General features: G+C 68.3%; 34 protein-coding genes, 5 pseudogenes and 2 CRISPR repeat arrays (1 of these 41 running past the window's edge). Of the genes and pseudogenes, 24 read left to right on the top strand and 15 right to left on the bottom strand.

Annotated elements, in window-relative coordinates:
* A protein-coding gene (locus ACFYW1_RS27920) for a transposase (protein WP_388998878.1) crosses the window boundary here: on the top strand, nucleotides 1-274 show its 3' portion. It extends 851 nt beyond the left edge of the window; the window shows 274 of its 1,125 coding nt (coding positions 852-1,125); the start codon falls outside the window, past its left edge; the stop codon is at nucleotides 272-274.
* A 269-nt stretch (nucleotides 275-543) separates the two neighbouring features.
* On the opposite strand, the gene ACFYW1_RS27915 is transcribed toward ACFYW1_RS27920, so the two are convergent.
* Nucleotides 544-3,972 (bottom strand): NACHT domain-containing protein, encoded by a 3,429-nt coding sequence (locus ACFYW1_RS27915; RefSeq protein ID WP_388998875.1) that lies wholly within the window; start codon nucleotides 3,970-3,972, stop codon nucleotides 544-546.
* 123 nt (nucleotides 3,973-4,095) lie between these two features.
* On the opposite strand from ACFYW1_RS27915, the pseudogene ACFYW1_RS27910 reads away from it, so the two are divergent.
* The 9 genes and pseudogenes from ACFYW1_RS27910 (at nucleotide 4,096) to cas2e (ending at nucleotide 16,444) form a co-directional block, all read left to right on the top strand.
* A pseudogene (locus ACFYW1_RS27910) lies at nucleotides 4,096-4,862 on the top strand (IS6 family transposase).
* A 101-nt stretch (nucleotides 4,863-4,963) separates the two neighbouring features.
* A CRISPR array of direct repeats spans nucleotides 4,964-6,762; the repeat unit is 29 nt; unit sequence CGGCTCACCTCCGCTCGCGCAGAGAGCAC.
* Between the two features lie 170 nt (nucleotides 6,763-6,932).
* On the top strand, nucleotides 6,933-9,800 hold the full coding sequence (cas3, locus tag ACFYW1_RS27905) for a CRISPR-associated helicase Cas3' (RefSeq protein WP_388998872.1): 2,868 nt from the start codon (nucleotides 6,933-6,935) through the stop codon (nucleotides 9,798-9,800).
* A 187-nt stretch (nucleotides 9,801-9,987) separates the two neighbouring features.
* The gene (casA, locus tag ACFYW1_RS27900; protein WP_388998869.1) at nucleotides 9,988-11,598 is read left to right on the top strand and encodes a type I-E CRISPR-associated protein Cse1/CasA; all 1,611 of its coding nucleotides are present in this window, start codon (nucleotides 9,988-9,990) and stop codon (nucleotides 11,596-11,598) included.
* Entirely contained in the window at nucleotides 11,595-12,341 is a 747-nt protein-coding gene (gene casB, locus ACFYW1_RS27895; RefSeq protein WP_388998866.1) for a type I-E CRISPR-associated protein Cse2/CasB, read from the top strand. Before casA ends, casB begins: the two co-directional genes overlap by 4 nt.
* 73 nt (nucleotides 12,342-12,414) lie before the next feature.
* A complete protein-coding gene (gene cas7e, locus ACFYW1_RS27890; RefSeq protein ID WP_388998863.1) occupies nucleotides 12,415-13,599 on the top strand; it encodes a type I-E CRISPR-associated protein Cas7/Cse4/CasC in 1,185 nt (394 codons plus the stop codon).
* Nucleotides 13,596-14,459: a type I-E CRISPR-associated protein Cas5/CasD gene (gene cas5e / locus ACFYW1_RS27885; protein WP_388998860.1), complete on the top strand. Its 864-nt coding sequence runs from the start codon at nucleotides 13,596-13,598 to the stop codon at nucleotides 14,457-14,459. The genes cas7e and cas5e overlap by 4 nt, the downstream gene beginning before the upstream one ends.
* Nucleotides 14,456-15,118, top strand: coding sequence for a type I-E CRISPR-associated protein Cas6/Cse3/CasE (gene cas6e / locus ACFYW1_RS27880; RefSeq protein ID WP_388998857.1), 663 nt, complete (start codon nucleotides 14,456-14,458; stop codon nucleotides 15,116-15,118). Before cas5e ends, cas6e begins: the two co-directional genes overlap by 4 nt.
* Nucleotides 15,115-16,107 (top strand): type I-E CRISPR-associated endonuclease Cas1e, encoded by a 993-nt coding sequence (cas1e, locus tag ACFYW1_RS27875; RefSeq protein ID WP_388998854.1) that lies wholly within the window; start codon nucleotides 15,115-15,117, stop codon nucleotides 16,105-16,107. Before cas6e ends, cas1e begins: the two co-directional genes overlap by 4 nt.
* A 25-nt stretch (nucleotides 16,108-16,132) precedes the next feature.
* Complete coding sequence (gene cas2e / locus ACFYW1_RS27870) at nucleotides 16,133-16,444, top strand: type I-E CRISPR-associated endoribonuclease Cas2e (protein WP_388998852.1); 312 nt, start codon at nucleotides 16,133-16,135, stop codon at nucleotides 16,442-16,444.
* Nucleotides 16,445-16,462: 18 nt separating this feature from the next.
* A CRISPR array of direct repeats spans nucleotides 16,463-17,467; the repeat unit is 28 nt; unit sequence GTGCTCTCCGCGCGAGCGGAGGTGAGCC.
* Between the two features lie 169 nt (nucleotides 17,468-17,636).
* On the opposite strand, the pseudogene ACFYW1_RS27865 reads toward cas2e, so the two are convergent.
* The 4 genes and pseudogenes from ACFYW1_RS27865 to ACFYW1_RS27850 all read right to left on the bottom strand — a co-directional run bounded on the left by ACFYW1_RS27865 (nucleotide 17,637) and on the right by ACFYW1_RS27850 (nucleotide 30,031).
* Nucleotides 17,637-18,809 (bottom strand): annotated as a pseudogene (locus tag ACFYW1_RS27865) (IS701 family transposase).
* Nucleotides 18,810-18,894: 85 nt separating this feature from the next.
* Nucleotides 18,895-19,260: a DUF2750 domain-containing protein gene (locus tag ACFYW1_RS27860; RefSeq protein ID WP_388998849.1), complete on the bottom strand. Its 366-nt coding sequence runs from the start codon at nucleotides 19,258-19,260 to the stop codon at nucleotides 18,895-18,897.
* A gap of 85 nt (nucleotides 19,261-19,345) precedes the next feature.
* Nucleotides 19,346-25,930, bottom strand: a complete 6,585-nt coding sequence (locus ACFYW1_RS27855) for a polymorphic toxin-type HINT domain-containing protein (protein WP_388999151.1) — start codon at nucleotides 25,928-25,930, stop codon at nucleotides 19,346-19,348.
* 507 nt (nucleotides 25,931-26,437) lie between these two features.
* Nucleotides 26,438-30,031, bottom strand: coding sequence for a LamG-like jellyroll fold domain-containing protein (locus ACFYW1_RS27850; protein ID WP_388999148.1), 3,594 nt, complete (start codon nucleotides 30,029-30,031; stop codon nucleotides 26,438-26,440).
* Between the two features lie 815 nt (nucleotides 30,032-30,846).
* Here ACFYW1_RS27850 and ACFYW1_RS27845 point away from each other — a divergent pair.
* A protein-coding gene (locus tag ACFYW1_RS27845) for an IS3 family transposase (protein ID WP_388998846.1) occupies nucleotides 30,847-32,057 on the top strand; the annotation gives its coding sequence in 2 pieces (ribosomal slippage) (nucleotides 30,847-31,144 and nucleotides 31,144-32,057; 1,212 coding nt in all).
* 21 nt (nucleotides 32,058-32,078) lie between these two features.
* Here the strand turns inward: ACFYW1_RS27845 and ACFYW1_RS27840 are convergent.
* Nucleotides 32,079-32,201 (bottom strand): hypothetical protein, encoded by a 123-nt coding sequence (locus ACFYW1_RS27840; protein ID WP_388999169.1) that lies wholly within the window; start codon nucleotides 32,199-32,201, stop codon nucleotides 32,079-32,081.
* On the opposite strand from ACFYW1_RS27840, the pseudogene ACFYW1_RS27835 reads away from it, so the two are divergent.
* A pseudogene (locus ACFYW1_RS27835) lies at nucleotides 32,154-32,947 on the top strand (IS5 family transposase). The gene ACFYW1_RS27840 and the pseudogene ACFYW1_RS27835 overlap by 48 nt on opposite strands.
* Before the next feature lie 107 nt (nucleotides 32,948-33,054).
* On the opposite strand, the gene ACFYW1_RS27830 reads toward ACFYW1_RS27835, so the two are convergent.
* Complete coding sequence (locus ACFYW1_RS27830) at nucleotides 33,055-33,933, bottom strand: nucleoside triphosphate pyrophosphohydrolase family protein (protein WP_388998843.1); 879 nt, start codon at nucleotides 33,931-33,933, stop codon at nucleotides 33,055-33,057.
* A gap of 116 nt (nucleotides 33,934-34,049) precedes the next feature.
* Between ACFYW1_RS27830 and ACFYW1_RS27825 the strand changes: the two genes are divergently transcribed.
* The 4 genes from ACFYW1_RS27825 to ACFYW1_RS27810 all read left to right on the top strand — a co-directional run bounded on the left by ACFYW1_RS27825 (nucleotide 34,050) and on the right by ACFYW1_RS27810 (nucleotide 36,570).
* A complete protein-coding gene (locus tag ACFYW1_RS27825; RefSeq protein WP_388998840.1) occupies nucleotides 34,050-34,328 on the top strand; it encodes an acyl carrier protein in 279 nt (92 codons plus the stop codon).
* On the top strand, nucleotides 34,325-34,738 hold the full coding sequence (locus ACFYW1_RS27820) for a helix-turn-helix domain-containing protein (protein ID WP_388998837.1): 414 nt from the start codon (nucleotides 34,325-34,327) through the stop codon (nucleotides 34,736-34,738). The genes ACFYW1_RS27825 and ACFYW1_RS27820 overlap by 4 nt, the downstream gene beginning before the upstream one ends.
* Nucleotides 34,735-35,655 (top strand): ImmA/IrrE family metallo-endopeptidase, encoded by a 921-nt coding sequence (locus ACFYW1_RS27815; RefSeq protein ID WP_388998834.1) that lies wholly within the window; start codon nucleotides 34,735-34,737, stop codon nucleotides 35,653-35,655. The genes ACFYW1_RS27820 and ACFYW1_RS27815 overlap by 4 nt, the downstream gene beginning before the upstream one ends.
* A gap of 75 nt (nucleotides 35,656-35,730) precedes the next feature.
* Complete coding sequence (locus ACFYW1_RS27810) at nucleotides 35,731-36,570, top strand: hypothetical protein (protein ID WP_388998831.1); 840 nt, start codon at nucleotides 35,731-35,733, stop codon at nucleotides 36,568-36,570.
* A 257-nt stretch (nucleotides 36,571-36,827) separates the two neighbouring features.
* Here the strand turns inward: ACFYW1_RS27810 and ACFYW1_RS27805 are convergent, their stop codons facing one another.
* Nucleotides 36,828-37,844, bottom strand: a complete 1,017-nt coding sequence (locus tag ACFYW1_RS27805; protein ID WP_388998828.1) for a nucleotide kinase domain-containing protein — start codon at nucleotides 37,842-37,844, stop codon at nucleotides 36,828-36,830.
* Nucleotides 37,845-38,385: 541 nt separating this feature from the next.
* On the opposite strand from ACFYW1_RS27805, the gene ACFYW1_RS27800 reads away from it, so the two are divergent.
* The gene (locus tag ACFYW1_RS27800) at nucleotides 38,386-40,455 is read left to right on the top strand and encodes an IS4 family transposase (RefSeq protein WP_388998825.1); all 2,070 of its coding nucleotides are present in this window, start codon (nucleotides 38,386-38,388) and stop codon (nucleotides 40,453-40,455) included.
* Between the two features lie 201 nt (nucleotides 40,456-40,656).
* On the opposite strand, the pseudogene ACFYW1_RS27795 reads toward ACFYW1_RS27800, so the two are convergent.
* A pseudogene (locus tag ACFYW1_RS27795) lies at nucleotides 40,657-41,243 on the bottom strand (transposase family protein); the annotation flags it as partial.
* A gap of 10 nt (nucleotides 41,244-41,253) precedes the next feature.
* Between ACFYW1_RS27795 and ACFYW1_RS27790 the strand changes: the two are divergent.
* From ACFYW1_RS27790 to ACFYW1_RS27780, 3 genes and pseudogenes are all read left to right on the top strand, one after another.
* Nucleotides 41,254-41,600: pseudogene (locus ACFYW1_RS27790) on the top strand (IS5/IS1182 family transposase); the annotation flags it as partial.
* 175 nt (nucleotides 41,601-41,775) lie between these two features.
* Complete coding sequence (locus ACFYW1_RS27785; RefSeq protein WP_388998822.1) at nucleotides 41,776-42,381, top strand: CBS domain-containing protein; 606 nt, start codon at nucleotides 41,776-41,778, stop codon at nucleotides 42,379-42,381.
* Nucleotides 42,382-42,432: 51 nt separating this feature from the next.
* The gene (locus ACFYW1_RS27780) at nucleotides 42,433-43,134 is read left to right on the top strand and encodes a response regulator (RefSeq protein WP_388998819.1); all 702 of its coding nucleotides are present in this window, start codon (nucleotides 42,433-42,435) and stop codon (nucleotides 43,132-43,134) included.
* Here ACFYW1_RS27780 and ACFYW1_RS27775 read toward each other — a convergent pair.
* From ACFYW1_RS27775 to ACFYW1_RS27765, 3 genes are all read right to left on the bottom strand, one after another.
* A complete protein-coding gene (locus ACFYW1_RS27775; RefSeq protein WP_388998816.1) occupies nucleotides 43,131-44,876 on the bottom strand; it encodes a GAF domain-containing protein in 1,746 nt (581 codons plus the stop codon). The genes ACFYW1_RS27780 and ACFYW1_RS27775 overlap by 4 nt on opposite strands.
* A gap of 91 nt (nucleotides 44,877-44,967) precedes the next feature.
* Entirely contained in the window at nucleotides 44,968-47,547 is a 2,580-nt protein-coding gene (locus ACFYW1_RS27770; protein ID WP_388998813.1) for a cation-translocating P-type ATPase, read from the bottom strand.
* Nucleotides 47,548-47,554: 7 nt separating this feature from the next.
* Entirely contained in the window at nucleotides 47,555-48,421 is an 867-nt protein-coding gene (locus ACFYW1_RS27765; protein WP_388998810.1) for a universal stress protein, read from the bottom strand.
* 336 nt (nucleotides 48,422-48,757) lie between these two features.
* On the opposite strand from ACFYW1_RS27765, the gene ACFYW1_RS27760 reads away from it, so the two are divergent.
* On the top strand, nucleotides 48,758-49,381 hold the full coding sequence (locus ACFYW1_RS27760) for a CBS domain-containing protein (protein WP_388998807.1): 624 nt from the start codon (nucleotides 48,758-48,760) through the stop codon (nucleotides 49,379-49,381).
* A gap of 111 nt (nucleotides 49,382-49,492) precedes the next feature.
* Here ACFYW1_RS27760 and ACFYW1_RS27755 read toward each other — a convergent pair whose 3' ends face one another.
* The 3 genes from ACFYW1_RS27755 to ACFYW1_RS27745 are packed head-to-tail and all read right to left on the bottom strand — an operon-like array spanning nucleotide 49,493 to nucleotide 53,729.
* The gene (locus ACFYW1_RS27755) at nucleotides 49,493-51,883 is read right to left on the bottom strand and encodes a glycoside hydrolase family 65 protein (protein ID WP_388998804.1); all 2,391 of its coding nucleotides are present in this window, start codon (nucleotides 51,881-51,883) and stop codon (nucleotides 49,493-49,495) included.
* Nucleotides 51,880-52,650, bottom strand: a complete 771-nt coding sequence (locus tag ACFYW1_RS27750; protein ID WP_388998801.1) for an HAD family hydrolase — start codon at nucleotides 52,648-52,650, stop codon at nucleotides 51,880-51,882. The genes ACFYW1_RS27755 and ACFYW1_RS27750 overlap by 4 nt, the downstream gene beginning before the upstream one ends.
* Nucleotides 52,647-53,729 carry a zinc-dependent alcohol dehydrogenase family protein gene (locus ACFYW1_RS27745; RefSeq protein ID WP_388998798.1) on the bottom strand — a complete coding sequence of 361 codons (1,083 nt, stop codon included), beginning with the start codon at nucleotides 53,727-53,729 and terminating at the stop codon, nucleotides 52,647-52,649. The genes ACFYW1_RS27750 and ACFYW1_RS27745 overlap by 4 nt, the downstream gene beginning before the upstream one ends.
* A gap of 196 nt (nucleotides 53,730-53,925) precedes the next feature.
* On the opposite strand from ACFYW1_RS27745, the gene ACFYW1_RS27740 reads away from it, so the two are divergent.
* The 3 genes from ACFYW1_RS27740 to ACFYW1_RS27730 all read left to right on the top strand — a co-directional run bounded on the left by ACFYW1_RS27740 (nucleotide 53,926) and on the right by ACFYW1_RS27730 (nucleotide 57,561).
* A complete protein-coding gene (locus ACFYW1_RS27740) occupies nucleotides 53,926-55,353 on the top strand; it encodes an MBL fold metallo-hydrolase RNA specificity domain-containing protein (RefSeq protein ID WP_388998795.1) in 1,428 nt (475 codons plus the stop codon).
* 133 nt (nucleotides 55,354-55,486) lie between these two features.
* Nucleotides 55,487-56,140: a CBS domain-containing protein gene (locus tag ACFYW1_RS27735; protein WP_388998792.1), complete on the top strand. Its 654-nt coding sequence runs from the start codon at nucleotides 55,487-55,489 to the stop codon at nucleotides 56,138-56,140.
* Nucleotides 56,110-57,561, top strand: a complete 1,452-nt coding sequence (locus ACFYW1_RS27730) for a nicotinate phosphoribosyltransferase (protein ID WP_388998789.1) — start codon at nucleotides 56,110-56,112, stop codon at nucleotides 57,559-57,561. Before ACFYW1_RS27735 ends, ACFYW1_RS27730 begins: the two co-directional genes overlap by 31 nt.
* Nucleotides 57,562-57,671: the final 110 nt, after the last annotated feature.

Raw genomic sequence — 57,671 nt, 5'->3', positions numbered from 1 at the left:
GCGTCCACCGGCTCTTCCCACCGCGCATACCCCGGACCGGCTCGCCGCCGGTCGCTGGGGGCAGGTCTGCCGGATTTTGGCGGAGCACCTCAATCAGGCCATGCACGCCCGCGACATCGCAGGAAACCTCGGCCTCTCTGCCTCCGGACGCGTACTCAGCGGATTCAACGCGCAGCTCTGCTACTGGGCACGCAACGGCCGACTCGTGCGCACGGCACCGAGCACGTGCAAGCTCCCACTTCCGGAGGTCTTGACAACGTCAACTGACGCTTAACTTCGTGGCATTGGATGATCAAGCGGTGGCCGTACCCGTTCCCAACAGGGTCCGCGGCAAGGTCGCGAAGCCGGACTGTAAGCACTCAACTCATCAAAGCGAGTGCTCGTGAGCCTGGCGGGACCGGCACCGACAGAGACGACCGGGAACCGGTCGACGGCGGGGGCACGGGTGGTGACCCACCATTATGGCGACGCCTCACACCCCGGGGAGCGAAAGCGTCATCTTCCGTGACCGGCGGCATTGTGCCGTCCCGGCTGGCGTCGGCCTCACACGAGAAGAGTGACGGTCAACGGATCATCCAGGGCGCCGAGGCCCCGCACACGGTCCCGGGAGATCGCGATGATGACGTCCCGCAAGCAGGTCAGTTCGGCCAGCGGAGTGACGTCGATGTCCCCTTCCGCCGCCATGTCCCCGCTCAACTCACAAACCACCAGCCCGGGGAAGACATAGGGCAGCCGCCGCACCGCCGCCTGGACAACGCGGTCACCGCCTCCTCCGGACAGCTCCAGATGAGAGACACCACCGAGGACCGCGTCCGACGGCAGTGCCTCCAAGGAAACGGCGGTCGTGCTGAGCTCAGTGAGACGGGACAGGGAGCGGATCTCGGCCCACTCCTCGGCGGAGGCGGGGCACGACGGGCTGTTGAGGGTGAGGCTCTTCATTCCCGGGAAGTCGCCGATGCCCCGCACGCCTCCCTCGGGGCGCATGCTGCCCGCCACCTTCAGTACGTGGAGTGAGGTCGACCTAGGTAGGTCCGCCAGGGACCAGCGTAGATCCGCGGGGCCGGTGAGCGTGAGCGTCGTCAGCTCCGGCAGCTGGGACAACGGGCGCAGGTCCAGGTCGGAGCGGGTGGTGGAGATGTCCAGATAGCGGATCGGGAGTCCGGTCAGGGCTGACAGATCGGTTAGATGAGGGCAGTCGTCGATGATGAGGGAACGCAGCCGCGTCTGCCCAGTGAGGAACTTCAGGTCGGTGATCTCTTTGCTGGACACGGAAAGAGACGCGAACGGTTGCTCGGCGGAGTACATGGCCAGGGCTTCCAGGGAGACCCCAGTCCTGATGTCCAGGCCGTCTGGATGCACCCTGAGACGGATCAGCTGACGCAACTGCTCGTCGGACTGGATCGTGCAGCTTAGCCCGGTCAGGTCCAGTCGCGCGACGACCTCCTCGGCGTACCGCGCCGTGTCAAAGCGTGACCAGGCCCAAAGGAGATGAAGGCGGATTGGCACGAAAGAGTGGTCGGCGAAACGGGAGAGGAAGGCGACGGCGGCGTCGGACTTGATGTGTGAGGCAGCGACGACCACGTTGAAGGCGGGCACGTCGTCATTCAGTTCATCGGGCCCGGGCAGGAGGTGCAGGATCAGCGGGCCGACTTCGGCGAGGGCCTGGGCCTCCGCTTCGCTTCCCGGCGGGACCAGGGTCGCGGTGCGCTGTTCCACGGCCTCGCGAATGGCGGGATCGAGGGCCGTGGCGTGCTCCAGACAGGCGGCGGCGAGCAGGTAGATCCTGGCCTGCACCCGCTGCTCCACGGCCCGGTCCCCCTGGGCCAGCAGCGCCTCGAAGATCGTCACGCGTTCACGGGCGCGGGCCAGGGCGACTGCCATACGGATGACGTCCTCCCATTGGTCATCGGCCGCGTGCTCGCTGAGCAGACCGAAGTCACCCTCTTCGAGTGCCGCCCGGGCACCGAGGAAATCCTGGAAGGTGCGGTGGATGAAGTCTACGGAGTCGAGGGAAGGCTCGCGGAGCAGCCCGCTGCGCTGCAGGAAGTGGTCGAACACGGCTGACGCGTCGCCCAGCGCGGCCACTTCAGGCACCGAAGGAAGGGCCCGGCCGATGATGGACTCGGCACGCGCACGGTCCATCTCGGTGTGGCCGTTCTTGATCAGCCAGTACGCGAGCCGCTGGAGTACGTCGAGCTGGGGGTCGTCGGCCAGCTCTGGACCCTCCATGTCCCGCTCCCGGTCGCGGCGGCTGAGGAGCATCGAGAGCGCGGCCTCGTAGAGGTCCTTGCGGCCGTGAGGGAGGTAGCCCCGGCGGTCACGGTGCAGAGCGCAGATCAACCCGCACATCAGAGGGTTAGTAGCCAGCCGGGCCAGCCCCGGGTCGGTGCGGACGGCGGTGAGCAACTGCGCCTCATACCTCTCCAGGTCGGCGTCGTCCTCGCCGTCGGCGCACGCCGCGTGGTGCCAGCGGCGGATGAACGTGGCGATGCTGGAGGGGTCCATCGCCGCAAGGCTCAGCCCGGTGAAACCCTCTTCGGCGAGCCAGTCCCGGTCCACGGCCGCCGGACGGGACGTGATCAGCCAGCGGTTATCACCGTCGTAGGTCTCCACGAGGTCCCGCAGCCACCTCCGAGCCCGCTCGCGCTCGCGGTCCGGTATCTCGTCGATGCCATCGACGAGGAGGAGACCGCGCCCTGCGAGCAGCACCCTGTGCTCCCAGCCATCGGGCTGGGAGCCGTCGAGGGGGCAGCTGGTGGCGGCCAGGAACCGCTTGGGGGAGGGGAGGTCCTTGCCGTTGCGTGTCAGGGTACGCAGGGGGAGGACGAACGGGATGCGGTCGTACAAGTAGTCAGCGTCGTCAGGGAGGTCCTGGCGGGCGGCGGTGACCGCGAGCCACTGGACCAGCGTCGTCTTGCCCGACCCGGCCTCGCCGCGCAGCAGCACACGGTGGCTGGTGGCGAGGGCACGATCTGCGGGCTGAGGGGTGAACAGGCCCGAGTGCAGGCTGTTTAGTGACTGGCTGAGCTCCCGAAGGAGAAGGCCCGCCCGACCGGGGTCGGCGGGCTCGCGCGCCGGGTGCTTTCTCGTCTCCGCCCGCAGTGACCACAACTTCTCCACGGAGGCGGAGTTCAACACGACGCATTCCCCGTCGTCCGTCGCGGACCGGACGGTCGCCGCGCTCAGCAGGACGGCCGCACGCTCATCGGAGGTTGCGGCTGCGGCCGCGTCACCGAGGAGCTGATCCAGTACCACCCGGTTCAACGATGGTGACGTATGGAGGCTGAGATAGGCCACGTCCAGCGGCCACCGTCGTGGGGAATTGTTGAGGTCGATGCCGTAGATGGTCAGCTTGCCCTGCTTCTTCGCCACGTGGGCGAGATACCGCTGCTCGAAGACGGCGTCCTCACCACCAGGGAGCGGGTTGCGGCGGATCAGTTCGTCGAGCTTGACGACGAGTTCGCCGAGGCTGCGGGCCTGCTCGACCAGAGCGTGGGCGACGAACGTCGAGCGCCGCGTGAAGAAGTGCAGGATATGCAGGCAGGCCGTGTCGAGCAGACTCTCGTAAAAGTACGTGCCGTCGGCCGACAGATGGCGTTCGGGGGAGCCGCTCGCACGCCGCAGGGAACGGGCGAACTCCGAGTGGCCGAGGCGGACCGCGTCGAGGTCGGTGACCGTAATGTCGCCGAGGGCACGCAGCGTGACTGCGAGGGCGTCGGTGACGGCCTGCTGTTCGTCGGCCGCGACGGGCCGCTCGCCAGCCCGCAGGGCCTGTTTGACGAGCCGGTCGGCCAGACGGCCGACATCGGCGTCGGTGAGGGTGCGCTTCTCGCCCCTGAAGGAAACGTACGCCGAGATGCGGACAGGCTTGTCGACCAGTCCCGCCCCGGGGCCCTCGCTGACGAAGAGCTTCTTGATGAGCGGGCCGATGGCGGCCGAGGCCAGCCGCGCGCCGATGACCGTGGGTTCCAACTCTGCCCCCTGGAACTGCGATGACCCCTGCACTGCGATCCTACGGCGTCCTGGGCGGTCCGTACCGGCCCCGCCCGGAAGATCCGCAGCTCAGCCGAGCCGAGGGCACTGTCACGTTGGCGGATGGCGTGGGAGGGGCCTCGGGTTGATCATGGTGGAGGGGGATCGTCCGTGGGGAGCACGTCGCCGTCGTACAAGGGGCACCGGTACCCGGTCGAGGTGATCTCCCACTGCGTGTGGCTGTACTTCCGCTTCCCGCTCAGCTTCCGCGAGGTCGAGGAGCTGATGCTCCAGCGCGGCGTGATCGTCTCCTACGAGACGGTCCGGCGGTGGTGCGCCAAGTTCGGGCAGGCCTACGCCGACGGACTGCGTCGCCGCCGGCCCCGGCCCGGGGATAAATGGCATCTGGACGAGGTGTTCATCAAGGTCAACGGGGAGCGGGAGTACCTGTGGCGGGCCGTCGACGCCGACGGCAGCGTGCTCGACATCCTCGTGCAGAGCCGCCGGGACAAGGCCGCCGCCCGGCGCTTCTTCCGCCGGCGGATGAAGAAGACACGCGCGGTGCCACGCGTGATCGTCACGGACAAGCTCCGCTCCTACGGCGCAGCCCACCGCGAGGTCATGCCCTCGGTCGAACGCCGCTCCCGCAAGGGCCTGAACAACCGGGCCGAGAACAGCCACCAGCCCACTCGGCAGCGTGAACGCGCGATGAAGGGCTTCCGCAGCGTCGGCGCAGCCCAGCGGTTCCTGTCCGCGTTCAGCGGCATCTCACCCCACTTCCGGCCCCGCCGCCACCTGATGACCGCCCCGAACACCGAGCCGAGATGACCATCCGCTTCGCCATCTGGGACCAGATCACCGGCGCTGTCGGCCGGCCCACCACGGCCTGAACACAGGCCCGGACCACGGGCCCACCATGCCCCGACACACCACCAGACACTCACACACCCAACAACGTGACAGCGCCTGCCGCAGGAGGTTCGGACGCGGCCGGCTCATCTCCGCTCGCGCAGAGAGCACTGCGGGGCATCAGATCTCCTCGGCTCGGTCGCCGGCTCACCTCCGCTCGCGCAGAGAGCACCGCTGGGCCGGACTCCGGACTGGAACAAGTGGCGGCTCACCTCCGCTCGCGCAGAGAGCACTCGATGCCCGGGGTCTCGGTGGGGTCGGCCATCGGCTCACCTCCGCTCGCGCAGAGAGCACGCCGGGGCGGCTTCCTGCCGGTCCTCCTCGTCCGGCTCACCTCCGCTCGCGCAGAGAGCACACGCGACGGGCCACCTCCGCTTGCGCGGAGAACGGCTCACCTCCGCTCGCGCAGAGAGCACCCGCAGGTCAACGAGCAGGAGGCCGGTGCGGCCGGCTCACCTCCGCTCGCGCAGAGAGCACACCGCCCCAGCGGGCCCGGCGGGTGTCCTGGGCGGCTCACCTCCGCTCGCGCAGAGAGCACGCTCGCGCTCATGCCGCTGCCCCCTCAAGGTCCGGCTCACCTCCGCTCGCGCAGAGAGCACGCGGCCTGGCACGACTGGCGGGCCGTCCTCGACGGCTCACCTCCGCTCGCGCAGAGAGCACTCCCGCGCCATGGCCTGGCTCGGGTCGCGCAGCGGCTCACCTCCGCTCGCGCAGAGAGCACGTCCAGATCTGCGGGTTCTGCCCCGTGCAGGCCGGCTCACCTCCGCTCGCGCAGAGAGCACAACAACGGGGCCCGCCGACTCCGAGAAATGATCGGCTCACCTCCGCTCGCGCAGAGAGCACGCGCGGGCCGACATCGAGTCGCTGCGGGGCGACGGCTCACCTCCGCTCGCGCAGAGAGCACTCCACGAGCTCCCGGATCCGGTCGTCGATGAGCGGCTCACCTCCGCTCGCGCAGAGAGCACAAAACGCAGGAGTGGCAGGCCCAGGACTGGGGCGGCTCACCTCCGCTCGCGCAGAGAGCACTCCCCGGCGGCAGAGTCGGCGTCCGCCGTCTCCGGCTCACCTCCGCTCGCGCAGAGAGCACACCAGTTCGCCGCGCTGGAGGTGCGGGAGCATCGGCTCACCTCCGCTCGCGCAGAGAGCACGCAACCGAAGCGATTCCCCTACGGGGACGGCGCGGCTCACCTCCGCTCGCGCAGAGAGCACCCGTACAGCACGTTCTTCAGCGTCATCCGGTTCGGCTCACCTCCGCTCGCGCAGAGAGCACGTCCAGGCTCGCCGTAGGCGACCGCGGAGCGGCGGCTCACCTCCGCTCGCGCAGAGAGCACGTCAAGGTCGAGGCCGAGCGCCTCGCCGACGACGGCTCACCTCCGCTCGCGCAGAGAGCACGCCTCCTGCTCCTCCTCGGGACGGGTATCGATCGGCTCACCTCCGCTCGCGCAGAGAGCACGGCACCCACCTCATCGAAGTCGACACCGACCACGGCTCACCTCCGCTCGCGCAGAGAGCACAGCACGGCGAGCAGGAGCCCCGGGAGGTTGTACGGCTCACCTCCGCTCGCGCAGAGAGCACTCACCGCCGTGCACCCCGGCGCGCTCCCCTACCGGCTCACCTCCGCTCGCGCAGAGAGCACCCGTGCTCGTGCCACAGGCCGGCCGCGACCAGCGGCTCACCTCCGCTCGCGCAGAGAGCACCCGTGCTCGTGCCACAGGCCGGCCGCGACCAGCGGCTCACCTCCGCTCGCGCAGAGAGCACGCGGTGGCGTAGCCGATGATCGCGGCCGGGATCGGCTCACCTCCGCTCGCGCAGAGAGCACCAATCATCGGGATCTCCATCATCGCCTCGGCCCGGCTCACCTCCGCTCGCGCAGAGAGCACCCTTCGCGACCTGCACCCATTCGACCCCTTTGCGCTTTCTTTTCCAAGTCTCGTAGTGCATGTATCTCGATTCGCCGTAGTCGCGCAGCGAGTGTAAGGCTCGATCCTCATATCGCAAGCACATCGGGCTATTTGGGGCTGTTGTCAGTGCGGGGTGCTATCCCTGAGCACATGGTGAAGCATGAGGGCGTCGACTCCTCAGAGAACTGCTTTCTGGACACTCGCATGTGGGGAAAGGAGCACGGACTGTCGCGACCGTATCCCGTGGTGTGTCACCTTCTGGACACTGGGGCGGTGCTCCAGGAACTTTGGGACGTCGTTCTGAGCGACAAGACCCGGGCTGCCATAGCAGATGCACTCGGTCTGAGCATGACGGAGGCTCGGACGCTGGTCTCGTTCTGGGCCGGATTGCATGACGTCGGTAAGATCACGCCCCCGTTCCAGGCCCAGCTCCCCTACTGTTACGGCCCGGTTCGCAACGATCCCTTCTACGTCAGTGCACCAGGTGCCGAGGCCGAGAAGAGCTTCCGCCACGAGATCGCATCGCACTGGGCTCTTACCGAACTGTTCACGGCGGCAGGCTATCCCAGTGATGGGCGTCTGCTCCGAAAATCTGTAGGTCATCAGGTCGCACAGCTGTTGGGTGGCCATCACGGCCTTTTCGGAGCAGTACTGAAGGCGAAGGAAACGGCACAGGCTAGCAGGTACAACGCTGGTCTGGGGGCACAAGGTTGGGCTGATCAGCGACGAGCGCATTTCGAGGAGCTTCGGCGCGCCATGGGGGCGTTCGCAGTTCCTGTGGGTGGGCTGCCTGCCGGGCTGGCTGTAGTCGTGGCCGGTTTGGTCGTGGTGGCGGACTGGCTGGCGAGCCAAGCGTCCGTGATCGAGCCGCGTCTTCCTGCTTCTGGCTGGTCGGGTACGGCGGAGGAGGTCGATGCGCACTGGCAGGCAGCGGTGAAGGCCGCGCCGGGGCTGGTGCGGGCTGCACGGTTGGGTCGGGCTCGGTTCTCGGCTGAGGAGTTCAGCGCGATGTTCCCGTTTACGCCCAACAGTCTGCAGCGGGATCTGGCGGAGCATCTTCCCGGCCTGGTCGATGAGCACGGGGCTGGGCTGGTGCTGGTGACAGCTCCGACCGGTGACGGGAAGACGGAGGCGGCGTTGTTCGCGTCTTCGTTGCTGGGGCGGGCGTCGGGGGCCCGGGGTTTGTACTTCGCATTACCGACGATGGGTACGGCGGACGCGATGCGGCCGCGGGTGGAGGCGTTCGCTTCCCGGTCCCTGTCCGGTGAGCGTGCGTTGATGCTGTTGCATTCGATGGCATGGCTGAGCCCCCCGGGCGGTGAGGGTGAAGCGGCTTCTGAAGCGCTGGTCGGCGAGGGTGTGATGAGTACTGGCAGGGGGACAGTCGTCGAGGCGGATGGGTGGTTGCGGGGTTCGAAGCGTGGGCTGCTCGCGCCCTTGGGTGTGGGCACGATCGACCAGGCCCTGAGTGCCGTGCTGCCTCTGCGGTACAACGCGCTGCGGCTGTTCGGGTTATCGGGCAAGGTGTTCGTGGTTGATGAGGCGCATGCCTACGGTCCGTGGATGCATCAGCTCCTGGTGCGGCTTCTGGAGTGGCTGGGCGCGATGGGTGCCCCGGTGGTGCTGTTGTCGGCCACACTGACGGGCCGTTCGGCCGGTTCACTGGTTGACGCGTATCGGCGTGGTGCCGGGTTTCGTGAACCGTCTCGTGTGGTTCCGCGGTATCCGGGGTGGTTGTTCGCGAGCGGGGTCTCGGGGGAGGTGTCGGCTGCGCGGGGTACCGCGAGCAATCGTGCCCGGACTCTGAAGGTGTCACGGCGGCCGGTGGTGTGGGACACCGCGGAGTCGGCTGGTGCGACGGTTCGGGAAGGGGGTCGGCGTGCGGCGCTGCGGGAGGTGCTGGCTCCCGTGGTCGCGGAGGGCGGCACGGTGCTGGTGTGCTGCACGACTGTGGCCGAGGCCCAGCAGACGTACCGGGATGTGCGGGTGGCGTTCCCCGCTCTGGTGGCCCGGCCGGGTGGGTTGCGGTTGCTGCACTCCCGGTTTCCGGCGGATGTGCGGGCGTCCATCACGGCCTGCTGCGAAAGCACGTACGGCAAGCCCTGCTCCTCGGGGGGAGCGGTTACGGCACGTGCGGCGTCGGTGCTGGTGGCGACGCAGGTGGTGGAGCAGTCCCTGGACTTCGATTTCGATTTGGTGGTGAGTGATCTTGCCCCGCTGGCGCAGCTGTTGCAGCGTGCCGGACGTGGGCGGCGGCATGAACGCGGTCCTCTTGGTCGTCAGCGGTGGGCGGCGGCGGAGGACGAACCGGAGTTGGTCGTGCTCGATCCGCTGGCTGTACCCGACGGCTCCGTCCCGCGTTCGTGGGGGAAGGTCTATGACGCGGGGCTGCTCAGGCGCACTTCCCTGATTCTGGCGAAGTGTGCCGGGGAGGGTATCGCGGTTCCTGGTGGGGTGCAGCGGTTGGTGGACGAGGTGTACGAGGAGGACTTCGTCGACGGGCTGGAGGGTGCGGCCCGTGAGGAGCTGGCTCGGCTGGATGAGGAACGGGTGGCGGAGGAGGCTGCCGAGCGGCATCTCGCGGCGTGGACCGGTATCTGTGCGCCTGCGGATGTGCAGGGCGACCTCAGCAAGCTCTCCCGGCGGGAGGCGGGGGTGACCGAGGAGTTGCTGACGACCCGTCTCGGTGCTGACACCGGCCGGGTGCTCTGTCTTTATGAACAGGCGGACGGGGCGGTGACGCTCGACCCCGGGGGCAAGGAACCGGTTCCTGCCGGGGGCAGGCACGGGCTCAAAGCGGCGGAGCTGGCCAATGTTGCGCGGCGGGTGGCGCCGGTGCCGGGGCGATGGCTGCGGGGCGGCGAGCCTGCTGGGGCCGTTCCTCAGAAGTGGGGGACGCATCCTTCGCTTCGCGACCTCGTTCTGCTGAGCATGAGCCCCGTGGGGGACGGCACCTGGAGGTGCCGGCACGGGCGCTACACGATCTTTCTGTCCGAGGTCGGCCTCGAAGCCGAATGAATTATTCACATTCTCACCACTTGACCCACACGCTTCCGGTATGTTCCAAGTGCGGGCTCCTGCAGTCAAGTTGCCACCGTCCGCAGCAGCTCTGCGGTACGCAGGGCTGGGGCACCGGCAGCGTGCAGCGGGGGCATCGGTTTCCACCCCAGCGCCGCACTTTCTGCAATGACGACAGGACACAGCCATGCCAACCGGCACGTACAACCTGATCGACCAGCCGTGTGTCCCCGTGCGCTGGAAACCCGGCAGCGCCGCCTCTGCTGCAGGCGGGTTCCCGGACCGGGTGGGGCTGCGTGAACTCCTGCTGCGCAGCCACGACATCGAGTGCCTCGCCGTCGCCGACGCGCCCGCGCACGCGGCGTTGCTCCGGATCCTTTACGCACTCACGGCCGGGGTGGCCGGCCTGAGCGAGCAGGGCCCCGAGGGCGACTGGGACGAACGCCGGCTGGATATTCTCGACACGGGCCGACTTCCGGCCGGAGAGATCGATGCGTATTTCAGGAGGTTCGAGGACCGGTTCTTCCTGTTCGCCCCTGGCGGTCGCCCGTGGATGCAGGATCCCCGGCTGGCGGACCAGTGCGATGTCACAAGGACCGCCGGTGTCAACAAGCTCATCGTCACCCGGCCCTCGGGCAACAACCACTCCTGGTTCCGGCACGACTCGGACCTTGCAGCTGAGCCGCCCACCGCGTCCGACGCTTTCCTCAGTCTCCTGGTGTGGCACTACTACGGCCCGTCCGGTCGCTGTTCGGCCCGCGAAGTGAACGGGGTGAAGAGCGCGAGCGCCACCGCCGGCCCGCTGCGGACCGCTTTGTCCTACCACCCCGAAGGCACGTCTCTCTTCGAGACGCTGCTCGCCGGTCTGGTGCCGCCGGATACCGGTGTGCGAGGGGAGGAGGACCTGTGCCCGTGGGAACAGGACGAGCTGCCCGATCCGGACAGCCCGCCGAGGGAGTCCCGGGGGCCGCGTTCCCGGCATACCGGCCGCTCCCAGCACGCGCTGCTCCTGGTTCCGGACCAGGACAGCACTCATGTACAAGACGCATTCATCACCTGGGCGTACCGGGGGGAGCGGATGCCGCGGGAGGACGACTACCTGATCTGGCAGGTCAGTCAGCAGGGCAACCGGTATCCGCGTCCGGCCGACGCAGGCCGGGCACTGTGGCGGGACCTGGATGCCCTGCTGCTGCAGCATCCGCCCGCCGGCAGTGCACACCCGCAGCAGCCTCGGGTGTTCCACAGCGCGGTCGAGGTGTCCGAGGACCTGCGGGTGCGGGCGCTCGGCTTCGACCAGGAGGGTCAGGCCAAGGACACGCAGTTCATCGACGCCAGTACCCCGGCCGTCCTCGGATTCGCCGAGCACAACGACGCCCGCACTGTTCCCGCGGTGGGTCGCCTGCGGCAGTTCGGGGAACTGTACGGGCGGCGTCTGGACCGGGCGGTCAAACGCGCCTGGGTCTCCTACGTCAGGGATGCCAAGGCAGATGGCGCGGCCTGGGCCGCAGAGGGCGGCGCCCGGTACTGGCCTCGTGCCGAGGCCGAGTTCTGGGCACGTTTCCGTCTCCTGGACCGCACCGGGAACGTCGTCGACGGTGGTTTCGACCCGGCAGCCACCCGCCGGGCGTTCCTGCGCCTGGCCGAGGAGGCGTACGACACGGTGACCGCGCCTGTCACCCGCACGCTGCGCGGCGCGAAGGCCGTCTCGCAGGCCCGCATCGAGCTTTACGGCGGAACACCGAAGAACCGGCAGGCCGAACCCGGCCCCCGCGCGAAGACCAAGGAGATCACCGGATGACGACCACTCCCCCGCCAGCCACCGGCGGCATCGCCGGCCCGCCGGATACGGCGGCCGGGAAGATCCCGCAGCAGAGCAGCACACAGCAGACCGGCCGCTCGCGCGCGTACACCAACTGGATCGAGCGGATCTGCCGCGAAGACGCCGGAGCCCGCAGTGCCTTGCGCAGCGGACTGCGGAAGGATCTCGACTCGGTGCAGCGAATGCACCGCCTGGTCGCCCCGTGGCTGCCCGAGCCCCGCTCCGCGGACGTGGAACGGGCGTATTACACCGTCGCCGCGATGATCGCCGCCCAGCCCCGCAGCGCATCGGCGCCACCGGCCCCCACCGCCGCTGATCCGGTACGGCCCGATGAGCAGAAGCCATCTCCCAGCACCCGGTGGCGGCGCACCAGTCTCGGCACGGCATTTGCCACCGCCGTCACCGAAGGGCCAGGCAGGGAAAAGGAAATGCGGGCAAGCACCGCAGAAAGCCGCCTCAACCTCCTCACCCGTCAGAGCGTCAACGGCCTGCACCGGCACCTTCCGGCCTCCGTCGGATACCTGCGTTCGCTGGGCGTGGAGGTCGACTGGGCGCAGCTGCTCGACGACATCAGTCTCTGGCGCCGTCGCTCCGGGCGGATCTCGCGCACCTGGCTCCAGGACTTCTATCGGCTGCGGGACAAGGCTGCCGCGCAACGGGCCGATGACGCCGACGAGAAGGAACTCTCGGCAGATCCGGCTGTGGCTCCCGCCTCCTCCTGACCGCGCCCTCACCGGCCCCATGAACCACACAGCACACCCGTCACGCCCATCCGCACGAAGGAGTCACACCAGCATGCTCATGGCCGCCCGTTTCATCGACATCCACATCATCCAGAGTGTCCCGTTCGCCAACCTGAACCGGGATGACACGAACTCCGTCAAAACGGTCCAGTACGGCAATGTGCTGCGCACCCGGGTCAGCAGCCAGTCTTGGAAGCGGGCCGTCCGCGGCATGTTCGAGGACCGAATCGGCCAGGCTGCCCTGCGCACCCGCCGCATCGGCGAGCGCGTCACCCGCCTCCTCGCCGAGGAACGGCAGTGGCCGCTGGATCTCGCCGAGAAGGCAGGGGCGCACACGGCTGCGGCCAGCAGCATCAAGTTCGAACTCGCGAAGGACCCGGCAGACGCCAAGCAGAGCGTCCCCAACAAGGTCCTCACCAACGCGATGGTCTACGTCCCCCAGAGCGCTGTCGCCGAACTCGCTGATCTGGCCGAGGAGTACCGCGAGACGCTGCAAGGGGCCAAAGACATCAAGAAGCCCGCGGACAAGAGCGTCCTGCCCGTCGACCGGGTCGAGGCAGTCTTCCGCTCCCGCAACGGCGTCATCAACCTCTTCGGCCGCATGCTCGCCGAGGTCGACAATGCCGGTGTCGACGGCGCCGTCCAGGTCGCCCACGCCCTCACCACCCACGAGACCGATGTCGAACTCGACTATTTCTCCGCCGTGGACGACATCACCGCCGCCTGGGGCGACCAGACCGGCAGCGGCCACATGGGCCACAGCGAATTCAGCGCCGGTACCTTCTACCGGTACGCCACCATCGACCTCCGCGATCTCGCCGCCAACACCGGCGAAAACCCCGCCGAGCTCCGCGAACTCGCTGCCGCCTTCCTCAGCGCGTTCATCCTGTCCCTGCCCCAGGCGAAGAAGAACTCCACAGCCCCCCACACCATCCCTGACCTCGCCCACATCTCCGTGCGCACCGACCGGCCCCTCTCCTACGCCGCAGCCTTCGAAAGCCCGGTCGCCGCGTCCGGGCAGGGCGGCTTCGCCGACACCTCCCGCACCGCCCTCTCCGAGTACGCCGAGACCGCCAACCGGCTCCTGGGCACCAGCAGCATCCTCGGCTCCGGCTGGGCCGGAGTCGACACCAAGGACCTCGACGGACTCGGCACCCGCCACACCAGCTTCGACACCCTCATCGACGCCGCTCTCGACAACGCTCTGCCCGCGCACCCCGCCGGAGACGCCGCATGAGCACCCTTCTCCCCGCCCCCGAACCAGGACTCCTCCTGCGCCTGGCCGGTCCCCTCCAGTCCTGGGGCCTGCACAGCCACTTCAACGAACGCGACACCGCCGCCTTCCCCACCCGCTCCGGCGTCATCGGCCTCCTCGCCTCGGCCCTCGGACGACGCCGCGGCCAGCCCATCAACGACCTCACAGCACTGCACATGACCGTGCGGACCGACCGGCCCGGCGTGATGCTGCGCGACCTGCACACCGTCGGCGGCGGACTTCCCGCCAAAGCCACCGTGACCACAGCCGAAGGCAAAAAACGCACCGGCGACACCGGAACCCTGCTTACCCACCGCTACTACCTGGCTGACGCCGCCTTCACCCTCGCCCTCACCATCCCCCGGCCAGCCACCGAGGACCACGCACTCCTCGACCGCTGCGCCGACGCCCTGCGCAGCCCCCACTGGCCCCTGCACCTCGGGCGCCGCTCCTGCCCGCCCGAAGGCCCCGTCCTGCTCGGGAAGAGCGACGACGCACTGCACCACCTCATCCACCTGCCCCTCGCCGCCCGCCCGGCCACCGGCCCAGAACCGGGAGGCAGACCGGTGGAATTCCTGGCCGACCGCCCGTTGAACCACCTGCCCGCCCTGCCCTCCACAACCAGCGACACCGGCGAGGACGGCTCCCACCCCTCCGGCGAACTCAACGACCAGCCCCTCAGCTACCACCCCCGCCAACGCGCCTACCGCGCCCGGCCTCTGTACCGGCGCACCCTGCTCCTCCCCTCCTCCCAGTTCGCCGGACTGGGGAAAGCACAGCTCACTGCGCTGGGCCACTACCTCGACACCCGGCTGAACACCACCGAAGGGAGCCGACGATGACCCTCTGGCTCACCCGGATCGTCCCCGACACCCGCTGCCGGAACGCCCGCCGCGACCTCAGCGGCCCCATCGGCATGCACCGCCGCATCATGAGCCTCTTCCCGTCCGACGTCGGCCCCGACCCCCGCGCACGCTTCGGGGTCCTCTTCCGCACCGAAGACACCCCCACCGGGCCGCACCTGCTCATCCAATCCACCCACGAACCCGACACCAACCGCCTGCCCGACGGCTACGGAACCGCGCTCACCCGCCCCCTCGACACCCTCATCGATGCCATCCGCCCCGGCCTTCCCATCCGCTACCGCTGCGTCGCCAGCCCCGTCCGCAAACCCGGCGCCACCACCCGCGCCCTCTACAACCTCCCGCCCGTCGTCCCGCTCACCGGCCCGGCAGCCGACGAATGGTGGCTCCGCCAAGCCGACCTCAGCGGCCTCAAACCCCTCACCCTCCACTCCCACCCCCTGGACGCCATACAAGGAGAACGCCACTCCCCTGACGCCCCGACCCAGCGCATCCGCCACGCCCGCACCCAGTTCGACGGCACCGCAGCCATCATCGACACCGACCTGCTCCGGACAAAAATCCTCAACGGCATCGGACGCGGCAAGGCTTACGGCTGCGGCCTCCTCAGCATCGCTCCCACAAGGCAGCCCCAATGACCCCACGCCCCACAACCGCCCCCCTCACCACCAGCAACGCCCGGCGCAAACTCGCCGCACCCACCGTCGCCATGCTCCCCCGCATCGCCGACTCCCTCTCCTTCCTCTACCTCGACATCGTCCGCATCCACCAGGACGACACCGGAGTCTGCGCAGAAGTCACCAGCGAGCAACGAGGAACAGAGACCGTCTACCTCCCGACCGCAGCCCTCAGCTGCGTCCTCCTCGGCCCCGGCACCTCCATCACCGCCCGCGCCCTCACCACCTTCGCCAGAAACGGCACCACCGTCCTCACCACCGGATCCGGAGGCGTCCGCTGCTACTCAGCAGCCGTCCCCGAATCCCTCACCACCCTCTGGCTCGAACGCCAAACCCGCGCCTGGGCCAGCGACCCCCACCGCCTGGCCATCGCCCAGGCCATGTACGAACTCCACTTCGGAGACGGCACCGCAACCGGCGGAACCAACCTCGACAAACTCCGCGGCATGGAAGGCCAACGCGTCAGAGCCCACTACCAACTCCTCGCCCGCCAATACAAAATCGGCCGCTTCCGCCGCTCCTACGACCCCGCCTCCTGGGACAGCCAAGACCCCGTCAACCTCGCCCTGTCCTCGGCCAACACCTGCCTCTACGGCATCGTGCACGCCGCGATCACCGCACTCGGCTGCTCACCGGCCCTCGGCTTCGTCCACAGCGGCAACCAACAAGCCTTCGTGTACGACATCGCCGACCTCTACAAAGCCGAACTGACCATCCCCCTCGCCTTCTCCCTCCACGCATCGCCCAACCCCGAAAGCGAAGCACGCCGCTCCTTCCGCCACGAACTCCGCCTCTTCCAACTCCTTCCCCGCATCGTCACCGACATCCAGCAACTCCTCGACCCAAACCACACCTACGAACGCCCCGACCCCGAAGAACAAATGGTCGACCTGTGGGACCCGGTCACCGGCTCCGTACCCGCCGGCGTCAACCACGGGAAACCGCTGTGACCCACCCACTGGAAGAACGCGGTCCATGTCCTCAATGATCGTCATCTCAGCCACCGCCGTCCCCGACCATCTGCGCGGCGCTCTCACCCGCTGGCTCCTCGAAGTCACACCCGAGTTGTACGTCGGTACCGTCTCGGCCAAGGTCCGCGACGAACTCTGGTCAGCCGTCACTGCCTGCACCAACGACGGTATGGCAGTACTCGCCCACCCGGCCGACAACGAACAAGGCTTCCAACTACGGACAGCAGGCACCCGCCGCCGCGAGCCCCTCGACTTCGACGGCCTCACCCTGATCGCCTTCCAGCGAGAAAGTCAAGAAATGGCAAACCCCCTCTAGCATGCCAGGTCAGAAAGGGTGCTCTCCGCGCGAGCGGAGGTGAGCCGCTCGGTGGGTGTGCCGCTCAGTCGGTGAGCTGGTGCTCTCCGCGCGAGCGGAGGTGAGCCGTCTGTTAACCCTGGCTGTGATCGCGCTCTACTGTGCTCTCCGCGCGAGCGGAGGTGAGCCGCAGCTCACCGGGGAGTACAACGACCGCGGCATGTGCTCTCCGCGCGAGCGGAGGTGAGCCGTCCCCGTTCGTGTCCGCGATCGCGCTCGCCGAGTGCTCTCCGCGCGAGCGGAGGTGAGCCGGCCACCCCTGTCCCGGAGACGTTCCGGGGCCCGTGCTCTCCGCGCGAGCGGAGGTGAGCCGGTCGTGGAGACGCCCGGATGGGCCACGCACAAGTGCTCTCCGCGCGAGCGGAGGTGAGCCGGGCCTTGTCGCACGCTGGCGGGACGTCACCCAGTGCTCTCCGCGCGAGCGGAGGTGAGCCGACGACCACCACGGTCAACCTGGCAGCAGTCACGTGCTCTCCGCGCGAGCGGAGGTGAGCCGACCACCGGCCACCCCGTCTCGGTCTCCACTATGTGCTCTCCGCGCGAGCGGAGGTGAGCCGTCCAAGACGGAGCCGCGGGCCTGCGGTGCCTGGTGCTCTCCGCGCGAGCGGAGGTGAGCCGCCCGGCCCGAACCCGCCTTCTCCAACAGCACCGTGCTCTCCGCGCGAGCGGAGGTGAGCCGCGTTCACCGAACTGCTCACCCTGTCCGGCCTGGTGCTCTCCGCGCGAGCGGAGGTGAGCCGTCCTTCTTGTGCACCCCCTCACGTCCCCCCTTGTGCTCTCCGCGCGAGCGGAGGTGAGCCGGCCGAGCAGGACCAGGCCGCGGCCGAGCGGCGGTGCTCTCCGCGCGAGCGGAGGTGAGCCGGTGGTCGTGGCGGCCCCGGTGATCCTCGTCCCGTGCTCTCCGCGCGAGCGGAGGCGAGTCGTCAGCCGCCATGGTCCGGGCCTCCTCCAACTGGTGCTCTCCGCGCGAGCGGAGGTGAGCCCTCTGAGTACTGCAACGGTCTTTTGTATGGCGGTGGGTCGGTTTCTGGTGGTGTGTGGCCGCATTGTTTGTAGTGGATGGTGCGGGCTTGGTGTTGTCGTCTTCGGCGCCAGGTCGACCAGTGCAGGATGTGCTCGACCGGTGCGGGCCGCCGGTTGGTGAGGCGGTGGATCAGGCGTCTGATCTCGGCGAGGCTGAGGTGGATGATCTGGGAGGATCCGTTTCTGCTTTCCCGGTGTCTAGTTCGCGGGCCCGCAGGACGGTGAGGCAGGCATGGGCGGCCATGGCCAGGGTGATATGGCGGTGCCAGCCGGGGTAGCGGCAAACTTGGTAGTCGTCCAGGCCGCACTCCTGCTTCGCGGTCTGGAAGCATTCCTCGATCGCCCAGCGGCTGCCGGCGATGCGGATCAGCTCGTCCAGGGTGGTGTGGTCGGGGCAGTAAGCGATGTAGTAGGAGAGTTCTTCGGGGCGGGCGACGCTGCGGCGGGCGATCACCCAGTGCCGGCGGTCGGGCCGGTGCCAGGGGCGCACCTCGACACGCGCTCAGTCGTAGACGCGGGGCCCGTGGGCGCCCGCACCGCACGAGCGGCGTTTCCACTTCTGCCGGGGCAGGCCGGGGAAGAGATCGCTCACCGGGTGGTCGATCGCCCAGCGGGTGACAACCGTGTCGTGGCGGGTGGTGGCCATGACGTGGAAGACGTCCGCCTGTTCCAGCTCGGAGCGCCAGCCCTTGCTGTAGCCGTAGCCGGCATCCGCGGTCACCCAGCGGAACGGGATCTTGTCGGCAATCGCCCCGCGGACCATCGCCACCTTGGTCGTGAAACCGACCGCATCGTCGATGCCGGCCCGGCGGCAACGCTCACGGTCGTCCGTCCAGGAGGCGGGCAGATACAGCCGACGGTCGATCAGCGTCCGCCCGAGCGGGGCCGCATAGGCGAGAAAGACACCGACCTGGCAGTTCTCCGTGCGGCCGGCGGTGCAGGAGTACTGCCGCTGCACCCCGGCCGAGCCGGTGCCCTTCTTCAGAAAGCCGGTGTCGTCCACGATCAGGACCGCACCCGGGTCGCCGAGATGCTCGGCCACGTACGCACGCACATCGTCCAGAACCTCGTCGGCGTCCCACTCGATCCGGTTCAGAAGCCGGTGGATGCGGTCCGGGCCTGCATGGCCCGCTTCCTCAGCCAACGTCCAGCCGTTCTTCCGCTCCAGCGGCGCTATCAACCCCCGCATATAGGCAAGAGCAGACTCACGCGGCTCCGACCTGCTGAACCGGTGCAGAAAGCGCCCCTGCACCGCACTCAACTCACCGGCCCACGAACCGACCTCAGCAAGATGCCCACCCATGACAACACCAACGATTGACCTGCCCACCCGTCACAGCAAGCACCGTTGCAGTATTAGGGCGGGGGCAGGGCCCTGGCGACCAAATCTACCGGTTGTATGATGGCTCGCCGAGTGCATGAATGAGACGATTGACCACTTCACCGACAGTGAAGTCCCATCCGGTCAGGCGCTGTCCGCTCCAGTTAATCCCTACCCGGAAGTCATCCTTGGCCAGATCCGGCAAAGCCGCGCTTCGCCAATGATCCAGCGGCATCGAAACAGCTCGAAATTGAGGGCCCCATAGCTGAGCAGCACGCTGCGCACGGGCCTCCGATGACCAATAGGGAAAAGCTGGTTGCCCCGAACTTGAGACTGGGGTCGGACTGCCGTCGTCGTCTCGAACCCACCAAACGGTACGAGTCCGAGCGATCTCGCGGAAGAATGCCGCTGCCTGAGCCCCGCTTACGCTCACCCGAATCCTCCTAGATCATCCCGACTTCAGAATCACGCTTGAGCGCGGCAGCAGGAGGCCCAGCTGCCGCGCCCCGCTCGCAACGCTAGTAACCGGGCGGGAGCCTGCGGTGTCCGCCTGGATCCATAAGAACATGATCCTCTGGCCACCGTGGCGTTATCAACATACCACCATCCCGTTCGGGAATAGGTTCATGGCTCAGCTCCATTGATTCCCACGATCCGTCCGGGCGCTGTCGCCGTGGGGCCATTCCGCGCTTCATACGACTCATATTCGCGGCACCATATTGGTCTGCGGCATCCGGCTCCGCCGCTTCGTTCTTCCAAAACCGCTTACGCATGGTGGACATGGATGGCGCGACGCCATTCTTATTGGGCTTAGAATAATCTTCGCCCAATTTCCAACGCCCACCGCAGCTGTTGTGAACGAGTACCGGCGTCTCTCCTGCGAATACGTAGTACGTGTGGAGTTCGGCTACGGTGAAGTTGTAGGTGTGCGTCTTCTTAGTGAAGGACTTGTTGGACTTGACCGTGACGGCGCCGCCGCGGTCGGTGCGCAGGGTCATTCCGGGAGTGAGGCTGCCTGCTTCCACCCATGCGTTCTCGGAGGGTGACCAGAAGGGGTGCTCGCGCGTGGCTGTGAGCTTTTCCGGACCGGCCGGCGTGAGGATGGTGAGGGTATTGAGTTGCTTCTCACCCTCGCTTCGGATGAGGCGCGTCACCTTTCTTGGGCCGTGCTTCCCCGTCTCTGGGTCGGTGGCCATGACCATGTCGCCGACTTCGATGTCTTCGATGTCTTTGGTATCGCCATCGGCCATGAGGACGTCGGTGCCAGCCAGGAAGCACTTCGGCGCGTACTTGAATTTCCCTACGGGCAGGGCCGTTATCAGCGCCTGGAAGCCGATGTTCGCGCATATGGGACACGTGTTGATGAGGGGGATGTCGTCGATGTGGGCCCAGTAATTGGGGAGCCCGTGGGAGTCCTCACCCTTGGTGTAGAAGTCACGGATGGCGAAGCATGATTCGTCGAATGAGGAGCTGCAGCGTTCCCTGAAGTAGAGTTCTACGTTGAGTTCGTAGCTGAGTTCCGGCATGTAGGTGCCGAGGTTGCTCATCTGTGCGACGCCGGGGAGCTTCGACTGGTAGTCCCGATAGACGTCCGGCGGTGGCAGCGCGGGGGCACCGTGCCCCAAATTCGTTATGACCTTTCCTGCTCCGGGGCTGTTGCTGTAGCCAGCGGGCGCGGGACGTGTGCTGGGAAAGCCGGGTGTGCCGCGGACGCTGCCGTCGGGGTTTTTACCCCCATTCTCATCACCCCTGGTTCCACCGTCGGGGCGTGTCCAGCCCATGCCGCCATTGCAGCTGTCGCACCAGAGTCCGGAGGGGTCGGAGGCGGTGACGGGGGTGTTGTTGGCGTAGCTGTATCCGTTGAGGGATTGAGGCTGGGCCGGGTCGAGGATGGGGTCGATGCTGATGAACTGACCGAGGACAGAGTCGTATTCGCGGGCGCCGATGTGGGTGAGGCCGGTGGTTTCGTCGGTTGTCTTGCCGAGGAAGCCCTTGTCGTCGGGCCATGCGGTGCCGGTGGGCTTGCCGCGCTCGGCGCCGAAGGGGGTCATGTAGCGCTTGCTGACTGTTTGGGTGCTGTCGGCGCTGATGGCGAGGCTCGAAGTGCCGTGGTGGTCGCCGGCGAGGTAGGTGAGCTTGTTGGTGCCGGACTCGTTGGAGCGTATGGCTACCGTTTGACCACCGGCGGCGTAGTAGCGCTGGGCCCACATGGTGCCGTCGGTGCGCAGGTGGAGTTCGGTGGCTCCGGTGTACAGGACCCGCTCGCCACCCGCGGTGTTACGGATCAGCAGCTCACCTGTGGCGTCGTAGAGGTAGTCGGTTGCCTTGCCGTTCTCGGTGAGCTTGGCGAGCTTGCCGTCCTCGGACCAGGCCAGGTCCTGGGTGGCTGAAGCGCCGGGCCGTTTGGTCGTGTTGCCGGTCGTGTCGGATGTGTAGGTGCGTTCCCGGGCGGCGCAGTCGCCCTTGGTCGTGGTGCCGGTCAGGAAGTGCGGTTGATCGGTCTTGGTGTAGCAGTAGGTGGTCTTGGTGTCGCCGGCAGTCTTGTGAGCGGTTTCTGTCGTGCGCTGGCCGGCGGTGTTGTAGGTGTAGCTGGTCCAGTACGGGGCCGGTCCGGACAGGCTGCTCGCGCTGCGAGGGTCGGAGCACTTTTGTTGGCTGGGGGTCCAGGCTTCGATGAGGCGGCGTTGGCCGTCGTAGGCGAAGCACTGGGTTTCGGCGCTGCTGGTGCCGCCGAGCGTGCTGGGGTCGGTGATGGAGGTGACGTTCCCGGCCTGGTCGAAGCTGTAGTTGAGGTCCTGCAGCATGTAGGGCTGACTGTCTGCCTTGACATTGCTGCGAGTGAGGCGACCGGTGCCGTCTTCGAAGGTGTTCCTGATGGAGACCTTCTTGTGATCGGCCGTGTTGGCTGTTCCCAGAAGTTGTTCCCAGGGCTGGCCGAGCGGTGAGTAGGTGGTGTTGAGGAGGTAGCCGGTGGAGCCGCCGACCGAAGTGATCTGTCCGACGTTGTTGTATCCGTAGTCGATGATCTCTGAGGGCAAGCCCCCGAGAGCCGGCTCCTCGGCAGTCTCGACTGTGCCGTCGAGGTTGTACGAAATCCTGAACGACAACGTGCTCGGTGCGCCGGCTTTCACGAACGGATCGTCAGCGGGCAGTTCGAGGGTGTTGACCACCGGGCGGGACAGGCTGTCGTACTCGGTGATCGTGTCGGTGTACGCCTGCCCGGCCTTGCCGCCGACGTAGCGGGTGGACTTGTCGGGCTGGCCTTTGAGCAGCGTGTCGTAGGTGTATCCGGTGCGCTGGTTGGCGTCTGTCTTGGATCCGGCCCAGGTGCCGACGATCCGGCCGAGTTCGTCGTATCCGGTCAGGATCGACTTGCCGCGCGAGTCGGTTGACTTGATGGCGCGGTCGAGGACGTCGTACTCGGTGGTGCTGGTGCCCTTGTCGGGGTCCTTGGCCTCGGCCTGCCGACCGAACAGGTCGTAGGTGTAGGACCACTTGGCGTCGTCCGGGCCGGTGATCTGCGTCTGCAGGCCATCCGAGGTGTAGGTGGTCTTGGTCGACGCATAGCTGGCGCCGAGGCCGTCGCCGTACTGGGTGTCGGCTGGGGACTTGCCGGCGTACTCGCGGCTTTCCACAGTGCGGCCGCGGATGTCGATGATGGCGCGGGTGGCGGTGCCGCCGTCGAGGGCGGTACTTGCGGTGGAGTCACCGGTGTAGCTCGTGGTGGTCGACCACTTCTCGACACCAAAGACGTACAGCGTGCTCTTGGTGGCCCGGCCGGCTCCGTCGAAGACGGTGGCGTTCTGGTTGGGTGATTCACCGTACTCGGCGCGGGTGTATGTGCCATTAGGGGTGCTGGTGGTGTCGAAGATGTTCGCGTAGGTCTCGTACGCGAGGCCGCGGGTGTCGTAGCGGGTGTCGGTCAGCAGTCGCCCGCCGTTCGACGTCTGGGTCTGGCTCTGCAAGGGGCGCAACAATGAGTCATAGATGGCGTAGCTGGTGGTGTAGGTCTTACCGTCCTTCTTCAGCGCCGCGGTCGACACCCAGGACGGAGCATTGTTGTCGATCGTGTATTCGAACTTGGTGTTGGGGCCGAAGGTGGCGCTCTCACTGCCGCGGTCCCGGTTCGGCAGCCACACCTGCGTGACGCGGCCCAGGGCGTCGTAGACGAGTTCGGTCTTCTTCAGGTTCGCGTCATAAGTGCGCAGCGTTTGCCCAGTGCGCGGATCCAGGAAGCTGGTGGTCTTGAAGGTCTTGGGATCCGTGCTGATGATCTTGGATACTGGCCCTGCCGTGGCGGGGGTGTATGCGGTGGTAGTCGGCTGTCCGTCCGCGTTGGTGACCTTGAGAGGCCGGCCGAGGACGTCGAAGTCCGCGGTCGCTGCGCTGGTGACCGTCTGCCAGTTGGGCGTACCGGAGGCGTAACCCTTCGCTCGGCCGGTCCAGGTGACCAGGCCCTTGGTCGGCTTCATCGAGTCCGACCACGTGGCACCGTCATAGGCAGTCGCGGTGTCCGAGAGTACGTCGCCGCGGCGCTTGTCGTCGGTCGGCAGGTCGAGCGTGGTGTCGGCGACGGAGCATTCCTTGCCGACGGTGCGGGTCCGGGAGACGAGGCTGTTGATGCCTGCGCCCGTGTTGCGGGCATACCAGGTGCGGGTGCAGGTTTCGTCGCCGCTCAGGTCCTTCTGGCCGTAGTCGTCGTGCGAGGTGACCATGCCCAGGTCGTCGTAGCGGCTGGTGGTCACCTGGGTGCGCCAGGTCTTGGAGGCCGTGAGGTAGGTGCTGGTGTAGGCCGAGTTGGGCCGTACCCAGCGGGCCGTGTGATCTGTCGCATCCGGCACCGACTGGCTGGCGGTGTTCTTGTACGTGTAGTTCGTGTACGAGGTGGAAATCGGCTGACTGCCGTTGTACGTGACCTTCTGCAGCAGCTGACCCGAGTACTGGTCACTGTCCGTCAGGGCCGTGAAGTCCACATCGGTGTCCAACAGCGGCTCGATGCTGACAGTCTTGGTGGTGCCGTCCTTGTTCTTGTCCCCGTGCATACCCAGCAGGTAGCGGGAGACGTTCTTGGATCGGGCGGTGTCCAACGCCCCGGTGTAGCTGGTGACGTCGCGGTATCCGCGCCACTCCGACCACGTCCGCTCGTCCTTCGGCGTGAACGGGTCATCGCTGTGGTGCCAGGCGGCACCGGCGTAGTCGTAGGCGTGCTCGATCGACTCGTTCTGGCCGGTGGGGTCGTCGATGACGACGGCCAGGACGCGGTACTTGTGGAACCAGTCGACCGCCGCCTCCGAGGCGCCGTTGATGTTCCAGAACTGCGGGTAGCAGGAACGAGTATTGGTGTCCTGTGCGGCACCGAGGACCTCGCTGCGCTTGCACTCCGGCTGCGACAGCGTGACCGTCGTGATCGCCCCGGTCTCCGACGTGATGGTCTCGATGCGGTGCCGTTTGAGCGGCAGGATGTCGTCCGTGCCGTCAACCCGGTTCGGGCGCAACTGGTAGGTGAAGGTGATCGGGTTGACGTCAATCGCTGTGGTGCCAGCCTTGGCTGTCCGCTTGATCGACTTCAGGACCAGGACGTGGTCGGTGGTGTCTCCGATGTCACCTGCGTCGTAGTAGTCCTGGGTGAGCGTCCAGGTGTCCACCGGGTCGTACGCCTTGGTGGTGGCATTCCAGGAGAAGGTGCTGACGCCGGTGAGACGCTTGCGGGAGAAGAAGGACGGGCCGGCTGCGTTGCACTCGGTGTCGCCGTCGCTGCAGATGGCGTCGAAGGGGACGTCGGGCCAGTTCTTGGCGGTGCCGTCGGTCAGCTCGGCGCAGTCGCCGACGGTGCAGCGTTCGGCGTGCGCGAAGGTTACCTTCGCATCGGCGTCATCGGTGAACAGGGCGCCCTTGCGCAGCCCGTACTTGATCTCCTTGAGGTAGCCACCGCGGGTGTACGAGGCATTGGCGGTGGTGGCCTTGTTCTTGGGGTAGTGGTTGGCTTCCTTGGTGTACCAATAGGTGGAAGCGTTGCCGCTGGTGTCCTCGATGTAGTCGAGATTCCATCGCCACGCCTGCGTCAGGGACCGGTCGGCGAAGGCACTGCCCTTGTCGTAACCGGGCTCACCCGAGTCGTCGCCGAATACTGGAACGGTCCAGGTGGAGTTGGTGCGCTGGTCGGCGGCGCCGTCGAGCTTGTTCAGGCCGAACACGTACTTCGTGCCGTCGCCTGTGATGACGGTCCAGTACTCGCCGTCGTCGTCGCCGTTGTCCGCGCCCGTGGAGCGGGTCACGGTGGAGGCATCGTCGTCCTCCAGACGCCAGTCTCCAGAGGTGTTGACCTTGACCAGGCGGCTGGATTTGCCATTGAGGACGATGCGTGCGTTGTCGTACTTCCAGCAGTGGTCGAAGACGTCCGTGTGGTCGTCCTTGTCGCAGCTGCCGTAGGTGCGCTCGATGTAGGACTCGGTCAGGGAGAAGCCCTCACCGACCGCTGAGCCCTGGTTGTTGGTGGTGGCGGTGCGGCCGTCAATGCTGCCCGAGTCATAGGAGAGCGACAGGGGTGGTGTGGGGCCGGCCGCGGCAGGCGGCACGCTGAATCCGTAATTCCAGGTGAACGCCCCGGAGCTGCCGCCAGCCTCCCAGGAGGATGAGGGAGAGAGTTCCGTCGCCGAGTAGTTGCCCGTTCCCTTGGGTGACTCGCCGGATGCGGCTGCAGCAGCGGTCACCGCCAACACGGTGGCGCTCGGCGCCTCGGCGGTCGAGGCCAGTTGAGTGGACGGCCCATCCGACTTCGCCTCGGCCAGGGCGACCTGGGCAGTGACCGATTGCGCGGACACGTTGTTGTCTGTCTTCAGCGGGGTCTGCTTGCGGCACTCGACCTTCTGCGGCGTGGTCAGCACGCAGGCGGGCAGCTGCACCAGACGCAGCCGCTGGGCCCAGTCACCACCGAGGGCAGAGGCGAAGTCGCTGTAATCGACGCTGATCTCCGCTGTGCCGGCCGTGTCCGCGGCCGCGCTCAGCAGCACGCCGACGATGCCCGCCTTGTCCGCGGCCTTTTGATCGAGGACCGTGACGTGGGCGGTCCCGGAGGCAGCCGCACGCCTGCCCTTCTCAGGCATCACAGAGACGGACGTGCCGCCGAGCTCTGCCCTGGCCTGCTTGTCCGCTGTGAGCTTGATGCTTGCGGCATCGCGTGTGGGCCAGGCGGAGGTCTGTTCCTTGCGAGCCCGCTCAGCCTGCGCGGCACCCGCCTTCTTGCCCGCGGCGACCCTGTCGCGGGCCTTCTTCGCTCCCAGGCCCTTGACCTCTTCGACCTTACTCACCCGGGGCTTGGGCACATCCGGTCGGCCCGGAGCATCCTGGACCACCCTCGTGTCCGCGGCGCCGGCGACCTGGACTTCGCTGAGGGGAGCGAGCAGGGCCAGCGCCACCGCAGGAGTCACCAGTCGGCGTCCCCAACGCCGTGCACCACCGGGAGCCCGCCTTGAGGTGCCTATGCCAAACGCCATCAGAGTTCCGTCCCCACCCAGTCCACAAGGAATCGAAAGGTCAGCAAGTTGCCATGGCGGCCTCAGCGTTCGACCGCGGGCGGGCGGCGGCGGTAATGCCGCCGCCCGCTGCCAGGGTCAGTCGCCCACGTGCACGTCAATCTGTTGTGGGCTGGCCATCGCGCCGGCCCACAGGCGTACTTCCTCGATGCATGCCGGCAGGTAGTGCTTCCAAGTGCCGTTGGTGAAGCCCTTGCCGATGGCGAAGTCTCCAGCTCCGAGCTGCACTGTGAAGTCCTGGGCGTCGCCGTCTTGGTTGTAGCCGAGATGCAGGCTGATGGTGCCGGTTATGGAGTCGTAGATACCGGTTAGCCGGACCGGGGCATCCAGGACAGCCGCTTCTTCCGAGGCGACTGAGCTCCAGGTTCCGTCCGCGTTCAGGCGGCCGAAGTGCCACACACCGAGCGCCACCTGCTTCTCCTCGAGGGTTTCCTCATCGAGTTCGGTGCCCTTGCCGGTCAGTTCATACCAGAAGCCCCAAGCGGATCCGTCGGCGGTGCGCTGACCGAGCACCTGCCCGGTATAGCCCACGTCCTTGCCAACCAACTGCCCACCGTCGAGCTGCACTCGCGTGGTCACGGTGAACGACGCGTGGTCATAGACCAACGGGCCCGGCGTGGTGGCGGCATCGTCGACACCGTCGAGCACGATGGCCCCGCCCTCCAGCGTGGCGCCACCAGTCAGGGTGAGGTTTCGCCCGTAGCCGGAGGTGGTGTCCGCGATGGTTGTTCCGCTGCCGCGGTCGGCACTCCAGGCCGCCATCAGCTCAACACCGGCGAACTGCTGGGAGGTCAGCACCCGGACCTCGTCGCTGATTTCCCTGCCCGTCAGCGCCCGCTGCCATATCGCGACTTCGTCGATTGAACCCGGGAAGTACTGAAAACTGTTGGCGCCGGAGAGCCCTCGGCCGATCTGCAGCGGCCCGGTCGACTCCCAAGATCCGTCGACTGTGACAGTCCCGTTCTGTTTGCGGCCGTCGACGTAAAAGTTGAGTTCCTTCTTGGCCGGGTCGTAGGTACCGGCCAGATGAGTCCATACGCCGGTCTGCGCAGGATAGACAGAGTTCATCCCCCAGAAGCCGCTGCCATCGGTCCGGTTGACACCGAAATACCAGGTCTTCGCGGAAGGCGAGTAGGTAAAGGAGAACGGGAGACGCCCACTCTGGTCCTGCTGTGAGAGCACAGTGGCGACGGCATCCGTCTTGTCCAGACGCACCCAGGCGGAAACGGTATAGGCGGAGCGCGTCTCGATGACGGGCCTGCTGGTCTGGGCATAGGCACTGGTGCCGTTCAATGACAGGCCCTTGTCGATGATGGGCTCGGCCAGCGGCTGTCCTTGAGCATCATGGGTGATCACGCCGCGGCGACCACGGTCGTCGCGGACGGCGCTGCCGCCCAGGACGGCATCGTCCCTGCCGTCGGAGATCGCGGAGTCGACCGCGCTGCCGTCGGCTTCGTCGAAGTGGTAGCGGGCAACCGGCTCCGCCCCGGCTGCAACCAGGAAGTCCACGTCGTTCCAGGCGCCATAGCGGCCCACATTGTCCTTGGCTCTGACCCACAGCGTGAAGCTCCCTGCCCGCTCAGGTGTCAATGGGACACTCGCGGAGGAGCCATTGACGGTCGGCCAGGTCGTCATGTCCGACAGGTTGTACTGGTAGGACACGATGCCGGTGTCACCCGTGGCGGGCGCGAAGCTGAAAGTGGCCTTCTGCCCTGGACCACCCTTGCCTTCACAGGCGTTGGGCAGGCACTCGGTGTACGGCGCACCGATGGTGATCTTCGGGGCCTTCGGGGCGGTCGGGTCCACCTTGAAGTAACAGAACCCAGTGGTAGAGCCATTGGAAGGACCGGAGAGGTGGCTCGCGCCGTTGTTGTAAAACGACTGCGTCCACGCGCGGTAGCGGTGTACGGGCCCTTCGTTCAGGTTGGACCAACTGATGACCTGCTTCTTCCCGTCCCCTGCGTATCCCGTCGAGGGCCGAGCGTCATTCGTCCCGACGTTGGTGTCCGCCCACGTGCCGTCAGTGTTCTTCCGGTCGACGTCGAAGAAGATCCGCAGCTGCGCGTCCTCCTCGCCACCGGCCTTGGTCTGCGTCGTCGCAGTCAACGTCGGCGTCGGGTCGGACACGATCGTCGGATTCGACTCGGTCGTCGAGCACACCGTGCCTGTGCCGGTCACCAGCCCGATGCCGGTCGGCTTGTCCGGGATACCTACGAAGGAGACCTCGAGGACGGCGTCATTCCTGAACCTCTTCCATGCCGAGGCGTCCGACTCATCGTGCGCCCGGATCTCCAGCGTGAGCCGGGAGAACTTGCCGACCGCGAAATCCTTCACGGTCGGCGTGAGGTTCTCGTTGGTCTCTTCCGAATTGTCGTTGAACTCGATCGCCGCATTGGGCAATCCGGGACTGCAGAGATCTCCCCGGCCCGCCGACACATGACGGTCGCCCATCAAGTCCAGCTCCTTCGGCCGCGAGGACCATGTGGTGGAGGACGAGATGTTGTTCGTACGCACCAGGTCCACCCAGCGCGGATCGCACTGGAAGGCCCACGGCTCCGTCACCCGAAACGTGGCATCCAGCACATGCTTGCCCTTCAAACTGGCGGGCGAAAACTCGTAGTACAGGCGCTGCACGTACCCGGGCCCGCAGTAATAGCCGTTCCAGGTGCCGCACTTGCCGGCGCCCTTGCCCTGGTCGTCGTCACCGTTGCCCCAGGCATAGTCCTCGTAGCCATCCGAGCGCAACAACGTCCGCTCGGATTCACCCCAGGTTACCGATGGGTCGATGTACAGCGGGTAGACCGCCGAATCCTTGACCGCGAGCAGATCTGCATCCGGCACGATCGACAGCGTTCCCTTCCCGACCTCGACATCCACCTTGGCAACCTGATCGCCCTGCCTCGGCTCGGTCCCGGCACCCGATGAGGCACTCTCGGCCCGATCGGAGGGAGCGGTCTCATCCACCGCGGCACGCTCCGAGGCGACCGCCGGTGAGGATGGCTGGTCCTTGCCTGCGGAGTTCCACATCCGGGCCGGCGGCGCCTTGAACACCGTCCTGCCGTCCGCATCGATCGCGGCGAGGTTGCCCGACGCGCCTTCCATGACATTCAGGCCGGTGGTTGCCAGGCCGAAGGTGAGCTTCTTCAGCTTCTCGTTCGCGGCAGCCTCAGGGGACTTGACCACCAGAACATGCTGGAAGCTCTCCACCGTGGCAGTGACCCTCAAGTCCACATCGGGCAGCACATTCGAGTACACGGCACTGGCGCCCTCGAGCTTCGGCTCGGGCAGCACGCCCGGCCACGTCAGCTCAATTGAACGCCCCTGGCGTGAAATCCGCGCCAGGGGCTCGTTGTCGCCGCCGCCGGAGAACACGATCTGCGGCGCCGCAGCCCTCGGAGCAACCGAACCGTCCGCGCGCTTCTCCAGGGTGGCATCCGGGTTCTGCCAGCCACCGCCCGCCTTCGACACCCGCACGGGAACAGCCGACTCCTGCAGCGTGAAGGTGTAGCCATCCGGATTCGCAAAGACCGTTGTCTGCTCCGAACGCTGCCCCACAACCTCGACCCGCTCGCCGGACTCCTTCGCCGCAGCCAGCGCCTTCTGTCCCTCGGACAGCTCCGGTGATTCTGTCTCCGCGGTGGCTGCGGCAGCGATCGGCGCCTGTACGACCATCGTCGACAGCAGCGCCGTCACTGCCACGCCGATTACGCACGAGGTGCCTCGACTCAGCAGGTCTCTTCGACGCTTGCAGGCATGGCGATGCCCCCACTCGAACTCCACAGTCCCCACCCCAGAGTCACAAAAGATCTACAAGGCACCGGAGTTAACGCCTGATCCTCCTCGGCAGTCAAGGGGGGATGAGCCGCATGAGTCAGAGCGATGGAAGACAGAAGGTCCCATAAGGGCAATGTGCACTATCTGTTCAGCTCGGACCACGCCAGTGACGGCACGCTCCGTGACGAGCTTCAACGCCCAGAAACCAGCCATAACCGGGTACGTCGCGATGAAACTGATGTCCGGCCTTGCCGGTCCATGACCTGCCCACTATCGATTGGACGAGTCGCGCGCTATGGGCAAGATCTCGCCAACGGCTTGGCTGCGGCGCAGAGATTACGCTTAGCTCCTCTCCCTGAGCGACCTCAGGGCGCTACAGAAAGCGCAAGACCTCAAGCGTTTGGAAATTCCTTCCAGAGAGGCTCTTCCAACCTGTCGGTGAGGTCCGATAGTTGGCCGGTCCTGCAATATGAAGAAGCTCCTGGTAGACAGTGTCTCGACCAAGATCCACCGTGTCCCACCAGGAGCTTCGCTTGCTTGCCCATCCGTCGGCGATCGATCTGTCCACCCGCACCCTGCGGTATCTGGCCGGGCAACTCGCCTCCCCGTAGGCGGGAGATGGGGCGGAGGCCCCGTAGGGCGTTGACCCCGGATGTTGGACACCAGAGACACTTGGATCTTGATGGTCCGGGTGGATACGGAGTCCCGCACAGATGGCTATGAAGCACTATCCCGCCGAGTTCAAGGCGGACGCGGTCGCGTTGTACCGATCGAGGCCGGGAGCGACGATCAAGTCGGTCGCCGAGGACCTCGGGGTGAACACCGAGACGCTGCGCAACTGGATCCGGGCCGATGACGGACGACGCTCCGGCGCTCGCTCCACGACGCGGACGACCGCGTCTGCCCAGGCCGCCAGCCTGGTGGAAGCGGAGCTCGCCGCCGCACGGAAGAGGATCCGCGAGCTGGAGGAGGAGCGCGACATTCTCCGCAAGGCGGCCCGGTATTTCGCGACGGAGACGCGCTGGTGAACCGCTTCGAGTTCGTCTCCGACCACCAGCGCCGTTACGGCGTGAAGCGGTTGTGCACCATCCTCGGGATTGCCCGGTCCAGCTTCTACTACTGGCTGCGGACCGCTCCCGCGCGGGCCGCCCGGCAGGCCGCCGACGACCAGCTCGCGCGGCGGATACGGGCCGTCCACCACGACTCGGACGGCACCTACGGCGTCCCCAGGATCACCGCCGAGCTCCGCGAGGACGGCGAGCGCGTGAACCACAAGCGCGTCGCCCGGGTCATGCGGACCATCGGACTCGCGGGCCTGCGGCTGCGCAGGAAACACCGCACCAAGATCGCGGACCCGGCCGCCGTGAAGGCTACCGACCTGATCGGACGCGACTTCACCGCGTCAGAGCCCAACACCAAGTACGTCGGCGACATCACGTACTTGCCCGTGTCCGGCGCGAAGCCGCTCTATCTGGCGACGGTCATCGACCTGTGCTCCCGCCGGCTGGCGGGCTGGGCGATCGCCGACCACATGCGGGCCGAACTCGTCGTCGACGCCCTGGCCGCGGCCGAGCGGACCCGCGGCAGCCTGAAGGGCGCCATCATGCACACCGATCACGGCTCCCAGTACACAAGCGCCGCCTTCGCCGCCGCCTGCGAGCGGGCCGGGGTGAGAAGGAGCATGAGCGCCGTGGGCAGTTCGGCGGACAACGCCGCCGCGGAGAGCTGGAACGCGTCCATGAAGAGGGAGACACTCAAGGGCGCGAAGGCGTGGCCCACCGCTCGTCACGCCCGGCTCGCGGCCTTCCGCTGGGCCAGCCGCTACAACACCCGACGACGGCACTCCCGCCTCGGACAACGCTCCCCGATCATCTACGAGAACACCTTCTTCGAACCCGCAACTACACTTCCCCAAGCTGCATAACCCCGTGTCCAACATCCGGGGTCAGGGCCCGAACGGGCTGTGCCCGCGCTGCCATCCAGCCTGCTCGAACCGTTGTGGGCTCAGTTCGCCGCCCTTCTGCCCGCACGGGAAGAGTTCGCGGCAGGCCATCCACTGGGCTGCCACAGGCGCAGGGTGCCTGACCGTACGGTCTTCGAGCATGTGGTCCTCGCTCTGGTCCACGGCTCGGGCTACGAGCGCATCTCCACCCCCGGATGCTCCGACCGCACCATCCGCCGACGCGTCAAAGAGTGCGCCGAGCAAGGGATCTCGCAGGCCGTGCATGCTCTCGCCCTGGAAGCCTACGACCACATGATCGGCCTCGGGCTCGGCGAGATCTCGGCAGACGGGTGCATCACCAAGGCCCCGTCCAGCGGCAGGAAGACCGGTCGCTCGCCGGTTGACCAGGGTAAGCAAGGACTGAAACGCTCCGTCGCCACCGACGCCTGCGGCGTCCCCCTCGCAGTTGTCGCCGCTGGGGCCAACCGGCACGACTCACTGCTGCTCGGCTCCACCCTGGACACGGCCAGGGCACAGGTCGGCGCGATGCCAGAGACCGTCAACATCAACCTCGACCGCGGCTACGACAGCAACAAATCCCGTCTGCTTATAGCCGAGTTGGGCTTCACGGCCGAGATCGCCCGCAAGGGCGTGCCCGCCCCGATCCAGGCCGCCAAACGCTGGTGGTCGAGCGCACCCACTCGTGGATGAACGACTACGGCAAGCTGCGGCGCTGCACCGAGAGAAGCGGCGCGGTCGTGGACTTCTACCTCTACCTCGCCGCCGCTCTCGTCACGCTCCGCATGCTCATCCGACGCTCCACAAGCCACTACCGCTGGCAGGGCCGCCCCACCACCCGACGCCTCAAGTGATCCATTTGCCGGTCGGTCTTACTCCCAACGTCACGGTGCAGGAGTAGTGGTAGCCCGTGCCCTGCATCCGCCTGCTCCCCCAGCGACTTTCAGGGCACGGGGTCGGCTCAGGGCTCGATGAAGGTCAAAGTCTGCGCATCGAGGTTGAGCTCAAGGCTGCCGCCGCCGTGTTTGCGCAACTGCCGCCAGGCGTCGTATCCGGTCATGATGGCTTTCTCCCAGTCCGCGGCGCGCAGCACGTTGACTTCCAGGTGGGCTGTCATGTGGTCAATGGTTGTGAGCAGTTCGTGGTCGACATGCCGGACGTCTTCGAAGTAGCGGTGGCGGCTGGCGTAGGAGAACACCAGGGCGCTGATTCCTTCCTCGATGGCGATGGCGCGACCGCCGTCTTCGGCTTCGTCGATGCCGGGGCAGCTGCGGCGCTTGCAATCGAGGAGGAAGCGGGTGACGGGTGACCAGCCGAGGACTGCTGCGTGGCCGAGGTGAAGGGCGTCGTGGAAACGGTAGTCGTCCTCGATGTGGCTGGCGCTAGTGAGAGGGTCGCCAGCGGTATTGCCGTCCTCACGGGTGACGACGATGACGTTTCGCCCGCCGGGCTGGGGGGTGGAGGTGAAGGTGACGGTGGTCTTGCGGGGAAGCTGTTCGTGGGCCGGGTAGTCCGCGTCGAATCGCATGCGTTCGTGTGCGGGGGTGGCGCGCCAGCGGTCCTTGGCCTTCTCCAGGCTGGCAGCTGCGATGTCTTCCAGGTTGAGGTCGAGCCGGTGGGCGAGGGCAGCGATGTACCACAGGGCGTCGCCGAGCTCTTCGCGCAGTTGCTGTTTGGACGGTGTTGCTTCGGCGCCGTCGCGTAGGCGTTTCTTGTAGGCGGTAATGACGGAGCCGGCTTCTCCGATCAGCCCGAGCAGTGGCACGAGGATGGGATCAGTGCCAGCGGCGGGGAGTTGCAGAGTCTTGAGCGCGGCTTCCTGGTAGCGAGCGAGATGCACACACACTCCCTTGATGGATCTTCAGGCAGGTCTGTCGGATTTCCCGACAGACCTCTACAGTAGGTCACGCCGGACTTCCTGTCCGGGAGTTGCGCGAAAGGGCTGAAATCAGAGCAATGCCACCGCACACCGTCCAGGAGATCGTCGACATCACGATTACCTTCCTGGCGCAGTACCAGGATCGGCCTGTTAGGGATGTCTATGAGGAACTCGCATCTCGGGGCCAGGAGTTGCCGATCGACTCCGTTCTGGTGATGGAGATTCTGACGCAGGTCGAGCAACGTTTCGATGTGTCCATTCCGGCCGATGCCGAAGCTGGACGCTCACTACGATCGGTCTGGGCATTCGCGGAGACCGTGTACGACACCATGCAGGCAAAGGAGGAGGAACAGTGAGCGACAGGGCACAGGTCAGCGGGGACGAGTCGGAGCAGCGCGCCCTGCTCGGCCGGCGACTGAAGGACACGCGCGAGTACCTGGGCCTGTCCCAGCAACAGGTCGCCGAGCGGACCGGCATCGTCCGGTCGGCCATCAGTGACATCGAGCGCGGCATGCGTCGGGTCGAGGTGATGGAGCTGCAGAAACTCGCGCGCCTGTACCGGCTGTCGGTCTCCTACTTCCTCGACGAGGACGAGGCAGCCGACGCCGGGGAGCACGCGCTTGCGGGCCTGCCCCGTACCAGGCAGCCGCTGAGCGAGGGCGACCGCATCGAAGTCGCGAGGTTTATTCAGTACCTGCACGCCAAGCGGGAAGCCGAGGAGCAGGACGGTGAGGCTCCGCGGCGGCGGCCCGGCCGGGCACGGTGAGCTGGAACAACGCCCACGGCACCGCGATGATCGCTGCTGCCCAGGCACACGAGGACCTTGCGGTCGCGTATGACGATGGATACGTCGATGTCTTCGGCGCCCTGCGCACCGAAGGGGTCGAGGTCATGGGGCAGTTGCTCGGTGGTCTGCTGGGCCTGTACGTGGGCCCGGAAGATGACGGGCCAGCATGTCTACTCAACGTCGGCCTAGAAGAAGTGAGCATGCGGCACACCACCGCTCACGAGCTCGGGCATCACCGGCTGGGTCACAAGACCAGTTACGACCATCAGCATGCGCCCGGCCGGTGGGGGGAGGGGTGGCCGCAGCACGAGCGGGACGCCGAGGCGTTCGCGTCCTGGTTCTTAATGCCCAGGCCCGCCGCGCGGGCTGCACTGGCCCGCTGCGGGCTGGTACGGCCCGGCTCCCCGCGTGACGTCTACCGGATGGCCCGCTGGACGGGAACGCCCTACGCCACCACCGTCAGGCACCTGGTGCGGCTGAAAATGATCGACCGGCCGACGGAGTCCCTCTGGCTCCAGCACTCCCCCGGTGTTCTGAAAGCTGAGCTCGCTGGCGGGGTGCCGGTCGGGCCCAGAAATCACGTGCATGTGCTGACAGGCGCCGCGCACCGGGCCACGGTGCACGCGGAGGCTGGCGACTGTCTCCTCCTGCAGATCCCCTGCGGCCGCTTCGAGCATGTGCCAACAGGCCTCAGCTCCACGGCCCCCGAGTTCGCCGGACAGATGTCTCTGCTGGACAGCCCGCACGAATTGGCGCACGCGCAGGCCGTCTGGGTGAGCGAGGACCTGGCCGATGACTGCACTCTGACCGCAGAGGTGCCCGGCAGTACAGGCCTGTTCCGGGTCACGGTCCGGCGCACCCCGAACCGCCGAGGCGCCGACCACTACCGCGACTGAAACGCCGCATTTCTTTGATGGACCTTCCTCCCCCACGCCCGCGTCCGCGCATCTGGCCGAACAAGGAGTGATCCGTTGCAGACGTTCACCGTCGACGCCCCCGACATCTCGCGTGCCTGGCTCGCAGCCTGCGAGCAGCTCACAAAGCTCCCCGGAACCAGGGCCTTCCACACCGTAGTCCGCATCGCGCAGCCACTGCGAGAGGATCCGCAGCTGCGCAGCGAACTCGACCGCCTACGCTCGGCCCGCACCATGCCGCTCTACCCCATCGACACCGTCGTCAACACCCTCTTCCCTGTGGGGCTCGCGCAGACCTGCCAGAACCACGAAGAACTTGCCGAGCGCTACCGGGCCCTGTACCCGAGCCTTCGCAAAGTCAGGCGCAACGCGCATGGAACCTACTTCGGCCGTCTCATCGCTTACCCCGATGCCAGAAACAAGTCCGAGCCTGTCGACCAGATCGCCCGGGTCATCAGCCGCATGGACAAGTTGCGTACCACCGCCAAGTGGAGCGCGGTGTACGAAGCAGGCACCGCGCACGTCTTGGATTCCGAGGCAGTCACCGAAGAAGAGCCTGACACAGCCAAGGACGCCGAGGCCGTGGTTCGTGCAGCCGCGCTGGACACTCAGCCGCGGGACTTTCCCTGTCTGAGTCACTGCTCGTTCCAGTTCGACACCGCCACGGGCTCCGTTCACCTTGTGGCCTACTACCGCAGCCACTACATGTTCGACCGCGCCTATGGCAACTATCTGGCGCTGGGGCACCTGTGCGCATGGGTAGCCCAGCAGACGGGCCTGAAACCTGGCACCCTGACCGTCATTGCCGGCAGCGCACGGCTGGACTGTACAAAGACCGAACTCCGGCGCATCCAGGATGCTGTGGCCCACCCTCCTCTGTTCGGCCTCGGTGAGTAACGCTCCTGTCGCCTCCTCCCGAGGTGCAACGTGAGCATTCCGGTGGAGCGCCGTGTTCACAGTGAATCCGCGGACACTGCGCTCGCCTCCAGTATGGAGATCGCGTCGCTTCAAGGTCACGAAGCGTCACGAGACGCAGGCCGCTGCATGACACCCCCACGGGTTTGTCCAGCGGCGTGGTCCACAGAGAGTCCGTCAGTCATAGAGGTGTCGAAGCCGCTGCTCTCGTCGTGAGAGAGGGCAGCCACACGCGAGTGTCAGTCGTTCAGGCCCCACTTGGGCGGGAACCAGGCACTGACCGGCTTGACATCGAAGCGATAGGACTGCTTGATGCGGCTGCGGCCACTAATGCCAGCGATCTCGGGGTGCGCGACCCTGGCGTACTTGTCGACTTCGCAGAACAGATTCTGACAGTCGATCAGTTGGAGGGGGCGTCCCTTGAGCCCGTGAAAGGGGAGTTCGAGGCGCGTGAAGTGCTCCTCCTGCGTGTCGGCCATGTAGCGGATGACATCGGCTTCGATGCCGTCGGCTCTGCGGCCGAAGCACTTACGAATGCCGTCACGGGCACCGGGACCGGGCATGACGAAGTCCATCTCGGAGAACGGCATTTGCGAGGCGTAGTTCAGGTCGATGGTGAACTGGTAGGCGAGAAACGGCCCGAGTGCCGGGTAGTTGATCAGCACTTCGTATGCATCGCGCATCGTGGCGGCGTCCATGACACGGGCTGGCGCCCCTGTGGTCATCATCATCTCCAGCAGCCGCAGGTGGTTGCGGTGCTTACGTCCCTCCCCCAGCTGCGGCGGAGGGACAATGTAGGCAGCCGAGTACAGCCTCTCGCCCTTAGCGAACGCCGCGGACAGGACTTCGTCGTAGGCGCGGTAGTCGTAGGTGTCCCAGCGGACCTCTCCGAGTTCCCTGTTCAGCAACTGCCAGGTCGAGTTCTTGTTGAAAATCTTGAACAACAAGGTCCGGAAGAACACCTCGCTCCACTCCTGGGAACCTTGGTAGATCACTCCGGAGATCAGGCTCTGGCTTACGCGGTCGGCCGCGCGGTAGCAGTTGGTGAAGCGGTACTGCGCCAGAATCGGGTCTTGTGTCCACGGCTGGGGTCGACCGGTCAGTCGGGCTTCGTAAACCGCTTGCCGGGCTGAAGCAAAACGCCAGTAGCTGTCGAACACTGGTGTCGGCTGCAGTGTCCGGCCCGATACCCGCACCACCCCGGGAGCAGTGCCATTAGGGCCAGGCGCATGACGGTCTTGCAGCAGCATCACCATAGGGCGCAATATATATTCGATATGTGTTAGCTGTCACCAAGGGGGACCGGTGGACTTGCTGTGTCAGCAGCAGCGCCATGTGACGTCGGTGAGCTGGCCCGTGGACGTCGACACCAGAGTCAACGTCCTGGTCCGCGCGGCCGCTGCGGCTGGTGAACGCACCTCCCGAGCAGAGCTGTTGGCCGCCCTGGTGTCGGCAGTCGAGGTTGATCCCCAGCATCTTGCCGATCTCCTGCACAGATACCGCCGCCTGCCTTCGGACGCATTCGCAGCTGACGAAGACCGAGACGACCTTCCTCTGGTACGCCCACCTGGTCCGCGCCGGATGGCCCGCCCTTTCTAACGAGCAGCTTCAGCCGAGGTCACATCGTTCAGCCAAGAGCTGGCACCTGGACGGGCCTGGTGCGGGGCCTTGACCCAAGGCCGGGTAGTTAACGTTTTCGCAGGTCATGTGCGCCAGTTGAAAGATTTCCGACGCAAGAGCAACGGAGCTCGTTGGTACAGGCAGTCGTCCAAGACAGCTTGTACTCGAGGAGCTCCGTTGCCGTTTCATCATGTCCTGCCGGCCTCGGTGATGGCCATCACCCGTACGGTCACAGTGGCCGCGGGCCGGTTCGCACCCGGGCATCTGGGCGAGCTGACGCCCGTCGTGCCGTTCGAACTCATCGACGCGGTCCTGACGGAGACCCGCTCGGTGCAGAGACGACTGCGCGATCTTCCTTCGCGGATCGGGATCTACTTCCTGCTCGCGATGTGTCTGTTCCCTGAAGTCGGCTACCGGCTGGTCTGGGACAAGCTGACGGCCGGGCTGGCCGAAGTGCCGGTGGCCTCCCCGACGCCGAAGGCCCTGCGTGATCTGCGCCGACGACTGGGCAGTGCGCCGGTGCGGGCGTTATTCGAGGTTCTCGCGGGGCCTCTGGCACGGCCGACGACACCCGGTGTGCGGTTCGGGCCGTACCGGACTGTGTCATTCGACGGCTGCAGTTCGCAGAAGGTCCCCGACTCCGGGCGAAACAGGGCCTGGCTGGGGCGAACCTCCCATCACGGCTATCCCACACTGGAGTTGATGACGCTGGTCGAGACCGGGACACGGGCCCTGATCGGCGCAGTGTTCGGACCCACCGCCAAGGGCGAGACCAGCTATGCCTCGCGCCTACTGCATCTGCTGCGGCCGGACATGCTCGTCCTGTGGGACAAGGGCTTCGACGGCAACGACTTCCTCGCTTCCGTCACCGCGACCCGCGCCCAGTTCCTGGGCCGACTCCGCAGCAACCGGCGTACCCCCGTCCTGACACGTCTCGCCGACGGCTCATACCTGTCGGTGATCGCCGCCGTGAAGGTACGTGTGATCGACGCGAACATCACGGTGACCTGCACGGACGGCACCGTTTTCACCGGCTCCTACAGGCTGGTCACCACTCTGACCGACGCCCGCCGATACCCGGCGGCCGCGCTGGTGAGCCTCTACCACCAGCGATGGGAACACGAATCTGCGTACTACGCGCTCCGCCACACGATCACGAACGGGCGCGTCCTGCGCTCGGGCGACCCGGCCGGCGTCGAACAGGAGATGTGGGCCCTTCTCACCCTCTACCAGGCCCTGCGCACCATGATGGTCGAGGCCGCCGAGTCGCTGCCCGGCACCGATCCGGACCGCTGCTGCTTCACCATCGCGCTCCAGACCGCCCGCGACCAGGTCGTCCAGGCCGCCGCCGTCATCACCGACCCCGCCGATGTCGGCCGCGTCGGGCTGATCGGGCACCGGATCCCGGCCCGTCTCCTGCCGCCCCGACGGCAGCGCGTCAGCACCCGCAAGGTCAAGTCACCGATGTCCCGTTACAGCACCCGCCATGACGACGGCAGGCCCGACACCAGCCGCACGATCCCCGGTCTCGACATCAGCGTCCTCGAACCTCGCGAACCGCACCCTCAACTCCCCGCCATCTCCCGCGACGACCGGCACACAGCCCTCGCCGAGCGCCGACGTCACCGGATCCTGGGCCTGCTCGAGGAAGACCCCACCCGCCTCTGGCGCCCCCGTGACATCGCTTCCCACTTCGGCGACATCACCATGGAGACCATGTATCGGCAGCTCTCCAGATGGGCCGAGACCGGCCTCATCCACAAACTTGGCCCCGGCCTCTACGCCGCCACTGCATGGACCCCAACACCCCTTGCGCGACCTGCGAAAACGTTAACTACCCGGCCTTGGGGCAAGCCCCATGCGAAACTTCACCGTCAAGCTCCACACACTTCTCACGGGTACGGTCGAGTAGCTGAAGCGCGGGAGTCTTGTTTTTCGTGTAAGCCCTGGCGGCCTTCTCTCTCGTGGCGCGTTGGATCAAGGCATGCTCGGTGGCGGCCCGTCGGCCCGCCCCGCGTTTGTGTGCCAACTCGCCGCCGCCACGGGCCATCGGTCAGGGACCCACTCCGTGCCGACCAAGATCCGGGCCATACGCGGACCAACCGCCTACAGCCAGGCCGAATCATGGCCGTTTCCGCTGGTCAGCAGCCACACGGGGCGTGTACCACCAGCACTCGAAGAACCTCCTCGTGTCGTACTCGCCGAAGAAGCTGGGCTTCTTCTAGACGCACGGAAAAAGGCGCCTGACCTGGGTTTTCACCCGTCGGGCGCCTTTCACCGAGTCCGCTCTCGACCGAGCCGCTTGCACGCCGACTCCCAGTTCATCCCACAGCCACCCCCTCCTGACCAGTACTCCCGGACCAGCCACGGACCAAATCCCCTCTTCAGCCCTCAAGTGCTTCACCTTGACCGACGCGCTGTCACTCGTTCATGCAGCCTTTTCCCACCTCACGCTGATGCGTGGTGGAGGACGAGTACTGTCCGGACGATCGCGGTGATGCGGTTGGTACTGCAGCGGAGTTTCTGTAGGAGTCGCCGGCTCTTCAGGACCGCCATGGTCTGCTCGACCAGGCAGCGGATCTTGACGTGACTGCTGTTGCGCCGGCGCTTCCACCACTGAAGCCGACGGCCTCGGAACGGGACGCGGATGGAGTGGCCGGCTCCCTGGTACGCGTTGTCCGCCCAGCACTTCAACTCGGCCGCGGCGAGCGCTTCGATGATCCCGTGGGTCCGTGCGGCGGTCAGGTCGGGGGCGGACCCGGGCAGGGCGGGGGACGCCCACACCAGTCGGCCGAACAGATCGGTGAGGGCCTGGAACCTTCATGCCGTGGCGATTGTGTTTCCCGGAGTAGTACTGGGTGTCGGCGGCGCTCCGGTCGATCGGCAGGAGGGTGCCGTCCAGGATCACGAACGCCTTGGTCCGGAGGGTCTTCATCGCCTCGGCCAGCAGGGGCGAGGGCGGCCAGGACGTCGATGACCTCGCGTCTGTAGCGGTGGACCGTCGCGATGCCGATGCGGAACCCGGCGGCGAACCGGTCCTGCTGGGCCGGCACCGCACTGCTCGACCAGGTCGCTGCCGGCCATCCGGCCATCCGCAAGGTGTGGGCCGACGGCGGAGACCGCCGGCACCTCGTCGAGCATGCCGCCACCCTCGGCACCGACACGGAGATCACCGCCCGCAAGCCCGGGAGCAGGGGCTTCACCCCGGTCCCGAAGCGGTGGGCGGTCGAGCGGACCTGCGGTCGGCCCGTGACCACGAAACCTTGCCCACCCGCTCCGAAGCCGTGATCCACATTGCCGTGACCGACCTCATGGTCCGCCGCCTCACCAGCGAGAACACCATCTCCTGGCACGACCCGGAGAAAGCCACAGAATATCCCATACACGGATAAAGTATCGAACGAAAACGACCTCTCAGAGCGTCGGACGGCGGCCCGGGGCCGGTTCCCACGAGAAGGGACCGTCCGGCCCTCCCCGCCGCCATGCCCGGGACGAGAATGGGAAGTGCGGGAGAGGAGGTCCCCGATGTCTTGCCCGCCTGGCTCCCCTCGCACCGTCAGCGACGTCATGAGCCATACCGCCGTCGCGGTCGGCCATGACGCGTCCTACAAAGAAATCGTCACCCTCATGGCCGAATGGAAGGTGAGCGCCCTGCCCGTCCTCGAAGGGGAAGGACGTGTGGTCGGAGTCGTGTCCGAGGCCGATCTCCTGCCCAAGGAGGAGTTCCGGCACGACGATCCCCGATCCGGCCGATTCGCGCAGGCGGCCAAGGCGCGGGCCCTGCGGGCCGGCGAACTCATGTCGAGTCCGGCCGTGACCGTCCATCCGGACGCCACACTCGCCGAGGCGGCACGGATCATGGCCACGCGGAAGGTGAAGCGCCTGCCCGTGGTGAACGGTCTCGGCATGTTGGAGGGGGTCGTCAGCCGCGGCGACCTTCTCAAGGTGTTCCTTCGCACGGACGACGAGATCGAGAAGGAGATCCGCCGCTGCGTACTCGGCGGACCCGCTGCTGCGGAGGGGCTGGACGTCTCGGTGCTGGACGGGGTCGCCGTCCTTCGGGGGACGCTCGCCGACCGCTCGCTGGTACCGCTCCTGGCCCGCGCCGTGCGGGCCGTGGAGGGTGTCGTGGACGTCCGGATGGAACTCGGCGCCCACGAGGAGGCCCCATGACGGACAATCCTTGTGGGGGCGGTTACGTGCCCATCGACCGCAGGGATCACCATGACCGATCTGACGGCAACCGGTACTCCCACCCGGGTATTTCTCGTGGACGACCACGAAGTGGTGCGGCGAGGTCTCCGTGACCTGATCGACGACGAGCCCGACATGCGGGTGGTGGGCGAGGCGTCCACTGCGGCCCAGGCTCTGGCCAGGGGGCCTGCCCTGCGGCCGGACGTGGCCGTCCTCGACGTTCGGCTGCCCGACGGCGACGGGGTCACCGTGTGCCGGGAACTGCGCTCCGGGATGCCCGGGCTGGCATGCCTGATGCTGACCTCGTTCGACGACGAGGACGCGCTCCTGGACGCGATCATGGCGGGGGCGGCGGGGTACGTCCTCAAGCAGATCAAGGGCTCCGATCTCGTCTCGGCGGTGCGCACCGTGGCGACCGGGCAGTCGATGCTCGATCCGGCCACCACCTCCCGGCTCATGCGCTCCCTTCGGGAGCCCGAGGCTGCGAAGCCCCCGGAGGACGAACGCCTCGCCGCATTGTCCGGGCGCGAGCGTTCGGTCCTGGAACTCATCGGCGAGGGGCTCACCAACCGGCAGATCGCCAAACGGCTCTATCTGTCGGAAAAGACGGTCAAGAACCACATCTCGCGGCTGCTCGGGAAGCTGGGAGTGGAACGGCGGGTGCAAGCGGCCGTGATCGCCGCACAGGCCCACGAACACGATGCCCCTGAGCACGACGCCGAGGAGGGCTAGGGTCCTTCCTTCCCGTCCGGCACCAGGGGGACGCGCCATTCGAGCATGGTGCCGCCGCGAGGTCCGGCCCGGGGGAGAACGGACAGCGAACCGCCCAGTCGCCCGGCCCGCTCGGAGAGGTTGCGCAGGCCCCGGTCGGTCCGGCTCCGCGGGATACCCACTCCGTCGTCACTCACCGTCACGACCAGGTTCCCCTTCCCTGCGAGGACGGCGACCTCAGCCGCACCCGCACCGGCGTGCCGAGCCACATTGGTGAGCGCCTCACCGATCACCGCGACGACGGCGTCGGCCACCTCGACCGGCACGTCCGTGTCCAGCAGCCCCTCCATGCGCAGGGCAGGGGTGAACCCGAGAGCCGGCACGGCCGAGTCCACCGCCGAGACGATGCGGCTCCTGAGCTTCGGCGCGGTGCTGGGATCGTCGTGTTCCCGGAGGCCGAAGATGGTCGACCGAATGATCTTGATCGTGGCGTCCAGGTCGTCGATCGCCCGGGTCAGCCGGTCCATCGCCTCCGGATGCTCGACGAAACGCCGAGCACTCTGCAGTGTCATGCCGGTTGCGAAGAGCCGCTGGATCGCCAGGTCGTGCAGGTCGCGGGCGATTCGGTCGTGGTCCTCCAGGAGGGCCGCCTGTTCGGCGTCGCGGCGGCGGGCGGCCAGTTCGAGGGCCAGGGCCGCCTGTCCGGCGAATCCGGGAAGGGCGGCAGTCTCGGCGTCCGTGAAGGGCGTCCGTCCGCCGCGCCGGGCGAGGAGCAGCACGCCGCTCAGCCGCTCCTTGGTGGCCACCGTGACCGCCACCGCCGGGCCGAAGCCCTTCCAGCATTCCGGCCGTGCCGTCACCCGCTCGTCGCTCCCGACGTCCGCCACCGCGACCAGTCCCTCCCCCTGTGCCAGGACGACAGCCGCCAGGGTGCCCTCGCCGCCCGGCAGGGCGAGGTCCCGGTGGAGGTCGGCATCCTCGCCCCGGGCCAGCGCGCCCCGCAGCTCACCGACCGTGCCCACCGGGTAAAAGATCCCCGTGTCGGCGCCGACGATGTCCACCGCCTGCTCCAGCATCCCGCCCAGGGCCTCGGTCTCCTCCGTACCGGAGAGCAGGGCGCTGGTGAAGTCGGAGCTCGCGGCGAGCCATCGCTGCCGGCGCCGGCCCTCCTCGTACAGCCGTGCGTTCTCGATCGCGATGCCGGCGGCGCCGGCCAGGGTGGCCACGACGGCCTCGTCCTCGGCGTCGAAGTCGGCTCCTCCGCGCTTCTCCGTGAGGTAGAGGTTGCCGAAGACCTCGTCGCGAACCCTGATGGGAACACCGAGGAACGAGTGCATCGGCGGATGGTGCACCGGGAAACCGTACGAGGCGGGATGTTCGGACAGCTCGGGCAGGCGCAGCGGCTCCGGGTTGCGGATCAGTTCGCCGAGAATGCCGTGTCCCGACGGCAGGTCCCCGATCTGCCGTCGCAGATCGTCGTCGATGCCCACGGGGAGGAATGCGGAGAGCTTCCGGTCCTCGCCGATGACGCCCAACGCCCCGTACTCGGCATCGACCAGGGTCACCGCGGCCCGGACGATGCCGTGCAGTACCTGAGGCAGGTCGAGTTCACGGCCTACGGACATGACGGCCGCGAGCAGCCCGTTGAGACGGTCCCTGGTGCCCCGCGCCTCGTCGATGCGGACCTGGAGCTCGTCGAGCAGCTCGTCGAGCCGGAATCGTGGCAGCCGTGTGTCCGCGGATCCAGCTCTTTCCCGAACCATCGGAGCCTCCGGTCTCGTCCGGCACGCACGGCATCTGCCCCACCCGGTTTCACGGTAGTCCGGATGCCCCGGCCGTTCCTGCCGGGCCCGTTCACCGGAACGCTGTCCGGACGAGTCGCGCCGCGAGGAATCCGACCGGTGCGCAGGCGGCGGCAATGCCAGTGGCCGCCCAGCCGAGTGGTTCGGTCTCCAGGACCAAGCTCAGGAACGGGACGTACAGGGCTGCGGCGGCCAGGAGTGCGGAGGCCAGGACCGCGAGGGGGAGAAACGGGTTCCTGCCGGTCAGCAGTCTGGCGCGCAGTCCCAGGACGACGCCGAGCTGCGCGGCAAGCAGGGCGAGAAACAGGACGCTCTGCCAAGGGAGGTCCAGCGTCCGGGCGGCGAGGGCCGCGCCGAGCGTGGCGGTCGTGACGACGGCGGCGAGGAGAAGCAGGCGCTGCCAGGCCCCGCCGCCGAGAATGTGCTGGTCCGGCGGTCGTGGTGGTCGTCGCATCGTGCCCGGGGACGCCGGCTCGGCCCCCATGGCGACGCCGGTGAGGCCGTGCGTCAGCAGGTTGATCCACAGGATCTGGCCGGCCCGGAGGGGAAGCGGCAGTCCGAGCAGTGGTCCGATCAGCATGACCAGGATCTCGGCGGCGCCACCGGCCGCCCCGTAGACCAGGAAGCGGCGGATGTTGTCGTAGACGCGCCGCCCCTCCTCCACGGCCGTCACGACCGTCGAGAGTTCGTCGTCCGTGAGAACGAGATCCGCCGCCTGCCGCGCCACCTCGGTGCCTCGTTCCCCCATGGCGACGCCGATGTCGGCCCGGTGGAGGGCGGGGCCGTCGTTCACGCCGTCGCCGGTCATGGCGGTCACCGCGCCGCGTGCGCGCCACGCCTCCACGATGTCCAGCTTCTGCTGGGGGTCGGTGCGGGCGAAGACCCGGACGGTGGTGAGGTCGGCCACGCGCCCTGCGGCCACGTCCGCGCCGGTGACGACCCGGCCGTCGGCCTCGGCACCCTCGCCCAGAAGTGCGACCCGGTCCGCCACCGCCCGTGCCGTCGCCGGATGGTCACCCGTGATGAGGACGGGGGTGATGCCGGCCGCGCGGCAGGAGGCGAGCGTCCGGGCGGCGTGCGGCTTCGGGGGGTCGCTCAGCGCCACCAGGCCGAGGAGTTCGAGCCCCGACTCCGCAGCGGTGCACGGTTCCGGCAGGTCGTCCCGTACGCCCGACGCCACGGCGAGCACGCGATGGCCCCGCGCGGCGAGCCTCGCCGCCCTGCTGCGGGCTCGTGCGACGGTGTCGGGAGGCGCATCGAGTACGCCCGGGACCAGTACGGCTTCGGGGGCCCCTTTCAGGCAGACGAGCACCCGGCCCTGTTCGGCCGCGTGCAGGGTGGTCATGCGTTTGCGCAGGCTGTCGAAGGGGGCTTCGCCGGTCCGGGGGAAGGTCGCCGCCAGTTCCGCCGGCTGGGGGCAGCCCGCCCTGGCCGCCGCCGTGAGCAGGGCGGCTTCCATGGGGTCGCCCAGTGCTGTCCAGCGGCCGTCGGGAGTCGTGGCGTCCGGTGGGCGCAGGGTGGCGTCGTTGCACAGGGCCGCCGCCGTCAGCAGTTTCCGCACGGGGGCGAGTTCCTCCTCGCCCGCCGGTCTCCCCGCGACCAGTACCTCCCCCGTGGGCTCGTGGCCGACGCCCGTGAATTCGGCGCTCGTCCACGGTGTCCATACGTACTCGACGGCCATGCGCCCCTCCGTGAGGGTGCCGGTCTTGTCGGTGGCCAGGACAGACACCGAGCCGAGCGTCTCCACCGCCGGCAGCCGCCTCACCAGGGCGTGCCGGGCGGCCATGCGCCGGGCCCCCAGGGCGAGGGCGAGGGTGACGACGGCGGGAAGGGATTCGGGAACGGCGGCCACGGCCAGACTGATGGCGGTGACCGCCATCGTGCCGGGGGGCAGGCCGCGCACCAGGCCGAGAGCGAGGACCAGCGCGCACAGGGCGAGTGTCACGGCGGCCAGGACGCGCCCGAGGGAGGCGAGCCGGCGTTGCAGTGGGGTCGGCTCGTGACGGTCGTCGAGGAGGGCTGCGATGCGGCCGAGCGCGCTGGCGGCACCCGTCGCCGTGACGGTGGCCACGCCCCGACCCCGTACGACGACCGTGCCCGCGCCCAGTGCGGCTCCGGCGGCCTTGTCCACGGGGGCCGATTCCCCGGTGAGCACGGACTCGTCCAGCAGGAGGGCCGACGCCTCCGCGAGTTCGGCGTCGGCCGCGACGATGTCTCCCTCGCCCAGGACGAGTACGTCGCCCGGAACGATCCCGGAGGCCGGAAGGTCGCGGACGACTCCGCCGCGCCGCACGCGCGCGTGCGGCGCGCTCAGGGCCGAGAGGGCGGCGACGGCGTTGTCCGCGCGGATCTCCTGCGCGACGCCGACGGTCGTGTTCACGACGACGACCAGGGCGATGACGATCGCGTCGGGATGGTCGCCGATCGCCAGGGTCAGCACGACGGCCCCGATCAGCACCATGATCAGCGGATCGCGCAGTTGGGCGAGCACCCGGCTGTGGAGCCGCACCGGTTTTCCGGCGGCCACCTCGTTGGGCCCGGTGTCGGCGAGCCGTCGGGCGGCTTCCGCCTCGGTGAGACCCGCTGCCGAGGTGCCGGACGGAAGTGCCCGAGCGGCTGCCGGCTTCGGCATCGCTCTCTCACCCGGCAGGAGCGGGAACGGTGATCACGGGACATCGGGCGCGGTGCAGCAGCCCGTGGACGACGGAACCGACCCGCATCCCGGTGTAGCCGCCCCGGCCCCGACGCCCGACGACGACGGCCAGGGCGTGCTCGGCGGCTTCCGCGAGCGTCTCGACGGGCGAGCCGACGAGCACTTCGTGGGTGATCCGGACGTCGGGGTACTTCCCCGCCCAGCCCGCGGTGGTCTCCGCGAGCAGACGGCGCTCGGTGTGGAACAGCGTGTCGTTCCTGTGCAGGGAGAACACGGGCGGCTGCCAGACCGCGACGGCACGCAACGCGCAGTGTCTGAGGTCCGCCTCCTCGAAGGCCAGGGCCAGGGCCGCCCGGGAGGACTCGCTGCCGTCGACACCGACGACGAGGTAGGACGGATCCTGTGTGCTGTGTTCCGCGTCGCCCACGACGACGACGGGGCACCGTGCCTGCGCGGTGACGGGGACGACCAGGGAGCCGGCGCTCAGGAACTCCTCGGTGCGGCTGAGGTGGCGGGAGCCGAGGACGACCATGGCGGCCTCCTGTGACAGTCCGGCCATCACCGCGGCCGGGGACCCGCCGAGGAGCACGGAGCCGATGTCCACCTCCGGTTGCCGGGCCCGTGCCCAGTCGGCCGCGGCTCGCAACGTGTCCTTCCCCGCCTGGGTCCGTGCCCGGTGCCCGGGAGTTTCGCCGTCGCGCCGTGTGTCGTGCGGCGGCGGTATGGCGACGACGAGCCGGAGCGCCAGTCGGCGCCGATGGGCCTCATCGGCTGCCCAGGCCAGGGGAAGGTGCCCGTCGCGCACGGGGTCGATACCGACGACGATGCCTCGGCGCTCCGCTCCGGAGGTCATGATGTGCTCCCTTCTCCGGGCCCGCGCCCGGGAACGGGCTCCACTGGGCGGTGGGCGTGCCGCAGCCGGGCGGGAGCCGGTCCCAGGTGTCCGGGGCCGACCACGGTTCCTCGTCGGTCCACCGGATTGTTCCCACCCTCGCACCCGGCCTGCGGGGTCCAGAGGGCCGCTGGGGGCACAGGTGGGGCCAAAGGTCCCATGGGGGCGGCGGGGAACGGGCCGAGGACCGGTCGGGCCGGTGGAAGGACCGTTCGGCCCCTCGCGGACGCCCGGCGGACGGTGGACGGTGGGGAACACGGGGCGGTCCACCGCGACGACGCGAACAGGAGGCCCGCGATGAAGCACGTGAAGGTCGGCGACCTGATGACCGACAACGTGGTCTCCGTCCTCCCGGAGACGACGTTCCGGGAGATGGCGAAGCTGCTCGCCGAGCACGGCATCAGCGGGCTGCCCGTCGTGGACGAGGACGATCATGTCGTCGGGGTGGTCTCCGGGAGCGATCTCCTGGCCCGGCGGGCGCTCACCGCCCGGGAGCTGATGACCGCGCCGGCCGTCACGGTGCACGCCGAGGAGGCCGGGGCGGACGCCGCCCGGCTGATGGTGCGCCGCGGGGTGGAGCGCCTGCCCGTGGTCGACGAGGAGGAACGGCTGGTGGGCATCGTGACCCGCCGCGATCTGCTCTGCGTCTTCCTCCGCCCGGACACGGAGATCCGGCGACGCATACGGGAGGAGGTCCTCGCGGATGCCGCCGATCCGCCCGAGGACGCGGTGGACGTGCACGTACTGGACGGGGTGGTGACCCTCGTCGGGCAGGTCCGGCGACGGAGCCGGGCCGTACTGCTCCTGCGGCTCGCCGAGCGCGTGGAGGGAGTCGTCGCCGTCGTGGACCGGCTGTCCGCCCGCGAGGACGACACCCGCCTCACCCCGTCCACGCGCCCGGTGCACGACTTCTCCGGGTGAGCGACCGCGCCCGGAGAGGACGAATCGTGTCCGGTAGCTCTCCGCCCCGTCCGCTCGTGACCTCGTTGGTCGAGGACGCCGTCACGGCGCCGTCGATCCGGGGGCGAACGGTCACAGCCGGAACCACCGCTCCTCCCCCGATGCGACGGTGGCCCGTCGTCCTCCCGGCAGCACGACGGCGAGCGCCCCCCTGGGCGAGGCGGGGACCCGTATCCCCAGACGGCCGGGCAGCATCCGCAGCCGTACACCGCGGTGACCGCCGCAGCAGAGGGTGAAGGCGAACCTGGGAAGCTCCCGCAACGCCACCGGTGCCACCCGCAACCCGTCCGGTCCCGCCTCCAGGCCGGTGATCCCTCGCTCGACCAGGTCGACCGTGCCTGCCATGGCCCCGAGGTGGATGCCCTCCCCCGTCGTGCCGCCCTGGACGTCCGCCACGTCGGCGACCAGCGCTTCCTCGCAGTACGGCCAGGCGTCGGGGCCCTTCTGACGGGTCAGCACCCAGCCGTGGACGAGGCTGCTGAGGGTCGAACCGTGGCTGGTGCGCCGCAGGTGGTGGGAGACGGTGGCCCGCCAGATCCCGTCGTCCAGCCGGTACCCGAGCCGGGTGAACAGTTCGGACAGCTCCTCGGGCCGGAAGAGGTGGCCGAGCATGAGGGTGTCGGCCTGCTTCGACGCCTGGTAGCGGTTGACGGTGTCGCCCTCGGCCTCCAGGATGCGGTCGAGCCGACGGATGTCCCCGTAACGTGCCCGGTACGCCTCCCAGTCGAGCTCCGCCAGTTCCCCATAGCCCTCGAACTGGCTCACGACGCCCTGGTGGAACGGCACATGGAGGCGGCGGGACACATCGTCCCAGTGGTCGAGTTCCCCGTCGTCGAGCAGGAGTCGCTCGCGCAGCTCCGCCCGCCGTGCGGCGGGCAGTCCGTCCAGCAGGTCGAGGCCACGGGCGAGCACCCAGGCGGCGGTCACGTTCGTGTAGGCGTTGTCGTCGATGCCCGGAGCCGTCGCGCCCGGATAGGCGTCGTGGTACTCGTCGGGCCCGACCACCCCACGGATGCGGTAGCGGCCCGAGGCCGGGTCGAGGGTGGCGGAACCGGCCCAGTACCGGGCGACCTCCAGCAGGATCTCGGCGCCCTCGGCATGCAGGAAGCCGTGGTCCCCGGTGGCCTGCGCGTACTTCCAGACGTTGTACGCGACGGCCGATCCGACATGCCTCTGGAGCCGGGAGCGGTCGGGCAGCCAGCGTCCGGACCTCGGGTTGAGGTGGATCTCCGGCGTCTCCTCCCTCCCCGAGCTTCCGCTCTGCCAGGGGTACATGGCGCCCTGCTGCCCGGCGTGGCGGGCCGCCGCGCGGGCGGCCGGCAACCTGCGATGGCGGTACATGAGCAGGGCCCTGGCCACCTCGGGAAAGTGGAGGTCGAGGTAGGGCAGGACGAAGAGTTCGTCCCAGAAGACGTGTCCCCGGTACGCCTCCCCGTGCAGGCCGCGGGCCGGAACGCCCACATCGAGCTCCGCCGTGTGCGGGGAGAGCGTCTGCAGCAGATGGAACAGATGCAGCCGCAGGATGTGGCCCGCTTCTCCCGGTACGTGCAGTTCGCCCTCCTCCCAGAGCCGCTGCCAGGCGGCCCGGTGCGTGGCGAGCAACGCAGGGAACGCCGGTGCGCGGGTGACGGTCCCGACGGCCTCGGTGAGGGGGTCGCCCGGGGGGCGGTCCAGCGACGTGCGCAGGGCCATGGTCTTCTCCACGCTCGCCGAACGGCCCCTGCCCAGGGGCAGACGGTACGTCTGGACGGTGCCGGTCGGTGTGGTGATCGCCCGGACCGGGCACTCGGGGCGGGTTTCGGTACGTACGGCCAGGGCGATCAGGTGGCCCGGGTCGCTCGTGCGGCAGGACAGGAAGGCCGTCCCGTCGGACTCGAAACCACTGCGGTGGCCGAGGAGGTGGCGGCTCTCCAGGTGGCGGTAGCGCTCGACGCCGGCGTTGGTGACGGCGCCGTCCAGGGCTGCCTCGACCTCGACGGCACCGGTCCACCCGTACGCGTGGAAGGTGGTGAGCTGGGCCGCGAGCCCGGGGTCTCCCATGTGCACGATCCGCAGGTGGCCGACCCGCAGACCACCCCCCTGGGCGTCCTGGAAGAAGAGGCGCCGGGTGAGGACGCCCCGGCCCGGGTCGAGCTGTACGCCGTAATGGCGCAGTTGCGCGGAGTCCGGGGTGAGCCAGTCTCCCGGGGGGCTGTCGTCCGGGAGGCAGCGATAGCGCAGCAGCGTCCAGTTCGGCAGGTTGACGAGGTCCTCGTTCTCGACCTGCTCGCCGGCGACGAGGGAGGTGCGCCGGTCGTAGCAGCCGGCGAGGTAGGTGCCCGGGTAGTGGAATGCGTCGGCGGTGCACTCCGGCGCGGAACCGCGGGTGGCGAACCTGCCGTTGCCGAGTGTGCAGAGCGCTTCCACCAGCCGTTCCCGAGCCGGGTCGTATTCGTCGTACCGCCAGATCCGTGCCGTGGTCATGGACGCACCCCCCACACCGCCTCCAGCAGTTCCGCGAGGTCGGCGACGACCATGTCGGCGCCCTGTTCCCGCAGCGCTGCGGTGTGGTGCCGGTCGAGGGTGCGATCGAGGCCGACGACGAGCCCGAAGCGTCCGGCGCGGGCCGCCGAGACTCCGGCGAGCGCGTCCTCGACGGCCGCGCAGTCCTTGGGGCGGGTGGCGAGGAGACCGGCGGCGTGCAGGAAGAGCGCGGGGTCCGGTTTTCCGGCGAGGCCGAGCCGGGCGATGTCCTCGCCGTCGACGACGACGGTGAGGAGCCGGTCGAGTCCGGCGGTGGTGAGCAGTGCCCGGGCGTGCCGGGACGCCGACACCGCCGCGCACGGCACGCCGAGGGAGCGCAGGGCGGTGAGTGCCCGCCCGGCGTCCTCGAAGGGGATGACCGGTTTCCTGCGCAGGGTGTCCTGGAACGCCTGTTCCTTGAGGGCTGCCACGGCCCGGACCGTGTCGCAGCCGGGAGGGTCGTCGGGTTCGCCGGAGGGAAGGCTGATGCCCCGGGCCGTCAGGAACGCCCGGGCCCCGTCGTACCGGGACTTGCCGTCGACGAACCGGCGGTACTCGACGTCGGCGTCGAACGGCTTCCCGCTCCGCTCCCCGGGGGTCCACTCCATGAGGCAGGCGTCGAACGCGGCCTTCCACGCCGCCGCGTGGACGGCGGCGGAGGCGAGCAGCACGCCGTCGGTGTCGAGGACGACGCCCCGCGGCCGCGGGAAGCCGGCACGGCCGTTCATCCGGCGCCCGCGAAGCGCGCGGTCTCGACGGCCGTGTGCTGCGGACCGCCGAGCACGACCTTGATCGCCCCGGTCCCCGCGGCGCGGCCGAAGACGTCGTACGCCTCCTCCATCTGCCCGAGTTCGAACCGGTGGGTGATCAGTTCCCCGGCGGGAAGCCGGCCGGCCGCCATCATGCGCAGCAGCATGGGCGTCGATGTCGTGTCGACGAGTCCGGTGGTGATGGTGACGTCCTTGATCCACAGGTCTTCGAGGTGGAGGGCCGCCGGTCCGCCGTGGACACCGATGTTGGCGACCCGGCCCCCCGGCCGGACCATCCGCGTGCACATCTCGAAGGTCTCCGGGACTCCCACGGCCTCCATCACGACATCGGCGCCCAGGCCGTCGGTCAGGTCGGCCACGAGCTGCTCCGGTCCTTCCCCCGCCGTCGCGGTGGCGTCGGCACCCAGGCTGCGGGCGGCGGCGAGGCGGGACTCCGACAGGTCCACGGCCACGATCCGTCCCGGGCTGTAGAGGCGCGCCGTGACGATCGCGGCGAGACCGATGGGCCCCGCGCCGACCACGACGACCGTGTCCCCCGGCCGCACGCCGCCGTTGAGGACACCGACCTCGTAGGCGGTGGGAAAGATGTCGGCCAGGAGCACGGCGTCGAAGCTGTCGACCGCGTCGGGAAGGGGGTGGACGGACAGGTCGGCGAAGGGCACTCGGACGTACTCCGCCTGTGTCCCGTCGACGGTGTGTCCGAGGACCCAGCCTCCCCCGCCCCGGCACTGCCCGTAGCGGCGCTCGCGGCAGAACGGGCAACGCCCGCAGGGGGAGACGCAGGAGATCAGGACACGGTCGCCCGGTCGTACCGTGCGGACGTCGCCGCCCGCCTCGACCACCGTGCCCACCGCCTCGTGGCCGAGGACGCGACCGGGCTCGACCGCCGGCACGTCCCCCTTGACGATGTGCAGGTCGGTGCCGCAGATGGTGACCGCGTCGACACGGACGATCGCGTCGGACGCGGCCTCGATGCCGGGGTCCGGCACGTCCTGCCGCGCGATGCCGCCGGCCCCCTGGAACACCAGAGCCTTCATGACAGCCGCCTTCCCTTGGCGTCCGTGGGGTTCGTCCCACCGAGCCCACCCTCAGGCTGCCGCCGTGCCCGGACGGTGTGCATGGGCCGGTCGGCCCCCAGGAGGACCCTCTCGGGCCCATGCCGCGCCGTCCCGGAGGGGGTGAGGGTGGATGCGGACCGGTACGACCGGCCCGGGTGACGAAGGAGGGCCCGCCATGTCCGAGGCAGTCCCGAGCCCGGTGGCCGCCGTGCCGCGTCCTGCCCTGCTCAGCTTCCTGGGCGGGGTGGGAACGGTCACCGGCAGCAAGTTCCTGGTCGAGAGCGACCACGCGCGGCGCCTTCTCGACTGCGGTCTCTTCCAGGGTTTCGCAAACCTTCGCCGACGCAACTGGGAGCCCCTGGGCCGTGCCGCCGCCGATGTCCGCGCCGTGGTCGTCACCCACGCCCACCTGGACCACTGCGGTCATCTTCCACGCCTGGTCCGGCAGGGCTTCCGCGGGCCGATCCTTGCCAGCGCCCACACCGCCCGGCTCGCCGGGATCGTGCTGCGCGACAGCGCCGGGCTCCAGCTGGAGGCCGCCCGGCACGCCGACGAACACGGCTGGTCGAAACACCGCCCCGCGAAGCCGCTGTACGACGAAACCGACGTCGACAAGACCTTGTCGTTCTTCGATCCGGTCCCGTTGGACGAGGACGTCGGGATCATGGCGGGCATCCGGCTGATGCTGCACCGCGGCGGGCACATCCTCGGCTCGTCCTGGGTCGGCCTCACCCTGGAGGACGGACACACGCTGGCCGTCTCCGGCGATCTCGGGCGCCCCGGTCACCCGCTGCTGCTGCCCCCGGAACCGTTCTCGGGAGCCGACGTGCTGCTTCTGGAGTCGACGTACGGGGACCGTCGGCACGACCCGGAATCGGGGCGGTCGGCCTTCGCCTCCGTGATCGCGCGTGCCCTCGCCCGCGGCGGGACCGTCGTGATCCCCGCCTTCGCGATCGACCGCACCGAGGTCGTCCTGCACGAACTGACCGGACTGCGCGAGAGCGGCATGCTGCCCCGGTCGGTGCCCGTGTACGTGGACAGCCCCATGGCCCTGGCCGCGCTCGACGTGTACCGCGATGCCGTGCGCGAGCGGTCCCCGGAGCTGCGGCCCGAGATCCTGACCCGGGGAGAGGCCGCGTTGAGTCCGGCACCCTTCCTCGCCGCCCGGACGGTTCAGGAGTCCATCGACATCAACAGCGGGCCAGGCCCCGCCGTCATCGTCTCCTCCGCCGGCATGGCCACTGGCGGCCGGGTCCTGCACCACCTGCGCCGGTTGCTCCCGGACCCGCGCAATGCCGTGGTCGTGGTGGGATTCGCCGCGGCGGGCACCCGGGCGCGGGATCTGGTCGACGGTGCTCGCGTGCTGAAGATGTTCGGCGAGTACGTGCCCGTACGGGCCGAGGTCACCGACGTACCGCACTTCTCCGCCCACGCCGACGCGGGGCAGGTCATCGACTGGCTCCGAGGTGCCCCCGCCCCTCGCACCACGTACCTGGTGCACGGCGAACCGGCCGCGTCCGAGGCCCTGCGCGACCGCATCGATCACGAACTGGGCTGGACGGCCGTCGTGCCCCGCTCGGGTGAGGCCGTTCTGGTCCGCTGACCCGGGCCCTTCGGCCCCTCGGTGTGACCTGCGCGGCCCTCCCGGCCTCCGTGCCTCCCACGAGAGGCTGTGGGAGAAGGGCCGGCCGGTCGTCGGTCCGGAACCCGGCTCGTGCCCGACGAAGGAGACAGCCATGGCCCCCCGGCCGTTCACCGTCGCCGACGTGATGACCAAGAAGGTCGTCGCCGTCCGGCCCGGCGCGGAATTCAAGGAGATCGCCGCCACCATGGAACGGTGGAAGGTGACCGCGCTCCCCGTGGTCGAGGGGGAGGGCCGTGTCGTCGGAGTCGTGTCCGAGGCGGACCTGATTCTCAAGGAGGAGTTCCACGACCATCGCCTCGGCCTCATCGAGCAGCTGCGGAGGCCCGACGCCACCGCGAAGGCCGGTTCCGACCGGGCCGAGGACCTGATGACCTCGCCCGCGGTCACCGTCGGTCCCGGAGCCCCGCTGCCGCAGGCCGCCCGGCTGATGGCCACCCGACGCGTCAAACGGCTGCCGGTCGTCGACGCCCACGGCACTCTCCAGGGCATCGTGAGCCGTGCCGACCTGCTCAAGGTCTTCCTCCGTCCGGACGAGGAACTCGCCACCGAGGTCCGTCGCGATGTCATCGCGCAGGTGTTCCCCCTGTCCCGCAACCGGGTCGACGTCCGCGCCGAGGCCGGTGTCGTCACCCTGACCGGCAACGTGCGCGACAGCACGCTCGTCCCGGTCGCGACTCGGCTGGCGCGGGCTGTCGAAGGGGTGGTGGACGTACGATGCGAGCTCACCGCGGACGCCGACGCGTAGCCGGGGCGCGCCGTCCCCGGGGCGTCCCCGAAGTGACGTCCACCGACCTGTACGAGGTCACCATGGCGCTCTCGTACCTGCGGGAGGGCATGCGGGCACCGGCCACGTTCAGCCTTTTCGTGCGCGCCCTGCCCCCGAGGCGCGGGTTCCTGGTCGCCGCGGGGCTGGAACCGGCACTCGACTGCCTCTCCCGCTTCAGAGTGGGCCGTTCGGACGCGGAGCAGTTCGCGGAAGCGATGCGGCGCCCCGCGGCGGACCTCGAACCGTTGTGCGACCTCTCTTTCGGCGGTCAAGTCCGGGCCGTGCCGGAGGGCCGGATCGTCCTCCCCGGTGAACCGCTGCTCGAGGTCACCGCCCCGCTGCCGCAGGCCCAGTTGGTGGAGACGTACCTGCTGTCCCTGCTGTGCCACCAGACGGCGGTCGCCTCCAAGGCGGCCCGGTGTGTGCTGGCCGCCGCCGGGCGGCCCCTGGTGGACTTCTCGCTGCGCCGGACCCACGGGCCCGAGGCGGGCATGCAGGCGGCACGGCTGTGCGCCCTGGTCGGGTTCGCGGGCACCAGCAACGTCGCCGCCGCATGCCGGTACGGCATTCCCGCCGTCGGCACGATGGCCCACTCGTACATCGAGAGCTTCCCTTCGGAGGAGGAGGCGTTTTGTGCCTTCTCCCGCACCCATCCGGGGCCGGTGACCTTCCTGGTCGACACGTACGACACCGATCGCGGAGTGGCCACGGCCGCGCGCGTGTTCACGGCCCTCGGGCTCGGGAGGGGGTGCGCGATCCGGCTCGACAGCGGCGATCTGGGCGATCTGGCCCGCCGGGCCCGTACCGCACTCGACGCGGCCGGGCTGGCCGATGTCCGCATCATCGCGAGCGGCGGCCTGGACGAGTACGGCGTCGACCGGTTCGTGAGGGAGGGTGCGCCGATCGACGCCTACGCCGTCGGCACGAAGGTCGGCACGGCCGCCGACGCCCCCTACCTGGACGCGGCGTACAAACTCGTCGAGTACGACGGCCGGCCCGTCATGAAGCTCTCGTCCGCCAAGGTCACCGCGCCGGGTCCGAAGCAGGTCTTCCGCGGCCCGGGGCTCCGGGACGTGATCGGCCTGGCCGACGAGACACCGCCCGAGGGGACGGAGCCGCTGCTGCGGACCGTGATGCGCGGCGGACTCCGGACGGAGCCCCCCGACACCCCGGCGGCCGCCCGTGCCCGCTTCGAGGCCGACCTCTCGGCCCTGCCGGAGAAAGCGCGGCGCATCGCGGCCCCGATGGCGCCCGCACCCGCGGTGTCGGCCCGGCTGACCGCCCTGACGGCCACCGTCCGGCACCGGATCGCCGAAAGGACCGGAGCCGCACCACAGAACGGCAACGGGCGTCCCCGGGGACCGGTCGGCCCTCCTCCCGCCTCCGGGGGCCGATCATGAGAGGTGGCAGCCATGGGACCGAGGCACGGGAAAGGGGACCGGGGATGAGGCACCGAAGTGTCGCCGAGCTGATGACGCCCACGGCCGTCAGTGTCGTGCCGGGCACGCCC

Origin of the sequence: Streptomyces sp. NPDC002669, assembly GCF_042889165.1 — a bacterium.
Taxonomy (GTDB): domain Bacteria; phylum Actinomycetota; class Actinomycetes; order Streptomycetales; family Streptomycetaceae; genus Streptomyces.
Note: the sequence above shows the minus strand (reverse complement) of the source record. Positions and strands in the feature narration are given on the sequence as shown.

Bases quoted from the DNA above. Each gene is read 5' to 3' on its own strand.
- cas3 (WP_388998872.1), top strand. From the start codon at position 6,933: ATGGTGAAGCATGAGGGCGTCGACTCCTCAGAGAACTGCTTTCTGGAC.
- casA (WP_388998869.1), top strand. From the start codon at position 9,988: ATGCCAACCGGCACGTACAACCTGATCGACCAGCCGTGTGTCCCCGTG.
- casB (WP_388998866.1), top strand. From the start codon at position 11,595: ATGACGACCACTCCCCCGCCAGCCACCGGCGGCATCGCCGGCCCGCCG.
- cas7e (WP_388998863.1), top strand. From the start codon at position 12,415: ATGCTCATGGCCGCCCGTTTCATCGACATCCACATCATCCAGAGTGTC.
- cas5e (WP_388998860.1), top strand. From the start codon at position 13,596: ATGAGCACCCTTCTCCCCGCCCCCGAACCAGGACTCCTCCTGCGCCTG.
- cas6e (WP_388998857.1), top strand. From the start codon at position 14,456: ATGACCCTCTGGCTCACCCGGATCGTCCCCGACACCCGCTGCCGGAAC.
- cas1e (WP_388998854.1), top strand. From the start codon at position 15,115: ATGACCCCACGCCCCACAACCGCCCCCCTCACCACCAGCAACGCCCGG.
- cas2e (WP_388998852.1), top strand. From the start codon at position 16,133: ATGTCCTCAATGATCGTCATCTCAGCCACCGCCGTCCCCGACCATCTG.
- ACFYW1_RS27855 (WP_388999151.1), bottom strand. From the start codon at position 25,930: ATGCCTGAGAAGGGCAGGCGTGCGGCTGCCTCCGGGACCGCCCACGTC.
- ACFYW1_RS27850 (WP_388999148.1), bottom strand. From the start codon at position 30,031: ATGGTCGTACAGGCGCCGATCGCTGCCGCAGCCACCGCGGAGACAGAA.
- ACFYW1_RS27825 (WP_388998840.1), top strand. From the start codon at position 34,050: ATGCCACCGCACACCGTCCAGGAGATCGTCGACATCACGATTACCTTC.
- ACFYW1_RS27805 (WP_388998828.1), bottom strand. From the start codon at position 37,844: ATGGTGATGCTGCTGCAAGACCGTCATGCGCCTGGCCCTAATGGCACT.
- ACFYW1_RS27785 (WP_388998822.1), top strand. From the start codon at position 41,776: ATGAGCCATACCGCCGTCGCGGTCGGCCATGACGCGTCCTACAAAGAA.
- ACFYW1_RS27780 (WP_388998819.1), top strand. From the start codon at position 42,433: ATGACCGATCTGACGGCAACCGGTACTCCCACCCGGGTATTTCTCGTG.
- ACFYW1_RS27775 (WP_388998816.1), bottom strand. From the start codon at position 44,876: ATGGTTCGGGAAAGAGCTGGATCCGCGGACACACGGCTGCCACGATTC.
- ACFYW1_RS27770 (WP_388998813.1), bottom strand. From the start codon at position 47,547: ATGCCGAAGCCGGCAGCCGCTCGGGCACTTCCGTCCGGCACCTCGGCA.
- ACFYW1_RS27765 (WP_388998810.1), bottom strand. From the start codon at position 48,421: ATGACCTCCGGAGCGGAGCGCCGAGGCATCGTCGTCGGTATCGACCCC.
- ACFYW1_RS27760 (WP_388998807.1), top strand. From the start codon at position 48,758: ATGAAGCACGTGAAGGTCGGCGACCTGATGACCGACAACGTGGTCTCC.
- ACFYW1_RS27755 (WP_388998804.1), bottom strand. From the start codon at position 51,883: ATGACCACGGCACGGATCTGGCGGTACGACGAATACGACCCGGCTCGG.
- ACFYW1_RS27750 (WP_388998801.1), bottom strand. From the start codon at position 52,650: ATGAACGGCCGTGCCGGCTTCCCGCGGCCGCGGGGCGTCGTCCTCGAC.
- ACFYW1_RS27745 (WP_388998798.1), bottom strand. From the start codon at position 53,729: ATGAAGGCTCTGGTGTTCCAGGGGGCCGGCGGCATCGCGCGGCAGGAC.
- ACFYW1_RS27740 (WP_388998795.1), top strand. From the start codon at position 53,926: ATGTCCGAGGCAGTCCCGAGCCCGGTGGCCGCCGTGCCGCGTCCTGCC.
- ACFYW1_RS27735 (WP_388998792.1), top strand. From the start codon at position 55,487: ATGGCCCCCCGGCCGTTCACCGTCGCCGACGTGATGACCAAGAAGGTC.
- ACFYW1_RS27730 (WP_388998789.1), top strand. From the start codon at position 56,110: ATGCGAGCTCACCGCGGACGCCGACGCGTAGCCGGGGCGCGCCGTCCC.